Here is a 56,317-nt window from a genome sequence, read left to right on the forward strand (position 1 = left end):
TTCTCGCGGTCGGCCTGCTGGGGGCTGCGGTCATCCAGCTCAATGCGCTCAAGTACACCGACAGCGCCAGAATGATCAGCCAGGCCAGTTTCATTGCCTACGACATGCTCGACCGGGTTCGCGCCAATTCCGGCGCCGATTACTCATGGAGCCAAACCGCGCGGGCGCCGCTGAGTACCTCTGGCGCCAGTGTGCGAGACGTGGACCTGCACGACTTTGAAGCCAATATCGTCGGGTTCGCCGGGGAGGGCGCCAAAGGCTCCGTGGTGGTCAGTGGCAGTGAGGTGACCGTCAGCATCCATTGGGATAACGCCAGGGCGACGAATGCTCCCGGTGCGCGGGAAACATTCACCCTCACCAGCCGCATTGCCAGCGAGCCGAGGGCGGCGCAATGAAGGGGTTCAGTCTGCTGGAGCTATTGCTGGCGCTGGCGGTTGGGTTGGTGGTGATACTCGGGGTCAGTCAGGTAGCAATCAGTGCTCGAACCACCCAGGCCAGCCAACAGTCCGCTATGTTGCTTCAGGATGATGCGCGGTTCGTTTTGGGCAAGATGATTCGGGATATTCGGCAGGCGGGCATGTTCGGTTGCCTGCCTGTGGCCTATGTCGAGAATGCGCCTGCGGCGTTTGATCGGCCGGTCGGCTGGAGTGCATCGGCCAGCGCCAAGTCGCTCACCGTGGTCACCGCCGATGTCGGCGAGGAGGGTGGTACGCCTGACTGGACGGTGCTGTCCGACTGCCGTAGTACCGCCCGCGCCTTCGCGGGCAGTTCGCCGCCGGTGCCCGGCCAGATCCGATTTGCGATACGTCAACTCACTTACACCTACGAGGCGGGCCAGTTGAAGGTCAGCACGCCTGCCGCGCCGGCCAAAGCAGTGCTGGTGGATAACGTACAGGCATTCGACGTCAGTTTCGGCATGGCCGCCAGTGCAGGTTCGATGGGTGTTTTGCGCTATGACGCCAACCCGGCGGACGAATCGCTGATACGCAGCGTGCGCATCCAAATGACGCTGCGCGACCCGACGGGCCGGGTAAAGGATCAGGCCTACAGCGTCGTGGCGGCGCTGCGTAACCGGTTGGGGTAGGGGTGATCATGATGCGCTCTAGCGCCATTTCTCTGCGCCAGACCGGCATGGTTCTGCTGGTCAGTCTGGTATTTCTGCTGATGCTGTCATTGATCGCCCTGGCATCGATGCAAGGGGCTGTGGCCCAGCAAAAGATGTCCGGCAGCGTCTGGCATCGTAATCAATCATTTCAAACTGCCGAAAGTGGCTTGAGGCTGGGGGAGGCGATTGTCCGGAAAACGGCGGGCACGTTGCCGCCGTGCCAATCGATCAGCACGTGCGCGCCGCCGCAGGAAGCGTATTCGGTAGTGCGTGGCGGGGTAAATGCTGTGTCGGCGGTCACTTGGGTGAGCGTGAAGGGGGGCGTATATGGCCTCCAGTCGCTGGGGCGGTTTGATCTGCCAACTGCAGCGCCTGCGGCGTTATACCGCGTGACGGCGGTAGGGCTCAATGGTCAGGCGCGCACGGTGTTGGAAACCGTTTATGCACGGATGGACGAGGGCGATGGTGTGCGATTTCGTCGAATTTTATGGCGGCAACTTCAATAAGGAACGTATCAATGGGCAAGGAATGCCGAGGTTTTACCTTGATCGAGTTATTGATCGCTGTGGCGATCATCGCGTTGTTGGCCGGGATCGCTTACCCCGGCTACACACGGCACGTGAACAAGGCCTACCGCGCAGAGATCGTTGCGCTGCTCACCGAGCAAGCGCAGCACCTGGAACGCTTTTACACACGCAACGCGACTTTTATTGATGCAAGCGGCGTCAGTGAGGGCAATGATCGCTATAGAATCAGCGCTGCATTGGATGCTCAGGCATTCAGCCTGGTGGCCACGCCAATCGGCGGCTCAGTCATGGCGGACGACCCTTGCAGCGAATTCAGCCTGACCAGCCTCGGTGTGCGAAGTAACCCCGGTGCGTCACCTGAAATGTCGCTCAAAGCATGCTGGGGTCGGTGATGAGTGTGCTGAATGAATGGGCGCCGGGCGCGCTTATCCCTTTTTATCGGCTGGAACAAATGATGGCTAAGCAACAGCGAGTGGTGATTGTCGGCGGCGGCGTAATCGGGTTGTTGACTGCGTTCAACCTCGCCACCCAAGGGCAGGCAGTCGTGCTGCTGGAGCGCTCCGGGCTTGGGCAGGAGTCCTCATGGGCGGGCGGCGGGATTGTGTCGCCGCTGTATCCGTGGCGCTACAGCCCGGCGGTCACTGCGCTGGCCCATTGGTCACAGGATTTTTATCCACAGCTGGCTGAGCGTTTGTTCGCCGCCACCGGCATTGATCCCGAAGTGCATACCACGGGCCTCTACTGGCTGGACCTGGATGATGAAGCCGAGGCGCTGGCCTGGGCTGCCCGCGAAGGGCGGCCATTGAGCGCCGTCGATGTGTCGGCCGCCCATGATGCAGTGCCGGTGCTGGGCGGCGGCTATTCCCGGGCGATCTACATGGCGAACGTGGCCAATGTGCGCAACCCGCGCCTGGTCAAATCCCTCAAGGCGGCGCTGTTGGCGCTTCCCGGTGTGACCCTTCACGAACAGTGCGAAGTGCGCAGCTTTGTTCTCGAGGGCCAAACCGTGGTGGGCGTAAACACGGCCAGCGGGCAGGTGCTTGGCGATAGGGTTGTATTGGCAGCAGGCGCCTGGAGTGGGGAGTTGCTCGCTAAGCTGGGCCTGGCGCTGCCGGTCGAACCGGTCAAGGGCCAAATGATTCTGTACAAATGCGCGTCGGATTTCCTGTCGAGCATGGTCCTGGCCAAAGGGCGCTATGCGATCCCACGGCGTGACGGGCACATTCTGATTGGCAGTACGCTGGAGCACGAGGGATTTGACAAGACGCCCACTGAACCCGCGCTGGAGAGCCTCAAAGCGTCGGCGGTGGAGTTGATTCCCGCGTTGGCAAACGCCGAGGTAGTGGGGCATTGGGCCGGGCTGCGCCCCGGTTCGCCTGAAGGTATTCCTTACATCGGCGAAGTCCCGGGCTTCAAGGGGCTATGGCTAAACTGCGGGCATTACCGCAACGGCCTGGTGCTTGCACCGGCGTCCTGCCAGTTGTTTGCCGATTTGTTGCTGGGGCATGCGCCGATTATCGACCCGGCGCCCTATGCGCCCGAAGGTCGGATCAACGCCCAATAGACTTCGGCCCTTGCTCAAGGTGCGCTTGCGTGCAGTACCACTCCTGGCCTGAAATCAGTGCGCGGTCCTGCGGCAGGTGCACGCCGCAGTGGGCGCAGCGCACCATCAGGGCTGCATCGGGCTCGCCGGAACGCCGCTGTTTAGCGGCCGGGCTTTTGAATTTGCGCCAGAACCAAACCGCGGCAGCAATGACGGCAATCCAGAACAGTAGACGAACCATGATGGGAGGTTTCTCGACAAGGAATGCGCCAGTTTAGCCAAGGACATGGCAGGCGCACAGCGCAATAATGCCCGCCCACAAAAAAGGGAGCCCTGAGGGCTCCCTTTTTTCAGTGCTTCGACAGATCAGTCGAAAATGCCGAAGGTCATGTAGCTGAACCACGAGCGGTCCTGGTTGTTGCCGAGGGCCTGTGGGGCTTCTTCTTCGATCACGTCGCCATTGGCATCATGCGGCTTGAGCTCCGAAGGAATGGCTTCCTTGGCATCCTGGTACTGCTTCATCACGTCCTGGTTGGCGCGGGTTTCGCCCGGCGGCAGCGGTGGACGGGTTGAGATCAGGCCCAGAGTGTACTTGCTCAGCCACGAACGGTTGTCCGCATCGCCCGCTTTAGGCACGAACTGGCCGTCTTGCAGGCTTGGATGGTCCGGGTAGTTGAGCTTCAGGGTTTCCAGGCTGGTAGCCGCCAGGTCGTCCAGGTGCAGGCGCTGGTAAGCCTCGGTCATCACTGCCAGACCGTCACCCACGGACGGGGTTTCCTGGAAGTTTTCCACCACGTAGCGGCCACGGTTGGCGGCAGCGACATAGGCCTGACGGGTCAGGTAGTAGTCGGCCACGTGAATCTCGTAGGACGCCAGCAGGTTGCGCAGGTAGATCATGCGCTGCTTGGCGTCCGGCGCGTAGCGGCTGTTCGGGTAGCGGCTGGTCAACTGGGCGAACTCGTTGTAGGAGTCGCGGGCAGCGCCCGGGTCACGCTTGGTCATGTCCAGCGGCAGGAAGCGCGCCAGCAGGCCAACGTCCTGGTCGAACGAGGTCAGGCCCTTCATGTAGTAGGCGTAGTCGACGTTCGGGTGCTGCGGGTGCAGGCGGATAAAACGTTCGGCGGCAGACTTGGCGGCTTCCGGCTCGGCGTTCTTGTAGTTGGCGTAGATCAACTCAAGTTGGGCCTGGTCGGCGTAGCGCCCGAACGGATAACGCGACTCCAGGGCCTTCAGCTTCGCTGTGGCACTGGTGTAGCTATTATTGTCCAAGTCTTTCTGAGCCAGTTGATACAACTCGACTTCGCTCAGGTTTTCGTCGACGACTTCCTTTGTTGACGAGCAAGCAGCAGTCATGGCGAGGATGGCGATCAGCAGCAGGTGTTTCACTTGCATGGCGGCTTGCGTCCCTATGACGGCCGCTGTCTTGGGCGGGGCCGTCCTGTTATGATGAGCGCCCCGTTGAAAGCCTCGGGGCAAAAGACGCCGTATTTAACCACAAGCGCGCAGCCGAAACCAAAGGCTGTGCCACGCCTAGTCTGAGCATGTCCGATAAAATTGAACTTCGCGCAGAGGTGCCGTCCGAATTGGGCGGCCAACGCCTCGATCAAGTCGCCGCACAATTATTCGCTGAGCACTCGCGCTCGCGCCTTTCCGCCTGGATCAAAGACGGCCGCCTGACTGTGGATGGAGCGGTTATCCGCCCGCGAGACATAGTCCATGGCGGTGCGATTCTTGAGCTGACTGCCGAGCAGGAAGCCCAGGGAGAATGGGTCGCCCAGGACATCGAGCTGGATATCGTCTATGAAGACGACGACATCCTGGTCATCAACAAACCCGCAGGCCTGGTGGTTCACCCGGCAGCCGGGCACGCTGATGGCACCTTGCTCAATGCCCTGTTGCACCATGTGCCGGACATCATCAATGTCCCGCGCTGCGGCATCGTGCACCGCCTGGACAAAGACACCACCGGTCTGATGGTGGTGGCCAAGACCATCCAGGCCCAGACGCAGTTGGTCACACAACTGCAGAGCCGCAGCGTCAGCCGCATCTACGAATGCATCGTGATCGGCGTCGTCGTGGCGGGTGGCAAGATCAACGCCCCGATCGGTCGCCACGGCCAGCAGCGCCAGCGTATGGCGGTAATGGAAGGCGGCAAGCAGGCCGTCAGCCACTACCGTGTGTTGGAGCGTTTCCGCTCCCACACCCATGTGCGGGTCAAACTGGAAACCGGCCGTACGCACCAGATTCGCGTGCACATGGCGCACATTAACTTCCCGTTGGTCGGAGATCCGGCCTACGGTGGCCGCTTCCGCATTCCGCCTGCGGCCAGTGTGACTATGGTTGAATCGCTGAAATCCTTCCCGCGCCAGGCACTGCATGCACGTTTCCTGGAGCTGGATCATCCGACGAGCGGTAAGCGGATGAGCTGGGAATCGCCTCTTCCAGACGATTTGGTCTGGTTGTTGTCGCTGCTCAAGCAGGATCGTGAGGCGTTTATCGGATGAGTGACTGGCTGATTCCTGACTGGCCCGCGCCGTCGGGAGTCAAAGCCTGCGTTACCACCCGTTCGGGCGGCGTCAGTCTGGCGCCGTTCGACAGCCTCAATCTGGGCGATCATGTTGAGGATGACCTTGAGTCTGTCCTCGACAATCGCCGTCGTCTCAGCGCTGCCTTTGATATTCAGCCCTCCTGGTTACGCCAGGTTCACGGGGTCACCGTGGTCGAGGCCGATCCGTCGCGCACCGTCGAAGCGGACGGCAGTTGGTCCAGCACCCCTGGAATCGCCTGCACATCGATGACCGCCGATTGCCTGCCCGCGTTGTTCTGCAACCGTGCTGGCACACGTGTGGCGGCTGCGCATGCCGGTTGGCGTGGTCTCGCAGCGGGCGTGCTTGAGGCAACCTTCGACAGTCTGGATGCGGAACCTGCTGAAGTAATGGTCTGGCTGGGCCCGGCAATCGGCCCGCAAGCCTTTGAAGTCGGCCCGGAAGTGCGTGAGGCTTTCATGCAGCAACTGCCAGTGACTGCCGAAGCCTTCGTTCCCAGCCGCAATCCCGGCAAGTACATGGCCGATATCTATCAGCTCGCGCGCCTGCGCCTGGCTGCACAAGGTGTTACGGCTGTTTACGGTGGTGGTTTCTGCACCGTGTCCGACCCGCGCTTCTTTTCTTACCGCCGCAGCCCTCGCACCGGTCGCTTCGCCTCCCTTATCTGGCTAGAACGCTAGACTCTCCTGACCTGCGTCAACCATCGACAGCTTGAATCTTGCAGAATCGACCACATCTATAGGGGTATCTGGCAGGTTTCTTCATTCAGGATGTATTTACAGCTCCGGCCTGCTCAAAAGGAAGGTGACTAATGCGTATTGATCGTTTAACCAGCAAATTACAGTTGGCTTTATCAGACTCCCAATCGTTGGCGGTGGGCCTCGACCACCCGGCCATTGAGCCTGCGCACTTGATGCAGGCGCTCCTGGAACAGCAAGGCGGTTCTATCAAGCCCTTGCTGATGCAGGTGGGTTTTGACATCAACAGCCTGCGCAAGGAGTTGAGCAAAGAGCTCGACCAACTGCCGAAAATCCAAAACCCGACCGGCGACGTGAACATGTCGCAGGACTTGGCGCGCCTGTTGAACCAGGCTGACCGCCTGGCACAGCAGAAAGGTGACCAGTTCATCTCCAGCGAACTGGTGCTGCTCGCCGCGATGGACGAGAACAGCAAGCTCGGCAAGTTGCTGCTGGGCCAGGGCGTGAGCAAGAAAGCCCTGGAAAATGCCATCAACAACCTGCGTGGCGGCGATGCGGTAAACGACCCTAATCACGAGGAGTCGCGCCAGGCCCTGGATAAATACACGGTCGACCTGACCAGGCGCGCCGAAGAAGGCAAGCTTGACCCGGTGATCGGTCGTGACGATGAAATTCGTCGCACCATCCAGGTGTTGCAACGCCGGACGAAGAACAACCCGGTACTGATCGGCGAACCTGGCGTAGGTAAAACCGCGATTGCCGAAGGTCTGGCCCAGCGCATCATTAATGGTGAAGTGCCGGACGGCCTTAAAGGTAAACGCCTGTTGTCTCTGGACATGGGTTCTTTGATCGCCGGTGCCAAATTCCGTGGCGAGTTCGAAGAGCGCCTGAAATCCCTGCTCAATGAACTGTCGAAGCAGGAAGGGCAGATCATTCTGTTTATCGACGAACTGCACACCATGGTCGGCGCCGGTAAAGGCGAAGGCTCGATGGACGCAGGCAACATGCTTAAACCAGCCTTGGCCCGGGGCGAGTTGCATTGTGTGGGTGCGACCACGCTCAACGAATACCGTCAGTACATTGAAAAGGATGCGGCCCTTGAGCGTCGTTTCCAGAAAGTGCTGGTGGAAGAGCCGAGCGAAGAAGACACCATTGCGATTCTGCGTGGCCTGAAAGAACGCTACGAGGTTCACCATAAGGTCGCGATTACCGACGGCGCGATTATTGCGGCGGCCAAGTTGAGCCATCGCTATATCACTGACCGTCAGTTGCCGGACAAGGCCATCGACCTGATCGACGAAGCGGCCAGCCGCATTCGCATGGAAATCGATTCCAAGCCGGAAGTGCTCGACCGTCTGGACCGGCGCCTGATTCAGCTGAAAGTTGAATCCCAGGCCCTGAAGAAAGAAGAGGACGACGCGGCGAAAAAGCGCCTGGAGAAACTTCAGGAAGAAATCGTGCGCCTCGAGCGCGAGTATTCAGACCTGGAAGAAATCTGGACCTCGGAAAAAGCTGAAGTGCAGGGCTCTGCGCAGATCCAGCAAAAAATCGAGCAGTCACGTCAGGAGCTGGAAGCTGCACGCCGCAAAGGCGACCTGAACCGCATGGCCGAGTTGCAGTACGGAGTGATTCCGGACCTGGAGCGCAGCCTGCAAATGGTTGATCAGCACGGTAAAAGCGAGAACCAGTTGCTGCGCAGCAAAGTGACCGAGGAAGAAATTGCCGAAGTCGTCTCCAAGTGGACCGGTATTCCGGTGTCGAAAATGCTCGAAGGCGAGCGCGACAAGCTGCTGAAGATGGAAAGCCTGTTGCACCAGCGCGTCATCGGCCAGGATGAGGCCGTTGTGGCCGTGTCCAACGCGGTACGACGTTCGCGCGCCGGGTTGTCCGACCCGAACCGTCCGAGCGGCTCGTTCATGTTCCTCGGCCCTACCGGCGTGGGTAAAACCGAGCTGTGCAAGGCCTTGGCCGAGTTCCTCTTTGATACCGAAGAGGCCATGGTGCGGATCGATATGTCCGAGTTCATGGAGAAACATTCGGTGGCCCGCTTGATCGGCGCACCACCAGGCTACGTGGGCTATGAAGAAGGCGGTTACCTGACCGAAGCCGTGCGTCGCAAGCCTTACTCGGTGATCCTGCTGGACGAGGTCGAGAAGGCCCACCCGGATGTGTTCAACATCTTGCTGCAAGTGCTGGAAGACGGCCGCTTGACCGACAGCCACGGGCGTACGGTGGATTTCCGTAATACGGTGATCGTGATGACCTCCAACCTGGGCTCGGCGCAGATCCAGGAATTGGTCGGTGATCGTGAAGGCCAGCGCGCTGCGGTGATGGATGCGCTGACGTCGCACTTCCGCCCCGAATTTATCAACCGGGTCGACGAAGTGGTGATCTTCGAGCCTTTGGCGCGGGATCAGATCGCGGGCATCACCGAGATCCAGTTGGGCCGCCTGCGTGGCCGTCTGGCCGAGCGCGAGCTGAACCTGGAGCTGAGCAGCGAGGCGTTGGACAAGCTGATCGCGGTCGGTTACGACCCGGTGTATGGCGCACGGCCGTTGAAGCGGGCGATCCAGCGCTGGATCGAAAACCCGTTGGCGCAGCTGATCCTGTCGGGCAGCTTTATGCCTGGTACCAGCGTCGAGGCAACGGTGGAAAACGACGAAATCGTCTTTCACTGAGCCCGGCCGGTATGGCGATAAGAGGAGGCCCCGCATTGCGGGGCCTTTTTTTTCGATAGGGCGTTGAACTGTAAGGCAAAGGCTTGTAAAGTGCGCCCCGCAGCAACGTCAGCCCACGGGTTTCTTCTCCCCAAGAAGAAATCAGAAAGAAGCGCAAATCATTGTCTTAAAAGCAATTTAAAGGGTTGACAGGGGTTTTTAAGATTGTAGAATAGCGCGCCTCAGAGACATGAACGTAGCGATACGGGCGGGTCGAAGAGAAGGTTACACAGCGGTAAAAGTTGTACTTTGAAATATGTAGTTCCGTGATAGCTCAGTCGGTAGAGCAAATGACTGTTAATCATTGGGTCCCAGGTTCGAGTCCTGGTCACGGAGCCAATTTCAAACCGGGGTATAGCGCAGTCCGGTAGCGCGCCTGCTTTGGGAGCAGGATGTCAGGAGTTCGAATCCCCTTACCCCGACCATATTTGGGTCGTTAGCTCAGTTGGTAGAGCAGTTGGCTTTTAACCAATTGGTCGTAGGTTCGAATCCCACACGACCCACCATTTTTGAGACCAGTTAACGCTGGAATCGAATCTTAAGATCAGAGGCCAAAAGCGCTGATCGAAGAAGGCGGCTGAAAGGTCGCCTTTTTTTTACCGGGGTATAGCGCAGTCCGGTAGCGCGCCTGCTTTGGGAGCAGGATGTCAGGAGTTCGAATCCCCTTACCCCGACCATATTAAAAATCCTCGTATCGAAAGATACGGGGATTTTTTTTGCCTGCGAAAATCTGAAACATGACGCAAAAAAGTGGGAGCGGGCAAGCCCGCTCCCACACTGTTTCGTGGTGTTAGTGCAGCTTGAGGCGTGGCTCAGTGCCGCGGCCGATTTTGCTGCCCAGCATCAGCATTGCCGTGCGGAAGAAACCGTACAGCGCCACTTGGTGCATGCGGTACAGCGACACATAGAACATCCGCGCCAGCCAGCCTTCCAGCATCACGCTGCCGGTCAGGTTGCCCATCAAGTTACCCACTGCCGAGAACCGCGACAGCGAAATCAGCGAGCCGTAGTCGGTGTACTTGTAGGACGGCAGGTCTTTGCCTTCAATGCGCAGCTTCAGCGATTTGGCCAGCAACGAAGCCTGCTGGTGCGCCGCCTGGGCGCGAGGCGGTACATTACGGTCGGAGCCTGGCTGCGGGCAGGCAGCGCAGTCACCAAACGCGAAGATGTTCTCATCGCGCGTGGTTTGCAGGGTCGGCAACACGTGCAGCTGATTGATGCGGTTGGTTTCCAGCCCATCAATGTCCTTGAGGAAACCCGGTGCACGAATGCCTGCCGCCCACACCTTCAGGCTGGCTGGAATGACTTGTCCGGAGCTTGTGATCAGGGCGTCAGCTGTCACTTCGCTGACCGCCGAGTCTGTCAGCACGGTCACGCCGAGTTTCTCCAGGGTTTTATGCACAGGCCCGCCAATGCGCTCCGGCAGCGCAGGCAATACGCGCGGGCCGGCTTCGATCAGGGTGATGTGCATGTTTTCCGGCTTGATGCGGTCCAGGCCGTAAGCTGCGAGTTCATGAGCGGCGTTATGCAGCTCGGCCGCCAACTCCACACCGGTCGCACCCGCGCCGACAATGGCGACGCTGATCTTTTCGATGACGTCTGTTTGCCCGGCGTGGGCGCGCAAGTAGTGGTTGAGCAGTTGCTGATGGAAGCGCTCGGCCTGTTTGCGGGTGTCGAGGAACAGGCAGTGCTGCGCCGCGCCCTCGGTGCCGAAGTCATTGGTGGTACTGCCGACCGCGATCACCAGGCTGTCATAGCCCAGCACGCGCGCAGGGACCAGTTCGCGGCCTTCTTCATCAAGGGTCGCGGCCAGCTGGATTTTCTTCTGTTCACGGTCAAGCCCGCTCATTCGACCCAGCTGGAATTCGAAGTGGTTCCATTTGGCCTGGGCGACATAATTGAGTTCGTCTTCCGAAGAGTTCAGCGACCCGGCAGCCACTTCATGCAGCAGCGGCTTCCAGATATGGGTCAGGTTGGTGTCCACCAGCGTGATGCTGGCGGTGCCGCGCTTGCCCAGAGTCTTACCCAGGCGGGTAGCCAACTCCAGGCCGCCGGCGCCGCCGCCGACGATAATAATACGATGGGTCATGGGGATATCTCGCAAGGCTAAAAGAAATCGGAGCAGTTACCCCCGCGAGCGCCAGGCAGCTCATAGCGTCAGGTAACTCAAGAGGCGGCTCAGCAAACCGAGGCCGATCACCACAACAAGCACCACACCAAGGAGCAGCCACGGCCTGAAAGGCTTGCGCTCGACTCGGTTCTGGGAGAGTTGCAGGTACTCTTCGACATGCTGTTGGTCATCGGGTTTCAGGCGGCTGGTCATAAAAGCCTCGTCAGGTAGACGTTGCAAAAGGGCGCCACGTTACAGTCAGGAGATTGGCGGCATCGCCACAAGCGTAGCCTGTGCCCGCATCACAGGCTGATGCCCACGTCGAACACTATGCTGCGGCCCAAATTGTTGCGCAAGAAGTCCGGCGCGTCGGGGTGCGCGAACAACACGCGGGCAAAGGTCGGGCCCACCAATGACAGTGAGCGCCAGCCCTGACGCAGGTATTCGGTGGGCGGCGGGAAGTGGCTGTTGAGGTCGAGCACTTCGCGCTTGAGACTGGTAAAGGCGATGAGGTCCAACTCGCCCAGGTCTATCCCGCGTTCCTTGTAGTTGTGCGCCTTCTTGCGCAAGGTCGGTGCCAGGCGCAGCAGGAACTCATGCGCCGGAATGCGCCGCGGCTTGGCTTCGCGCCGCACCAATTGACTCAGGGAAAACGCGCTGCGTCGGCGCAGCAGTTCGTCGCGCCATTCGTCGTTCAGACGCCGGCCCTCATCCAGCACGAAAAACACCTCGAAACTGGCGTCGCGAAACAGCACGTCCGGCGGCTCTTGGCCGGCGGCGTGAAACTCTTCGGCACGGTAGGGCACATTCAAGCCTTGCAACAGGCGCTGGCAGACCCAACGCTCACGCTCCCATTTGCGGGCATTGGACAGGAAAGCGTTGGCTTGCTCGGCCGCTACGGTGAGCAGGCGCAGGTAGTCTGAGTCATCCATAAGCGCAGCTTAGCGTTCAAATGATGACCACAGGAAGTCTTGCTTTAAAACGGCGGTGTAGACTGGCCATTCAACCGCTATCCCGAGCGAAAGGAGCGTGCAGTGAAGTATTTTGTGGTGCTGTTACTGAGTCTGTTGCCGCTGTGGGCACAAGCCATTGAAGTGGGTGACCGCGTGGCGCCGTGGACGTTGCTCGACCAGTTCGACCAGCCATACACCCTCAACGACCAGGCGCAGATTCTGCTGGTGGCGCGCAGCATGGATGCCGCCAAGCTGGTAGACGCGGCGCTGCAAGGCCAGCCCAAGGGCTATCTGGATGCGCGCCACGCAGTGTTTCTCGCCGATATCCAGCGCATGCCGCGCCTGATCGCCAAGCTCTTCGCGGTGCCGGCCATGCAGGCTTACAACTATCGAGTGATGCTGGACCGTGACGCGCGCATCGCCCCGCGTTACCCGGCGCCTGCGGATAGCGTGCTGTGGTTGCAGTTGGACAACGGCAAATTGATCGCTCAACACGTCTACAGTTCGGCCGCCGAACTGCGCCAGGCGCTGGAGCAGGTGAAGCTGTGATCAGCGCCGCCGTGCTGGCGCCACAAACCCTCGGCATCGGTTGGCTGCTGTATGCGCCGGTGGTGATGTGGGCGATCCTGCGCTCGCCCTGGGTCGAGTTGTTCGCCGACCGGCGGCGTCAGCATTTGCTGTTCGGCACGGTGTTCGCGCTGTTTATGTTGTGGTTGGTGCGGCGGGATTTCGATACGGGGGTCTCCTACCACTTTATCGGCATGACCGCCGTTACCCTGTTGCTCGACTGGCCCCTGGCAATCGTCGGCGGTCTCGCCGCGCAAGTGGGCTTGGTGTTGCTGGGCCGCCAGGATCTGGCCGCCGTGGGCGTGAACGGCCTGCTGCTGATCGCGCTGCCGGTATTGGTCACCGAGACCTGTGCGCTGCTGGTTGAGAGGGCGCAGCCGCGCAACCCCTTTGTGTATATTTTCTGCTCCGGCTTTTTCGCCGCCGCACTGTCGGCGCTGCTCTGCCTGTCGGTCGGGTTGGGGCTGTTGTGGTTCGATGGCCGTTTCGCGATGCCCGAGTGGCTGGAAGACTTTGTTGGCTACCTGTGGCTGATCATATTCCCCGAAGCTTTTATCAACGGCATGATCATCAGTGCATTGGTGGTGTTTAGCCCGCAATGGCTGGAGACCTTCAACCGCACGCGTTACCTCTCGGCGCCGTGGAAGGATGACGATCCACAGCATTGATCCAGATCAAATCCCGGACCGCCCGGCAGGCCCATGCTCCGCCAAACTTTTAAGCGTGAGAGCAAGAATCATGAGTGTGTATGAGTGGGCACGGCAGGAGTTGCGCAGAAGCCAGGACGCGGCACAGGAAATCGGCTTTGACCCAGGCTTGACCCTGCGCGCGATGCTCAGTGCGGTGGTGCAGCAGAGCAAGGGTGTGCGCAGTTTTGAAGACCTGGCCGACGAGCTGCAATACCTTGCAGAGAACCTCGACGACCAGCAGGAATACGCTTTTATGCGGCCTTAGTGGCGCGGCTGCAAGTCTTCGGAAAACAGTTCGTCTTCGGCATCCGGAGCCACGGGAATTTTGTGTTCCTCGGCTGCCCAGGCGCCCAGGTCGATGAGTTTGCAACGGTCCGAGCAGAACGGCCGGGTGTGGTTGGCGGCTTTCCATTCCACGGGGGCACCGCAGGTTGGGCAGTCGACGGTCAAGGGTTGGCTCATGATCGGCCTCCACGCAAAGTAAGGTAAAAGTGGTGCAGTCGCTCGACCTCGCTGTGCAGCCAGGCGAGGTCCTTGTCATTGACCAGCACGTCATCGGCATGGTTCAGGCGCTCTTCGCGGCTGGACTGAGCCTTGAGAATGGCCTGCACCTGGTGCTCGCTGATGCCGTCGCGCTGCAGGGTACGCTGAATCTGCAACGCTTGCGGCACGTCAATCACCAGAATGCGTTGGGTCATGCTGGACTGGCCGGATTCGATCAACAGCGGCGACACCAGAATCGCGTAAGGCGAGCGGGCGCGTGCCAAGTGGCTGCGAATTTCCTCGCCAATCAACGGGTGCAGCAAGGCTTCCAGCCAGCGGCGCTCTTCAGGCACTTCAAAGATCAGCTTGCGCAACGCTGCGCGATCCAACTGGCCGTCGGACTGCAACACGCCGTCACCGAAATGTTCGGCAATGCGCGCAAGGGCCGGCCGGCCGGGTTCTACCACCCAGCGGGCGGCATGATCGGCGTCGACCAGGTCAACGCCCAAGTCGATAAAGTGCCTGGCGGCCGCGCTTTTACCGCTGCCAATGCCGCCGGTGAGGCCGAGAATCCAGGGTGTTGCAACAGAAGTGGTCATCTGAAACCGACAGACTGCAAATAGAAGTCGGTTATTTGACCACCCCAGAGCAATGCAATCCAGCCGGCAATCGCCAGGCACGGACCAAATGGCATCGGCGCCGACACCCGAGACCTGCGCAGGCGAATCAGAACGAGCCCGGCAACTAAACCCAGCAGCGAGGCCATCAGCAGCGTCATTGGCAGAATCTGCCAACCGCCCCAGGCACCGAGCAGGGCCAATAACTTGAAGTCGCCATGGCCCATGCCGTCCTTGCCGGTGGCCAGCTTGAACAGCCAAAACACCGTCCACAGGCTCATATAGCCAATGGCTGCGCCCCACACCGCATCGGGCAGCGTCGCCAATAGACCCAAGCTGTTGCTGATCAACCCCAGCCATAGCAGCGGCAGCACCAGCACATCGGGCAGCAGTTGATGATCCACGTCAATCAGGCTCATCCCCAGCAAGCCCCAACTCAGTAGCATCACCGCGCCCGCTTCCCAGCCAAAGCCGAAGTGCCAGGCCACCACCGCCGAAATCAGTGCACAGGCCAGTTCGGTGAAGGGGTAGCGGGCGCTGATAGGTTCACGACACTGCGCGCAGCGCCCCCTGAGCATCACGTAGCTGAGCAGCGGAATATTTTCCCAGGGGCGAATCGGCTGGCTGCAGTGCGGGCAACAGGAATTGGGCTGTGCAAGGTTGTAAGTGGGGCCGACGGGATCTGCCGGTAAACCCAGGACTTCCTGAGCCTGGGCGCGCCATTCCCGCTCAAGCATCTTCGGCAGGCGCCACACCAGCACGTTCAGGAAGCTGCCAATGATCAGGCCCAACACGAGCGCGATGCCCAAAAACAACCACGGTTGTTCACTCAGCAGCAGGCTCAAAATGCCGTACCCAGCTGGAAGACCGGCAGGTACATGGCGATCACCAACGCGCCGACCATGGCGCCCAACACCACCATGATCAGTGGCTCCATCAGGCTTGTAAGGGTGTCGACCAGGTGTTCCACGTCGGCCTCGTAGTGGTTAGCTACCTTTTCCAGCATGTGGTCCAGGGTGCCCGATTCTTCACCAATCGCCGTCATCTGAATGGCCATGCCGGGAAACAGCCCGCTGCCCGCCATGGATTGATGCAATTGCATACCTGTGGATACATCGTGACGCATATGTTCGATCGCCTGTTTGAACACGCCATTGCCCGCCGCGCCTGCCACGGAGTCCAGAGCCTGGACCAACGGCACACCCGCAGCGAACGTCGTCGAGAGGGTACGGGCATAGCGTGCAACAGCAGTTTTTTTCAACAGTGTGCCTGCCAGGGGCATTTTCAACAAACCCACGTCCATCAGGAGACGTAAACCCTGGGAGCGTTGACAGGCCTGCCGAAACCCCAGCCATCCGCCGCCCAAACCCAGTACCAGCAGCCACCAAGCGCGCTGCAGGAATTCGGACAAGGCGATGACACTCAGCGTGAAGCCCGGCAACTCGCCGTCGACTCCGGCAAACAGGTGCTGGAATTGCGGCACCACATGGATCAGCAGCACCGAGCTGACCAGGCACGCCACCGCGATGACGGCGAGGGGGTAGGTCATGGCTTTCTTGATGCGTGCCTTGAGCTGCTGGCTTTTTTCCAGATGAACCGCCACCCGTTCCAGCAAGGTTTCCAGTGCCCCGGCTTGCTCGCCTGCAGCAATCAGGTTGCAATACAAGTCATCGAAGTGCCGCGGATGTTTGCGCAGTGCGGCCGACAGGTTATTGCCGCTGGCGATCTGCTGTTTCAAGCCGTTTACCAATTCACGCATCAGGCGGTGGTCCACGCCTTCGCGGATGATATCGAAGGCTTGCAGCAACGGTATGCCCGCGCGCAGCAATGTCGCCAGTTGGCGCGTGAACAGCGCGATATCGCCGGGTTTGATCGGCGGCGCGAAGCTTGGCAGGCGGGGGGATTTCTTGCGCACGCGGCCGGGGCAGATCCCTTGCTGGCGCAACTGAACCTTGATCAGCGTAAGGCTACGCCCAGCGGTTTGGCCGCACACCCTGCGGCCTTTGCGGTTGACGCCTTCCCAGGCGTAGATCGTTGAAGCGTCATTCATGTCACATGCCTGCCCAGCGTTGGTGGAAGATTTACAGCTTAGTCAGCAGACGCATTTGGGCGGGCGGCTGGCGCAGGATAAAATGTCAGATTGTGCGTCTTGGGCGCGATTGGCCCTTCGCGGATGAGTACACTGGCGCCGCTGCAAATTGCGGGGCGCAGGACGCGCCCTGTCACGGTTTTATTTCTGGAGAGTGAATGTGATGCGTCAGAAAGGTTTTACCTTGATCGAGTTATTGATCGTCGTGGCAATCATCGGCATTTTGGCCACCATCGGTCTGCCCATGTACACCAAGCACCAGGCCAAGGCCAAGTTCACGGCAGGGCTGGCTGAAATTTCGGCATTGAAGGCCGGTTACGAGGACACGATCAACAGTGGCACAGTGCCGACTCTTGGCTTGATCGGCGGCATCAGCCCCACGGCTAACTGCAAGATCGACGTGACCGGAGATGTCGCCAGCGGCGTAGGCTCCATCAGCTGTGAAATCCTTGATGCACCGGCGCCCGTGCTCGGCAAGACCATCACGTTGACGCGGGGTGCCACCACCGGCTGGAAGTGCGCCACCACCGCCGAGGCGCAATACGTTGCCAAGGGCTGCGGCACCGACGGCGCCTAAACGCTGCCGGGCGGTAGGCGAGTTAGTTGCCGCGTGCCCAATGCGGTGCTAGCTTTAGCCCACCGCCCGTGTAGCTCAGCCGGTAGAGCAGCGCACTCGTAACGCGAAGGTCGCAGGTTCGATTCCTGTCTCGGGCAAAAGGGCAACACTGGTTAAAAGAAAGGCTACAAAGGCAACGTTTTCAGATGATCCCAGAATGGTTCTGAAGGCCAGACGAGCCGGTATTCATGCCCGCTCTTACGTATCTGCGCAACCTTGATGACCCAGATGCATCCCCATTCCTAGATCTAAGAGAACAAACATGACCACGACTGAAAAGGTCCAGGACGCTCGGCACGAAGAAGCCCTCAACAAATACCTCGAGGAATCGCCGCAGCTTAAAGACGAGATCAAGGGCCTGAGCGCTGAGGAACAGCGCGATCAGGTCCAGTGGGCATTTGAGGATGAGGCCGATAGCCAAGGTTTGGAGCCTTGGGAGTTGACCCTCAAGTACACCTCGACTCCGGAAGAGTTCGAAGCCGCGCGGTTGGTCTTGCACAAAGAGGCGGCTGAAGAACTCGCCCTCGAGAAATACCTCGAGGAGTCACCGCAGCTGAGAGACGAGATCAAAGACCTGAGCGCTGATGATCAACGCGATCAGATCCAGTGGGCATTCGAGGACGAGGCCGAGAGCCAGGGCTTGCAGCCTTGGGAGTTGACCCTCAAGTACACCTCGACTCCGGAAGAGTTCGAAGCTGCGCGGTTGGACTTGCACAAAGAGGCCGCTGAGGTACTGGGTGTTGAGTGGAATGAGTACTGCGAGATGAATAATCTGGTGGTTTGAAACGCCATTGAAGGAGCCGGCAAACCGGCTCCTTCACACCCTTCAGAGACTCAGCCGCATCGACAGGTCCACCGCCTTCACATCCTTGGTCATGGCGCCGATGGAAATGTAGTCCACACCGGTTTGGGCGATGGGCAGCAGCGTGGTTTCGTTAATCCCGCCGCTGGCTTCCAGCTTGGCCTTGCCTGCGTTCAGGCGCACCGCTTCGCGCATGTCATCGGCGCTTAGCTCGTCGAGCATGATGATATCGGCGCCCGCCGCCAGCGCCTCGCGCAATTCCTCCAGACTTTCCACTTCGATTTCAACCGGCTTTCCCGGGGCTATCCTGTGGGCGGCCGCAATCGCCTGGGCGATGCCGCCACACGCTGCGATATGGTTTTCCTTGATCAGGAACGCGTCATACAAACCGATGCGATGGTTGTGGCACCCGCCGCAGGTCACGGCGTACTTCTGGGCAAGGCGCAGGCCCGGCAAAGTTTTGCGGGTGTCCAGCAGTTTGACCTGGGTACCGGCAACCACATCCGCCAAGTACCGGGCGCGGGTCGCTACGCCTGACAGCAATTGCAGAAAATTCAGTGCGCAACGTTCACCACTGAGCAGCGAGCGCGCCGGGCCTTCGAGGTGAAACAGCGCCTGGTTGGGGCTGACGCGCTCACCGTCGGCCACTTGCCAATGCACCGCGACCCGAGGGTCGAGCTGGCGGAACACTGCGTCCACCCAGGCTGAACCGGCGATAACAGCTTCATCGCGGGTGATGATCGTGGCCTTGGCCAGCCGTTCGGCCGGGATCAACTGTGCAGTGATGTCGCCGCTGCCGATGTCTTCCAGCAGTGCGCGGCGCACGTTGGCTTCGATTTCGGCGGTGAGGTCGGCAAGACGGAGATTCGGCATAACAGGCTCCACAAACAAAGTGCATCGATTATAGGGGCAGCGCGCCGCTGAACCCAGACTCGCCACTCATTTACCGCGCGATGGCAGAGTTTGCTGGCGCAACGGCCTGCATTTGCAAGATAATCTTGCGCCTTGCAATTGGCGTCATAGCTTTGACGTCCAGGTGATAACCGGATATTCGCAGTGCCCTCTGGGGCCTGCTGCCGCTGTTCCCCGAACTGACACCGCCGTTTAAGGAGGCCAGGATGCACTTTGACGCAAAGGTGGTGCCAATCGACAAGGCGCAGACCACGCCATCGCCGCTCGCGCGCCTGCCGGTGGTGCTGCTGCAGGTACGCGACAAGGCAGCCCAACAGCTGCAACAGGGTTTGCAGGAGCTGTTCGATAACGCCGATGACACCCTGTTCGAAATGGCCGACAAGGCCCGCAGTAACGTTGATCATCATATTTTCTTTGAAGCCATGCGCGACTTGCGCCTCAAGCGCAAGAATTTCGAGCGCGTGTTCATGGAGCAACTGTTCGCCTCGTTCGCCAACCTGGGCCTGTCCGGGCGGGGTGAGTTGCACCTGTTGCCGGTGGTGTCTTACGACGCCAGGCCCGGTACGTCAGGTGATGACCTGGAAAAAGCGGTGGCTCTGGAGGCCATGCTCGGCCGGGTGCGCCATCGGGATGGCCTGGCGCTGGGGCAACTTACCGCGCGTTTGAGCGCGGTGCTCGGCAAGCCGCTGGATGAGCGCGATAACCCGTTGGGACCGGCGCTGCTGTGCGAGTTCTTTTTGCGAGCAGGACGCAGCCTGGGTGTGGAAATCCGCGTCAAGCTGATCATCCTCAAGCTGTTTGAAAAGTACGTGCTCAGTGACGCGGACCAACTGTTTGGCGAGGCCAACAGGTTGCTGGTGGCCGTCGGAGTTTTGCCTGAACTCAAAGCCGTGCCGTCGCGTCGCCCGGGCGGGCGTGCGGCCCGTGAGCAACAGCGAGAAGGCAGCCTGGCAGACGTCGACCCTCCGCTGGATGAAAATGGCCTTGAAGCCTTCGCCGCCATGCAGAAACTCTTGGCTGGCGTGCGCGGCAGCGTCGCGCCTACCCTTGAGGCCAGCGCTGAACCGCACCCGATTGCCAGCCGCGACCTGCTGCGCCTGCTCTCTCATTTGCAGCAATACGTGCCGGAACCTGAAGCCGAAGACGATGCTGACCTGCGCAACCAGCTTGAACAGCTGTTGACCCGGGTGAGCGTCAAGAGCGGCAAGTCGCGCGTGGTCGAGGACGCCGACGAGGATGTGATTAACCTGGTCGCCCTGCTGTTCGAATTCATCCTCAATGACCGCAGCGTGCCGGACGCCTTCAAGGCGTTGCTTGGCCGCTTGCAGATCCCGTTGCTGAAAGTGGCGGTGCTGGATAAAAGTTTTTTCAGCCGCCCCAGCCATCCGGCGCGGCGATTGCTCAATGAAATAGCCGCCTCTGTGATCGGCTGGAGCCCGCACGATGGCTATCAGCGCGACAGCCTGTACCAGCGTATCGAGCAGGTGGTGCAGCGCTTGCTCAATGAATTCGTCGAAGATCAGGCAATTTTTACCCAGTTACTGACGCAGTTCGCCGCGTTTGCCACGGATGAACAGCGCCGCAGCGTCATGCTTGAGCGGCACACGCATGAGGCCGAAGAGGGCCGCGTGCGCACTGAAGCGGCCCGGCAACGGGTGGACGACGTGCTCAACCGGCGACTACTCGGCAAGGTATTGCCCCGGGCCGTGGTGCAATTTGTGCAGCAGGCCTGGAGCCAGGTGTTGCTGTTGGCCAGCCTCAAGCACGGCGAACAGTCAGTGCAATGGCAGGCAGGGCTGCGCACCCTCGACGAATTGATCTGGAGCGTGGGCCTGCAAAAAGACACCGAGGCCGGGCGGCACTTGCTGGAGCAATTGCCCGGGCTGCTCAAGTCATTGCGCGACGGCCTGACCGGCGCGGCCTTTGATCCCTTCAGTACGCGTGATTTTTTTGTGCGGTTGCAGGCCATGCATGCTCATTCACTGGAAGGCGAGGGCGTCGATGCGTTAATCGAGGTGCGCGAGCCCTTCGTCTTGCAGCGTGGCTCGCCGGAACCCATCGATAGTTTGCCGGGTGATGACCCTGACCTGCTAAAGGCTTACCAGATGCGCATTGGTGGCTGGTTTGAATTCCACTTGCACGAAACAACCACCGTGCGCTGCAAGCTGACGGCGATCATGGCGCCAGCCAATACCTATATTTTTGTCAGCCGTACCGGGCTCAAGGTGATGGATAAAAGTGCCACCCAGTTGGCGATGTTATTCAAGCGTGGCACGCTCCACACTCTGGACGATGGCCTACTGTTTGAGCGTGCGCTGGCGGCTGTACTGGGCGACCTGCGCCAACTCAATCGCGGCAAGTGATCGCAACCGCAGGGCTGAACGCGGCATACTGGTCACACCTCGTCTCATTCAAGGAACCTGTATGCAGTTGGACCCCGCCAGCGGTTGGTGCCAGGGCATCTCTCATTGCCCTTCGCCCAACTTCAACGAGCGCCCCGCAGGCGAAATCTCACTGTTGGTGGTGCACAACATCAGCCTGCCCCCGGCGCAGTTCGCCACGGGCAAGGTGCAGGAATTTTTCCAGAATCGCCTGGATGTCACGGAGCATCCATACTTTGAAGGGATCGCTGCCCTACGGGTGTCTGCGCATTTTCTGATTGAGCGCGACGGTAAGGTCACGCAGTTTGTGTCGTGCCTGGACCGTGCCTGGCATGCCGGCGTTTCCAGCTTTGAGGGGCGTGAAGTCTGCAATGATTTTTCCCTGGGAATCGAGCTGGAAGGCACAGACGAACTGCCCTTTACCGATGCCCAATATGCGTCACTGATCGACCTGACGCGGCAACTGCTGGCGGCCTACCCGGGCATTACCCGCCAGCGCATTTGTGGTCACAGTGACATCGCTCCGGGGCGCAAGACCGACCCGGGCCCGGCTTTTGATTGGACGCGCTTTCGCAGCGCTTTGCAGGATGGAGGACACGCACGATGAGTTTCCTGGTGTTGGTGCTGGCAGTGTGGATCGAGAAATTCTCGGCCTTGCGCCAGCGGTTGCAGCGCGACGGCGGATGGTTGCGCGAACTGGCCAAAATGGAATCAAGCCCGCGCATGGGCCAACAACCCTGGCTGATTCTGGTGGTACTGGTGCTGTTGCCGGTGGCGTTGCTGGCCTTGCTGCTGTTGGTGCTGGAACCGGTGGCTTATGGCCTGTTGGCGCTGCCGGTGCACTTGCTGGTGGTGATTTACAGCCTGGGGCGAGGCGACCTGCTGGCCGGGCTCGGCCCGTTTCGTGATGCGTGGCGGCGCGGTGATTTGCAAGCCGCGGAACATGTGGCTGAGCGCGACCTGAATATTTCGGCCGACAGCGGCGAGCAATTGCTGGAGCGCGTTCAGGGCCACCTGCTATGGCAGGCCTATCAAAGCTTTTTCGCGGTTATTTTCTGGTATTTCCTGCTCGGCCCGGTGGCGGCTTTGGCTTATCGCCTGCTGGCACTGGCCAGTGAACACGGCCAGAACCCGCTGGTGGCTGAGCGCGCCGGGCAACTGCGCCATGCATTCGACTGGTTGCCGGTTCGCCTGCTGGCGGCGAGTTTTGCCTTGGTTGGCAACTTTGTCGCGGTAGGCCGGGTGATGCTGCATGAGCTGCTGAGCTGGGACATCACTGCCGCACAGCTGGTGGAAAAAGTCGGCCTGGTGGCCGCTGAAATTCCACCGCCGGTGGTCGGCGCTGACGGCGTCAACAGCCTGGATCGCCTGTGGGAACTGCTGCTGCGCGCGGCGGTGCTTTGGTATGCCGGTTTTGCTATCTGGACCGTATTGCCCTAACTCACAAAGCGGACGCGGGCGGGTGTGGGAGCGGGCGACGCAAGTGATAGCACCGTTACCACTTGAACACTTCGCAAGCGTTGCGGGTGCTCGTCTCGGCGAGCAGGGAAGGGCTGATGCGCATGTGAGCCGCCAGGGCCATGCAGATGTCCGGCAGGTGTTGCGGGCTGTTGCGCTGGCCGGGGTGCATGGCGGGCGCCATGTCCGGTGAGTCGGTTTCCAGCACCACGGCCTCAAGCGGCAACCTGGCGAGCACTTTGTGCATGCGCAGTGCCTGGGGCCAGGTGGCCGCGCCGCCCAGGCCCAGTTTGAAGCCGAGCCGGATGTACTCGCGGGCCTCCTCGAAGCTGCCCGCGAAGGCGTGGATGATGCCGCCGCGTGGCAAGCGAATACGCTTGAGCGTGGCGATCACCGCCGCGTGGCTGCGCCGCACGTGCAGCAGGGCCGGCAGTTGGAAGTCCACCGCCAGTTTCAGTTGCGCTTCAAACAGGTGTTGCTGGCGTTCGCGGTCCAGGTGTTCGAGGAAGTAATCCAGGCCGATCTCGCCGACCGCGCAGAGTTGCCGCTGACCGTGCAGGCGCGTCAGCCATTCGCCCAACTCGGTCAGGTCGGCAGGGCGATGCTCATCGAGGTAGACCGGGTGCAGGCCGAAGGCGGCGAATAATCCTTCATCCTGCTGCACCAGATCCCACAGCCGTTGCCAATTCTGCTGATACACCCCCAGCACGACCATGCGCGACACCCCGAGTTGGCGGCTGCTGGCGAGAACGTCCCGGCGGTCGTTATCGAAGTCCGGGAAGTCCAGGTGAGTGTGGGTGTCAATCAGCTCCACGTTACGCCTCGTGAATGCGCCGCTTGAAGGTCCGGCCAATCGCGTGCACACCGGGTTGGTAGTGTTCTTCCTCGATGGCCGCCAGCGCCAGGCGCAGGGCCGTGTCGGCGATCAGTTGATGTTGCTGGGCCATGGCGTTGACGGGCAGCGGCAGAAAGTCCAGCAACTGGGTATCGCCGAACGTGCCCAGGCGCAGCGGCCGTGACTTGAGCGGGAAGTCATGCAGTGCGTCAAACACGCCTTGCAGCAGCACGTAGGAGGTGGTCACCAACGCGTCAGGCAAATGCCCAAGTTGCTGAAGAAGTTGTTCCATCAGCTGTCGGCCACAATCACGGCTGAAGGCTTCGCCGTGTTCGACGATCACGTCACCGGCGAACCCTTGCAGCGCTTCGTGGAACCCGGCAGCACGCTCCTGGCTGATGCTCAGCTCGGGCCGCGCACCGATCAGCACGATCTGTTTGGGCTCAGGCGCCAACAGGCTCTCGGTCAGTTGCTGGCAGGCTTGGCGGTCGTCGCTGACCACCGAGCAGAACTGGCCCGGCTCCATCACCCGGTCGATGGCAATCACCGGCAAGCCCTTGTCTTGCAGCTCGCGGTAACTGTCATCGCTGGCCGGCAGGCAACTGGCGACGAACAGCGCATCGCAGCGCCGGGCGCGGAACAGTTTGAGCAATTGGCGCTCGCTGTCGGCCTCGTCATCGGAGCTGGCGATCAGTAACTGATAACCTCGCGCCCGCGCCCCTTGCTCCAGCAGCTTGGCGATGCGTGCGTAACTGGGGTTTTCCAGGTCCGGCAGGATGAAACCCAAGGTGCGCGTATGCCGACTGCGCAGCCCGGCCGCCTGGGGGTTGGGGGTAAAACCATGGGCCTCGACCACAGCACGCACCCGCTCGACGGTCGCGCTACTGATGCGTTGCTGTTCGGCCTTACCATTGATGACATAGCTTGCGGTGGTAACGGACACACCGGCCAGACGTGCAATATCACTGAGTTTCAAACCGGGATTTCCTTGTTTTTTAGAGCTTGCCCCGACACTTTGTCCAATCGTAACCGATTACTGCAGATGACCCATGCTTGAGCTCAAGTGCCGAGTGGCCCTTCTAGCTTGCGCAATTAACGCGTAACCTGCCATAAATTATAGATTAAACGTTTCAGCAGGCGTATTTTTAAGATGTTCGTCTCCGAGTGGCTACTGCCAATTGACCGCTCGGTCAGATACTTTTGAACACCTTTGCGCTGATTTATTCAAAACAATACCTAGTGCGCCCATCGCACTAACTAGGAGAACGGCATGCTTGAGCTCACTGTAGAGCAGATTTCCATGGGCCAGGTGGCTGTGGATAAATCTGCTGCCTTGCACCTGCTCGCTGACACACTGGTGGCCGATGGTTTGGTTGCCGAGGGTTATCTCAGTGGCTTGCAGGCCCGTGAAGCCCAGGGCTCGACCTTTCTTGGCCAAGGCATCGCCATTCCCCATGGCACGCCTGAAACCCGCGATCAGGTATTTTCCACCGGCGTGCGCCTGTTGCAGTTCCCCGAAGGGGTGGACTGGGGTGACGGCCAGATCGTCTACCTGGCGATTGGTATTGCGGCCAAATCCGATGAACACCTGCGTTTACTGCAACTGCTGACCCGCGCCCTCGGTGAAACCGATTTGGGCCAGGCACTGCGCCGTGCAGGGTCCGCCGAAGCCTTGCTGAAATTGCTGCAAGGCGCGCCGCAGGAGCTGGCGCTGGATGCGCAGATGATCGGCCTCGGCGTGTCTGCCGACGATTTTGAAGAGCTGGTATGGCGAGGTGCGCGCCTGCTGCGTCAGGCTGATTGTGTGAGCAATGGTTTCGCCGCGGTGTTGCAGCAAGTCGACGCGCTGCCTCTGGGTGATGGCCTGTGGTGGTTGCACAGTGAACAGACGGTCAAGCGCCCTGGCCTTGCGTTCGTAACGCCGGACAAACCGATGCGTTACCTCGGCCAGCCGCTTAACGGCCTGTTCTGCCTGGCCAGCCTGGGGGAAGCCCATCAGACATTACTGGAACGCCTGTGTGCCTTGCTGATTGAAGGGCGCGGCCAGGAATTGGGGCGTGCCACCAGCAGCCGCGCTGTATTGGAAGTGCTTGGCGGCGAACTGCCCGCCGACTGGCCAAGCGCGCGCATTACCCTGGCCAACGCCCATGGCCTGCATGCGCGCCCGGCAAAGATCCTCGCGCAATTGGCAAAAAGTTTTGACGGCGACATTCGCCTGCGCATCGTCGACGGCCCGGTGGGTGCCGTGTCGGTGAAAAGCCTGAGCAAGTTGCTGAGCCTGGGCGCACGTCGCGGCCAGGTGCTGGAATTTGTAGCCGAGCCGACGATTGCGAGCGATGCGCTGCCTGCGTTGCTCGCGGCCGTCGAAGCAGGCCTGGGTGAAGACGTCGAGCCGCTGCCGACCGTCAGCGCCCAACCCGCAGCGCTGGATATCGAGCCCGTGGTCAGCGCCCCGGCGGCTGGCAGCCAGATTCAGGCGATTGCCGCCGCGCCCGGCATCGCCATCGGCCCTGCGCATATCCAGGTTCAACAGGTGTTCGACTACCCCGTGCGCGGCGAGTCCGCGGCCGCCGAGCGTCAACGCCTGCAGACGGCGTTGGCCGATGTGCGCCGTGACATTCAGGGCCTGATCGAGCGCAGCACGTCCAAAGCCATTCGCGAGATTTTCATCACGCACCAGGAAATGCTCGACGACCCGGAACTCACCGACGAAGTCGACACTCGCCTCAAGCAAGGCGAAAGCGCCGAAGCCGCGTGGATGAGCGTGATTGAGGCGGCCGCAAAACAACAAGAGTCGTTGCAGGACGCCTTGCTTGCCGAGCGCGCCGCCGACCTGCGTGACATTGGCCGCCGTGTGCTGGCGCAGCTCTGCGGCGTCGAAACCGCCCAAGAGCCGAGCGAACCCTACATTTTGGTGATGGACGAAGTTGGCCCCTCGGACGTCGCGCGACTCGACCCGGCGCGCGTCGCCGGCATCCTCACCGCCCGAGGCGGCGCCACGGCCCACAGCGCCATCGTCGCCCGAGCCCTCGGTATTCCGGCGCTGGTCGGCGCGGGCGCAGCGGTTTTGCTGCTGGCATCCGGCACGTCGTTGCTACTCGACGGCCAGCGCGGCCGCCTGCATGTGTCGCCCGACGCGGCCACCCTGCAACGCGCCACCGTTGAGCGCGACACCCGCGAACAACGCCTGCAAGCCGCCTCGGCCCAGCGCCATGAACCCGCGCTGACCCGTGACGGCCACGCCGTGGAAGTGTTTGCCAACATTGGCGAAAGCGCAGGCGTGGCAAGTGCGGTGGAGCAGGGCGCCGAAGGTATCGGCCTGCTGCGTACCGAACTGATTTTCATGGCCCACCCGCAAGCGCCGGATGAAGCCACCCAGGAAGCCGAATACCGCCGCGTGCTCGACGGCCTCGACGGTCGCCCGCTGGTGGTGCGTACGCTGGATGTGGGCGGCGATAAGCCGTTGCCGTACTGGCCGATTGCGCAGGAAGAAAACCCCTTCCTCGGCGTACGCGGTATTCGCCTCACCTTGCAGCGCCCACAGATCATGGAAGCGCAATTGCGCGCGCTGCTTCGCTCGGCGGATAACCGGCCGCTGCGCATCATGTTCCCCATGGTCGGCAGCGTCGATGAGTGGCGTGCGGCCCGCGATATGACCGAGCGCCTGCGCCTGGAAATCCCGGTGGCGGACTTGCAGTTGGGGATCATGATCGAAGTGCCGTCCGCCGCATTGCTCGCGCCGGTACTCGCCAAGGAAGTCGACTTTTTCAGCGTCGGCACCAACGACCTGACCCAGTACACCCTGGCCATCGACCGTGGCCACCCGACGCTGTCGGCCCAGGCCGATGGCCTGCACCCGGCGGTGTTGCAACTGATCGACATCACCGTGCGCGCCGCCCATGCCCATGGCAAATGGGTGGGCGTGTGCGGCGAACTGGCGGCAGACCCGCTGGCGGTGCCGGTGCTGATTGGCCTGGGTGTGGATGAGTTGAGCGTGTCGGCCCGCAGCATTCCTGAAGTGAAGGCGCGGGTGCGTGAATTCAGTCTGAGCGAGGCCCAGGGCCTGGCGCAAAAAGCACTCGCGGTGGGTTCGCCCGCCGAAGTGCGTGCCTTAGTGGAGGCCGTGTAAATGGCGCACATTTTATGCCTGACGCTGAACCCGGCGTTGGACCTGACAGTACGCCTGGAGCGTCTGGAACCGGGTGAAGTCAACCGCAGCCAAACCGTGCTGACCCATGCCGCAGGCAAAGGTGTGAATGTGGCGCAGGTGCTGGCTGACCTGGGTCATGACGTGAGCGTGGGCGGTTTTCTCGGTGCGGCCAACCCCCAGGCGTTCGATGCGCTGATCGCCAGCCGTGGGTTCGGCGATTCGTTCATACGTGTGCCGGGCGAAACCCGCAGCAATATCAAGATTGCCGAACAGGACGGCCGGGTCACCGATATCAATGCGCCGGGGCCGCTGGTGAGCGAACAGGCGCAGCAAAAGCTGATCAAACTGCTCGCGGTGGTCGGCCCTGAATTTGACGCAGTAGTGGTTGCCGGCAGCTTGCCGCGCGGCGTCAGCCCGCAGTGGTTTCAAGGGTTGCTGGAGCAGTTGAAAAGTCTCGGTTTGAAAATCGCCCTCGACACCAGTGGCGAAGCGCTGCGCGCCGGTTTGCAGGCTGGCCCGTGGATGGTCAAACCGAATACGGAAGAGCTGGCCGACGCCTTGGGTAACGCGCCTGATGCGGTCAGCCAGTTGCACCGGCAAGGTGTGGAACATGTGGTGGTCTCCGATGGCGCCGCGGGGGTGAGCTGGTACAGCCCGGGCACGGCGCTGCATGCCACGCCGCCCAAGGTTGTGGTTGCCAGCACCGTAGGCGCGGGCGACTCACTGCTGGCCGGCATGCTCCACGGCTTGCTCAGTGGCGATACGCCCGAGCACACCTTGCGCCGTGCCACGGCAATCGCCGCGATGGCGGTCACCCAGATCGGTTTCGGTATCAGCGATGACGCGCAGTTGGCGCATCTCGAAAGCGGCGTCCATGTGCGCGCGCTGACAGAACAATAAGAGGGTTTGTGATGAAGTTAGCCATTGTTACCGCCTGCCCGAACGGCATGGTCACCAGTGTGCTGTGCGCCCGCTTGCTGGACGCCGCCGCGCAACGCCAGGGCTGGAGCACCAGCGTTGAAGTGGTCGACGTGCAGCGCCCTGAACGCCAGTTGTCCCAGGCCACACTCGACGACGCCGAATGGGTGTTGCTGGTCAGCAGCACGCCGGTTGAAATGCAGCGCTTTGTCGGCAAACGCGTGTTCCAGAGCACACCGGCCCAAGCGCTGGCGGATGTTGAGGCGGTGCTGCGTCGCGGTGCCCAAGAGGCTCAGGTGTATGTCGCCAGCGAAGCCCCGGCGGTTGCGAAGAATGCGCCGCGTATCGTCGCCATTACTGCGTGCCCAACAGGTGTGGCGCACACCTTCATGGCCGCCGAAGCCTTGCAGCAAACCGCCAAACGCCTGGGCTACGACTTGCAAGTCGAGACCCAGGGTTCGGTGGGCGCACGCACGCCGTTGAGTCCCCAGGCCATTGCCGATGCTGACGTGGTGTTGTTGGCCGCCGATATCGAAGTCGCCACCGAGCGCTTCGCCGGCAAAAAGATCTACCGCTGCGGCACCGGCATTGCGCTGAAGCAATCTGAAGCAACGCTTAACAAGGCCCTGGCCGAAGGCGCGGTGGAAAGCGCCGGCAGCGGTGCGGTGGCGAAAAAGGAAAAAACCGGCGTCTACAAACACCTGCTCACCGGCGTGTCGTTCATGTTGCCGATGGTGGTGGCGGGCGGTTTGTTGATCGCCTTGTCGTTTGTGTTCGGCATTCATGCCTTTGAAGAAAAGGGCACCCTGGCGGCAGCACTCAAGACGGTCGGCGATCAGGCGTTCATGCTGATGGTGCCTCTGCTTGCGGGCTACATCGCGTATTCGATTGCCGACCGGCCTGGCATCGCGCCCGGCATGATCGGCGGCTTGCTCGCGGGTACGTTGGGCGCGGGTTTCATCGGCGGCATTTTCGCCGGTTTCCTCGCCGGTTACTGCGTCAAGCTGATCACCCGCGCGGTGAAGTTGCCGCAAAGCCTGGAGGCGCTCAAGCCGATTCTGATCATCCCGCTGCTGGCGAGTTTGTTCACTGGCCTGGCGATGATCTACCTGGTTGGCCCGCCAGTGGCGCGGCTGCTCACCGGTCTGACGGATTTTCTCAGCACCATGGGCACCACCAATGCGGTGCTGCTGGGGATCTTGTTGGGCGGCATGATGTGCGTGGATTTGGGCGGGCCGATCAACAAGGCGGCGTACGCGTTTTCCGTCGGTTTGCTGGCGGCGTCCAGCGGTGCGCCGATGGCGGCGACCATGGCTGCCGGGATGGTGCCGCCAATCGGCATGGGCATCGCCACGTTCCTGGCCCGACGCAAGTTTGCCCAGACCGAACGCGAAGCCGGCAAGGCCGCAATGATTCTCGGCCTGTGCTTTATCTCTGAAGGCGCTATCCCGTTTGCCGCCAAAGACCCGCTGCGGGTGATCCCGGCCAGCATCGCCGGTGGCGCGTTGACCGGTGCACTGTCGATGTACTTTGGCTGCAAACTCGCGGCGCCCCACGGTGGGTTGTTTGTGCTGATCATCCCGAATGCGATGAACCATGCGCTGCTGTATTTGCTGGCGATTGTGGCTGGTAGCCTGTTAACCGGCTTGGTGTATGCGCTGATCAAGCGTCCCGAAGCACTCGAATTGGCAGTCACGCCCGCCCAGGCCTGACATTCAAAATGTGGGAGCTGGCTTGCCTGCGATGCAGTCACCTCGGTGTATCAGTTACACCTTGTTGATGCCATCGCAGGCAAGCCAGCTCCCACATGAGGTCCATGTCACATGGGCTTCATCCGCCCGTGTTTAAGTTTCTCTTTTGACGCTCAAGAGGGAACCTGCATGAGCCACTTCGATCTCGGCCGTCGCCGTGTGATCCAGGCCGTCGGCGCCGGTCTGTTGCTGCCCGGCCTGGCGCCGGCGGTGATTGCTTCGGTGAAGGACCGCCCGCAACTCACCGACGGCGTGCAGTCCGGCGACCTGCTCGGCGACCGCGCGATGATCTGGAGCCGCAGCGACCGCCCCGCGCGCATGGTGGTGGAGTGGGACACCCGTAGTGTGTTCAGCAACCCGCGCAAATTCATCTCACCGCTCGCCGACAACCGCACCGACTTTACCGCCCGCGTCGAACTCACCGGGCTGCCCGCCGACCAGGCGATTTTCTACCGCGTGCACTTCGAAGACGCCCAGACCGGCGTCGCCAGCGAGCCGTGGTTCGGCCACCTGCGCAGCGTGCCGCAGCAACGCCGAGACATTCGTTTTGTGTGGAGCGGCGACACCGTGGGCCAGGGCTTCGGCATCAACCCGGACATCGGCGGCATGCGCATCTACGAAGCGATGCGCCTGCGCTTGCCGGACTTCTTTATCCACAGCGGCGACACCATTTATGCCGACGGGCCGGTGCCCGCGCAGCTTACCGTCGAGGGTGGGCGCATCTGGCGCAACATCACCACCCAGGCCAAAAGCAAAGTGGCCGAAACGCTCGATGAATATCGCGGTAATTATCGCTACAACTTGCTCGATGAAAACGTGCGCCGCTTTAACGCTGAAGTGCCGCAGATTTGGCAGTGGGACGACCACGAAGTGGTCAACAATTGGTCGCCGAGCAAGCAGCTTGATGAGCGTTACCAGACCAAAGACATCAACACATTGGTCGGCCGCGCGCGGCAGGCCTGGCTGGAATATTCACCGATGCGCCGGCAGGCCGCCGACAGTGGCGGGCGGATTTATCGCAAGCTCAGTTATGGCCCGTTGCTGGATGTGTTCGTGTTGGACATGCGCAGCTATCGCGGGCCTAACGATGACAATCTGGGCGGCGAAAAACCCTTCATGGGCCGTGAGCAACTGGACTGGCTCAAGCGCGAACTCAAGGCCTCACAGGCCCAGTGGAAGGTGGTCGCTGCCGACATGCCAATCGGCCTTGGCGTGCCTGACGGCGAGGTGAGCCCGGGCGTGCCGCGCTGGGAGGCGATCGCCAATGGTGACCCTGGCCCGGCGCAGGGGCGCGAGCTTGAAATCGCCGAACTGCTGGGCTTTTTGCGCGCCCAGAACGTGCGCAACCACGTGTGGCTGACGGCGGATGTGCATTATTGCGCGGCGCATCACTATCACCCGGACCGTGCGGCGTTTCAGGATTTTGAGCCGTTTTGGGAGTTTGTGGCGGGGCCGTTGAATGCGGGGAGTTTTGGGCCGAATCCTTTGGATAAGACGTTTGGGCCGCAGGTGGTTTTTCAAAAGGCGCCCGAGGTGCAGAACAGTTCGCCGTTTGCCGGGTTTCAGTTTTTTGGCGAAGTGCAGATTGATGGGCAGACAGCGGAGCTGACGGTGGTATTGCGCGATCTGGATGGGGTGTCAGTGTTCGAGCAAAAACTGCAGCCCGTCTGACTTGGAATGCAATTAAAACTGTGGGAGCGGGCTTGCTCGCGAATGCGGTGGTTCAGTCATGTATTCGGTGACTGATACTCCGCATTCGCGAGCAAGCCCGCTCCCACATGGGGCCTTCAGTGACTACAAAATCTCAGTACACATCCCGGCGATAGCGGCCTTGCTCGATCAAGCGCTCCACCGCTTCGCTGCCGAGAATGTCGTGCAGCGCCTTGTCCACGCCCGTCGCCATCCCTTGCAAACTCCCGCAGACATAAATCGCCGCGCCGTCCGCCAGCCATTTACGCAGCACATCGGCGGACTCTCGCAGGCGGTCCTGCACGTAGATTTTCTCTGCCTGATCCCGGGAAAACGCCAGGTCCAGCAGGGCCAGGTCGCCACTGGTCAGCCAACCTTGCAGCTCGTCCTGGCACAGGTAGTCGTGGGCGATAGTGCGCTCGCCGAACAACAGCCAATTGCGCTGCTGGCCCTCAGCAATGCGCGCTTTGAGCAAGCTGCGCAGGCCGGCGAGGCCGGTGCCGTTGCCGAGCAGAATCAGCGGCACCGGCGCTTGCGGCAGGTGAAAGCCGCTGTTGCGGCGCAGGCGCAGGCTGATGCCGGAGCCGAGGGCCGCGTGTTCCGTCAGCCAGCCGGAGCCAAGGCCCAGGCTGCCGTCGGGGTGACGTTCCTGGCGCACGATCAGTTCCAGCACGCCGTCGCTGGCAATCGAGGCGATGGAGTATTCGCGCATGCCCACCGGTACCAGTGCATTCACCAGCGCCTGGGCGTGCAAACCGACCAGGTGCGTGCGGTTGTCCGGCAATTGGCGGGTAGCCAGGGCCTGGTTCAGGGTGTGCGGCAGGTCGTCGACAGACACGCCCTCACTGCCGTCCAGGCCCAGGCCGGCAAGGAAATGCTCGATTGCAGCGGTGCAGTTACGCGGCAGCACTTCCACCAGATCGCCCGCCAGCCAGCTGTGCGGCGAGGGCGGTGTTAGGCCGAGCAGATAGACGCTTGCACCGACGCTGCCTCGGTTGAGCAGGGTGCGCTGGCTCAGGGTCCAGTTTTCGTATTGGGCGGTTTGCCAGGCGGCAGCCGGTGCCTGACCGGTGAGTTGGCCGAGGTGCTGTTGCCAGGTGTGCAAGGCTTCGGCGTCGCCGCTGTCGACTTCCACCGGAGCGAACAGCGCGTTGGCGCCTTGATCGGTCAGCCAGAAATGCAGGCGCCGGGCAAAGCCGCAGAAGTGTTCGTACTGGCGATCACCCAGGGCCAATACCGAGTAGTTCAGGCCCTTGAGTGAAAGGTCTTTGCCCAGCACGCTGCGTTCAAAACCACGGGCGCTGTCGGGGGCTTCGCCGTCGCCGAACGTACTGACCACGAACAGCGCGTTTTCCGACTGGCTCAGGTCACTCTGGCTGACGCTGCCCAGTGGCTGCACCTTCACTGGCAGCCCGGCGGCCTGCAGTTGCCCGGCAGTCTGCCACGCCAGTTGCTCGGCGAAACCGCTCTGGCTGGCGAAGCCGATCAGCCACGCGGGCGCATGGCTGCTGTTGGCGCCGAGGCCTTGGCGCGCATCGCGCACCTGGCGTTTTTTGCGGCGACGGTCCAGGTACAACAGCCAGCCGGTGATAAAGAACAGCGGCATCATCAACGAGCTGACGGTGAGGATGATCCGGCCCGGCAGGCCGAAATAACTGCCGGTGTGCAGGGCGTAAATGCTGGTGAGCAGCTGGGACTTGAAGGTCTTGCTCGCATACCGATCCTGAAAGTTGACCTCGCCGGTGACCGGGTCGAGGTTGATCTGGTTCAGCGCTCGATCGTGGGGCGAGGACTTGAGCAGGTAATACACCATGGCCGGCTGCCCGGCGACGGCCGGCATACGGATGTTGTAAGCACTCAGTTCGGGACCGGCGTTGCTGTAGATGCTGCTCCAGATAGCATCGTAGTTGGCCACCGGCGCAGGGCCTTCGGGGGCGGGGCCACGTTTACGCGCGCGCTCGTTTTGCGGGGCGTCGGACATCAGTTTGTTCAGGCCCTGGCTGTACCAGTCGTAGGACCAGTACAGGCCGGTCAGTGCCGAGAACAGGTAAAACAACAGGCACCAGGTGCCGAATACCGAGTGCAGGTCCCAGTTGAAGCTGCGGCCTTTTTTGCGCCAGTCCAGCGTCAGCCAGGCGCGCCAGCTCGCCGCCTGGCGCGGCCAGCGCAGGTACAGGCCGCTCAGGCAGAAAAACACCAGAATCAGTGTGCAGGCGCCGGTGATGTTGCGCCCCACATCGCCCATCACCAGAAAGCGGTGAAACTGCAGGATAAAACCGAAGACGTCCTGGCCGACAGCGTCCCCCATGTAGTCGCCGGTGTAGGGATCGAAGTAGCGCATCTGGCCACGACGTTCGCCGGGCGGGGCGGTGAAGAATACGCGCGCAGCGTTGCCGCTCTCGCTTTCCACCCAGAGCATGGACACGGTCTCGCCTTCGGTGGCCTCCAGCTTGCGCACCAGTTCGGCAGGCGGCAGCGCGCCGGCTTCGCGCTTGTGCACGCTCAGTACGGTGGGGTTGAGCGCCCGCAGGATTTCATCCTGAAACGAGACCGTAGCCCCGGTGATCCCCATCAACGCCAGCACCAGCCCGGCAGTAATGCCGAGGAACCAGTGCAACTGGAACAGGGTTTTCTTCAACACGTCGGACCGCCTCGCTCAGCTGGATAAATACGTCACGGCGCGCATTATGCCGTGGGTTAACGAGAAATATTCTTTTCTACACGCAAAAGCCCCGCGCAACCGATGCGTGGGGCTTTTGGATGAACGTTGACCGCCTTTGGAAGTGCAAACTGGTGGTCAACAGCGCCGTGGAACCGGCGGCCTGATTGGCGAAGTGGGTCGAGAAGGCTTTTTGGCGACTGCCGCATTGCGTGAGCTATCGGGGCGTTAGCCAGCGCGCAGATGCAAAGTGGACGCCCATAAAAAAACCCATGACATGTCATGGGTTTTTTGTGCGCGGCGTTCTTACACGTAGTAAGACTTCAACGGCGGAAAGCCATTGAATTCAACCGCGCTGTAGCTGGTGGTGTACGCACCGGTCGACAACCAGTACATGCGGTCGCCAATCGCCAGGTTCAGCGGCAGGCCGTATTTGTAGTTCTCGTACATGATGTCGGCGCTGTCGCAGGTTGGGCCGGCGATGACCACTTCTTCCATTTCGCCTTTCTTCTCGGTCCAGATCGGGAACTTGATGGCTTCGTCCATGGTTTCGATCAGGCCGGAGAATTTGCCCACATCCGTGTACACCCAACGCTCGACGGCGGTGCGGGATTTGCGCGCGACCAATACCACTTCACTGACCAGGATGCCGGCGTTGGCGATCAACGAACGGCCCGGCTCCAGGATGATTTCCGGCAGGTCGTCGCCGAAATCTTCCTTGAGGAAGCGGATGATTTCTTCGGCGTAGGTTTCCAGGCTGTTGGTGCGGGTGATGTAGTTGGCCGGGAAGCCGCCGCCCATGTTGATCAGCTTCAGTTCAATGCCGTCTTCTGCCTTGAGGCGCTCGAAGATCACTTTGACCTTGGCGATCGCTGCGTCCCACACGCTGATGTCGCGCTGTTGCGAACCCACGTGGAAGGAGATGCCGTACGGCACCAGGCCCAGGTCGCGGGCAAGGATCAGCAGGTCCATGGCCATGTCGGTCTGGCAACCGAATTTGCGCGACAACGGCCAGTCAGCGGTGGTCGAGCCTTCGGTGAGGATACGCACATAGACCTTCGAGCCCGGAGCGGCCTTGGCGATGTTGCGCAGGTCGGCTTCGGAATCGGTGGAGAACAGGCGCACGCCTTTCTCAAAGAAGTAGCGGATGTCCTTGGATTTCTTGATGGTGTTGCCGTAGCTGATACGGTCGGCGCTGACGCCGCGGTCCATGACTTTGTCCAGCTCGTAGATCGAGGCGATGTCGAAGCTCGAACCCTTGTCTTTCAACAGGTCGATGATCTCGACGGCAGGGTTGGCCTTGACCGCGTAATAGACTTTGGCGAATTCGAAACCTGCGCGCAGGTCATCGTAGGCCTGGCTGATCATCGCGGTGTCGATCACCACGAACGGGGTTTCTTGCTTGTCGGCGAACGCCTTCATTTTGTCAAAGGTGGCGCGCGCGAAATAATCTTCGACGTTGATCGACATGCTGGGAACTCCTAAGGGCAAACTAGATTGATCAATGGGTGCAAATGAACGTCCTCCGTATCCCCACTTTGGTTCGCCTACTTCCCAAGGCATGTCGCCGAAAGCAAAAAGGCCATGGGAACAACCGCTTCCCTTGGCCTTGCTGTCTCGTCGTCAGTACTTGAGCCGGATGGATCGTTTCCAGCATGGACGTTCGGCGCGAACTGTAGGGCTTGATGGGCGTGGGATCAACTAAAAATGTCGCGTTTTTGCACGCGTTCGTCGCTGGAAGCCGTGCAGCTACTTATGTAACCGACCGGTGTGACGGATTGATGTTCCCCGAATGGGTTAAATCCACGGTATTTCCCTGACACACCAGAGAGCAAAATGTGGGAGGGGGCTTGCTCCCGATGACAGTGGGTCAGTTACAGATTTATCAACTGACACACCCTCATCGGGAGCAAGCCCCCTCCCACAGTGTGAATTGCGTTGTGTCAGATCAGACCAACGCAGTCTCGGCAGGCGACACAATGCTGGTCTTGCCCCCACGCGACTTGCCCGAGCTCAGGTACTCGGCAATCGACTCCTGCGTCACCTCACCCAAAAACACCCGCTCGGCATCCATCACCGGCAACCATGAGCGGTTGAACTCGTACATGCGCGACAGCAGGATGCGCAAATGCTCGTCGTACGCCGCCGTGGCGTTGAACTCGCGCAAGTATTGGCCGCAAGTACCGGTCTGACGGTGCAGGTCGCGACGTCGTACATAACCCAGGCCTTTATTCTCGGCGCAGGTGACCACCACATAACGGCGGTCAAGTTCGTCCATCAGCTCCAGTGCTTCGGCAACCGGGGTTTCCGGGCTCACCGACGGCGCGTTATCCGCCGCGTCTTCGGCTTTGACCAGCAGCAAGCGCTTAAGGGTGCTGTCCTGGCCCACGAAGCTGCTGACGAACTCGTCGGCCGGGTGCGCCAGCAAGGTGTCCGGGTGGTCGATCTGCAGCAGCTTGCCGGCGCGGAAGATCGCGATTTTGTCGCCCAGCTTGATGGCTTCGTCGATGTCGTGGCTGACCATGATCACGGTCTTGTTCAGCGCGCGTTGCATCTCGAAGAACTCGTTCTGGATCATCTCGCGGTTGATCGGGTCAACCGCGCCGAACGGCTCATCCATCAGCAACAGCGGCGCATCGGCTGCCAGTGCGCGGATCACGCCGATTCGCTGTTGCTGGCCGCCCGACAGTTCACGCGGGTAGCGATGCAGGTACTGCTTGGGTTCCAGCTTGATCATGCTCATCAACTCGCGGGCGCGGTCGTGGCATTTCTGTTTGTCCCAGCCGAGCAGCTTGGGCACGACCACGATGTTTTCCTCGATGGTCATGTTCGGGAACAGGCCGATCTGCTGGATCACGTAGCCGATGTTGCGACGCAGGGTCACTTCGTCGAGGTCGGTGGTGTCTTCGCCGTTGATCAGAATCTTGCCCGAGGTGGGCTTGATCAGACGGTTGATCATCTTCAGCGTGGTGCTCTTGCCGCAGCCCGACGGGCCGAGGAATACGCAAATTTCGCCTTCGTTGACGGTCAGGCTCACGTCGTTCACGGCGGAGACAGTTTTGCCGTTGCTTTGAAAAGTCTTGGTCAGGTTTTGAAGTTCGATCATTTGAGCAGTCCTTTTGGAGTCAGCGAGCGTTGCAGCCATTGCAAAAGCAGGTCGGCGAAGATGGCCAGGAGGCTGACCAGCACGGCGCCGACGATCAGCATCGACATGTCGCTACGGCTGATGGCAGCCAGAATAAGTACACCCAAACCGCCGGCGCCGATGGTGGCGGCGATGGTCATCACACCAATGTTCATCACCACGGCGGTGCGCACACCGGCGAGGATCACTGGCACCGCGATAGGCAGTTCGACCATGCGCAGGCGCTGGCCGAAGGTCATGCCGATGCCCTTGGCGGCTTCGCGAATGCCCGCGTCCACGCCAGTGAGGGCAAGGTAGGTGTTACGCATGATGGGCAGCAGGGAATAAAGAAACACGGCGGTGATCGCCGGCATCGGCCCCAGGCCCTGGCCGAACTTGGAGTAGAACGGCAGCAGCAGGCCGAACAGCGCAATCGACGGCACGGTCAGCAACACCGTGGCGCTGGCTTGCAACGGGCCGGCGAGGGTCGGGAAGCGGGTCATCAGCACACCCAGGGGCACGCCTACGACGATTGCCAGAATAACGGCAATGCCGACCAGGGTGATGTGCTGCCAGGTCAGGTGCAGGACCTGAGCCCAATCAAGATGGGAAAAGGCGTTTAAAAATTCCATGTCTTCTCCTCTGATCAGTTGATCGGATGCTGGCGCAGGAAATCTGCGGCAACAGCGGATGGGCTTTCATGGTCGACGTCGACCCGCGCATTCAGCTGGCGCATGGTGGTGTCGTCGAACAGGTCGGCCAGCGGCTTGAGGTCGGCGGCCAGTTGCGGGTGGGCGTTGAGGTACGCCTGACGCACTACCGGTGCTGCGGTGTAGTCCGGGAAGTAGTGCTTGTCGTCTTCCAGCAGCTTCAGTTTGAAGGCATTCAGGCGACCGTCGGTGGTGTAGACCAAGCCGGCAAACACCTGGCCGTTACGCAGCGCGGTATAGACCAGGCCGGCGTCCATCTGGCGAGTGTTTTTGCGGGTCAGGTTCATGTCGTAGAGCTTGACCATGCCGCCCATGCCGTCGGAACGATTGGCGAACTCGGTATCCAGGGCCACCAGGCGGTTTTGTTTGCTGTCCTCGGCGAGGGCCTTGGTCAGGTCGCTGATGCTGTTGATCTGCGGGAATTCCTTGGCCACGTTGTCGGGAAGCGCCAACGCGTAGGTGTTGCTGAATTTCGACGGCGACAGCCAGACCAGGCCTTTTTTCGCGTCGAGTTCTTTCACGCGGGCGTAGGTTTGTGCGCTGTCGAGTTTCTCGTCGACATGGTTGTAGGCCACCAGCGACACGCCGGTATATTCCCAGAGCATGTCCAGTTGCCCGCTTTCCTGGGCACTGCGCGCCAGGTTGCTACCCAAACCGCCAGTCACTTGGGTGTCGTAGCCCTTGGTGCGCAGATACTGGGAGGTGATTTCGGCGAGCAGAGTCTGTTCGGTGAACACCCGGGCGCCGATGCGGATCACCGGTTTTTCAGCGGCTTGCGTAAAACCTGCGAACAGCAGGACGCAGCTCAATATCAATGTCAGCTTTTTCATGTGATTTCCTTTGCCAAGCCTTAAGACGGACGCAACCCGCGTTCCAGCCAGAGGCGGCTGGCCATGGTCACCAGGCCGTCAAGCAGCAAGGCCAGCAGCGCGGTGCACGCGGCGCCGAGCAGCAATTGCGGCTGATTGTTCAGGGCGATGCCGGGGAAAATCAGGCTGCCCAGGCTGTTGGCGCCAATCAGGAAGGCCAACGGTGCGGTCCCCACGTTGATCGCCAGGGCCACACGCACACCGCCGATGATGATCGGCACGGCGTTGGGCAACTCGACGCGAAACAGCACCTGGCGCGGCGTCATGCCGATGCCGGTGGCGGCTTCTTTCAGGGAACCCTGAACGTTTTTCAGGCCTTCGTAGGTGTTACGCACGATGGGCAGGAGCGAGGCCAGGAACAAGGCGAAGATCGCCGGGCCGCTGCCGATGCCGAGGACGCCGAGGGCGATGGCCAGTACGGCCAGGGGCGGGACGGTGTTGCCGATGTTGAAGATCTGCATGAAGCGTTCTGCGCGCCCGACCATGTTCGGTCGGCTCAGCAGGATACCGGCGGGGATGCCCACAATCAGGGCGGCCAGCATGGAAACCAGGACCAGAATCAGGTGAGCTTGCAGGTAAAACAACAAATCGTCGCGGTACAGTTCGATCGTGTTGATGCCGATCCAGTGGATCAGCAGGGCCAGGAGAGCGACGACAACCGCTCCTCCTATAAGCCCTTTGCCATAGCGAATAGCCACAGGCGGACTCCTTTTTTCTTTTGTCGGCGAACACATTTCCGAGCGGCATTGCCATTGCTGGCTGCCTCTAAATGTGGTCGCGAAATGCAGCTCGTCTACACCGGCAATGCGGTGTGAGTTCGAGCCATGAGCGCAGCCTCGTCAGGCTAACTTGCTGATTTATCAGCCCCTGTTCCGAGTGCGATAGCAGGGGAGTGGACGTCTCGACCTTTTAAAAGGTTCCACACTTGGCAGCATTTAGCCACCCCCAATGGGGTGAACGGTGGTCCGGCGCCTGGGGTTTGCGCTATACTCGCCGCCCTTTTTTGACTCACCTGCCAGGCGATTTCCCATGACCCACCAGGCCGCCGAAGTCGCGAAACGCCGCACTTTCGCCATTATTTCCCACCCCGATGCCGGTAAAACCACCATCACCGAGAAGCTCTTGCTGATGGGCAAGGCAATCGCAGTGGCCGGCACGGTGAAATCCCGCAAATCCGACCGCCATGCCACCTCCGACTGGATGGAAATGGAAAAACAACGGGGTATTTCCATTACCACGTCGGTCATGCAGTTCCCGTATCGCGACCACATGGTCAACCTGCTCGACACCCCGGGCCACGAAGACTTCTCCGAAGACACCTACCGCACCCTGACGGCAGTTGACTCGGCACTGATGGTTCTCGACGGTGGTAAAGGCGTTGAGCCACGCACCATCGCGTTGATGGACGTGTGCCGTCTGCGTGACACGCCAATCGTCAGCTTCATCAACAAACTCGACCGCGATATTCGCGACCCGATCGAGTTGCTCGATGAAATCGAAGCCGTCCTGAAGATCAAGGCCGCGCCGATCACCTGGCCAATCGGTTGCTACCGCGATTTCAAAGGCGTGTACCACCTGGCCGAGGACTACATCATTGTTTACACCGCCGGCCACGGTCACGAGCGCACTGACGTCAAGATCATCGAAAAACTCGACTCGGACGAAGCCCGTGCCCACTTGGGTGACGAGTACGACCGCTTCGTGGATCAGCTGGAGCTGGTGCAGGGCGCCTGCCATGAATTCAACCAGCAGGAATTCCTCGACGGCCAACTGACCCCGGTGTTTTTCGGTACGGCCCTGGGCAACTTTGGTGTCGATCACGTGCTCGATGCCGTGGTGGATTGGGCGCCGAAGCCTCTGGCCCGTGTAGCCAACGAGCGCACCGTGGAGCCTGTGGAAGAAAAATTCACCGGCTTCGTGTTCAAGATTCAGGCAAACATGGACCCCAAACACCGTGACCGTATCGCCTTCATGCGCATCTGCTCCGGCAAATACGAAAAAGGCATGAAGATGCGCCACGTGCGCACCGGCAAGGACGTGCGCATCGGCGACGCCCTGACGTTCTTCTCCTCCGAGCGTGAACAGCTCGAGGAAGCGTTTGCCGGTGACATCATCGGTTTGCACAACCACGGCACCATCCAGATCGGTGACACCTTCACCGAAGGCGAAGCGCTGGGCTTCACCGGTATCCCGCACTTCGCCCCGGAACTGTTCCGCCGCGTACGCCTGCGCGACCCACTGAAATCCAAGCAGTTGCGCCAGGGTTTGCAGCAACTGGCGGAAGAGGGCGCCACCCAGGTGTTCTTCCCCGAGCGCAGCAACGACATCATCCTCGGCGCCGTCGGTGTGCTGCAGTTCGATGTGGTCGCCAGCCGCTTGAAAGAGGAATACAAGGTGGAGTGCTCGTACGAGCCGATCACCGTGTACTCCGCGCGCTGGATTGATTGCGGCGATAAGAAGAAGTTGGAAGAGTTCAAGATCAAGGCGGTGGAAAACCTTGCGATTGATGGCGGCGGGCACCTGACTTACCTGGCGCCTACGCGGGTGAATTTGGCGTTGATGGAAGAGCGCTGGCCGGATGTGAAATTCCGTGCGACTCGCGAACACCACTAAAAAGCAAAACGGGCCATACCGCCGGTATGGCCCGTTTTTGTAACGCTCCCTATCCTCAATGAATACTGAGCCTGCTCCGCGTTTGGTTCGCGTGCCTATTTCTTTGCAGGGTAGTAACTATTAGTAATGGCTTCTTTTACATAGCGGTCGTATTCGGCCCGCGAGATAAATCCATTTTTATCTTTGTCAGCCGTTTTGAAGGCAATGCCATCAAATTCTGATTTGTCGATGTATCCAAGCTCCTGGGCTGTTTTATTATTGCGATCCTGCATATATACGCTCCACTCCTGCCTTGAAAGCTGCCCGTCCTTATTAAGGTCGGAGTAGTTCCAGTTGTCGTTGTAGATCGTGTCATAGAGACCTGCGCAGGCCGTGAGGTTGATAAGTGCGAGTGCAGCAATTAAGGGTTTCATCTTTTGAGGCTCGGTGGGGAAAGGCCGGACTGTAGTGTTGGATGTTGTGAAGGAGCAACGATCCAGGTTGAGGATTCAAGGTTTTCGGAAAAGTCTGACGCGCGACTACCACCACGATTTGAGCTGTTTATAAAGGGCGGAGCTGTGATGGCTTCGCCCTTTTTATGTGTTTGGCACACCTCAACCCTGTGGGCGCAGGCTTGCGATGCAGGCACATCGGTAAATCAGGCAAGCCAGCTTTCACATTTCAGTCCGCCGCATTGGCGCTAACTGTGCTTCGGGTCTAGCGTTTCAACTATTACATCCATTTAACGACGGATCAGGAGGCGATCTTGCGTATAACTCAACGCGCCATACATCTGGTGCTGCTGGGGTGCCTTGGGCTGGCGTGTACTTCAGCGTTGGCAGCTGCCGGGACCCCCCAATGGAAAGACACCGGCCCAGTCACCAAGAAAAAGCAGAACGAGGTCAACTCCGGCAGTTGGCAGCCACGGGCCCAACCCGCCCCCAAGGAGGATGCGGAAAACCCCTACAACGAAGGTGAAAACAGCGAAACCTACGACGACGGCGACACCTGAGGTCTGGCTTAAACCCGGCATTAGGACTAGCGTCTACCCTGGCGACGGTAAACCGCTGTCGTGCGGGATTCACCTACTGACTGGACGGAAATCGACCATGAGTATTTTTCAACGAGTAGTGCTGTTGATTAAGGTGTTGGTGCTGTTGTCGTTGGGGATGTCGACGGCCTGGGCGCATAGCCCGGCGCGGGGCAGCCAGGCGGGCTTTTCGGCGGTGCAGACGACGCAGGGCAAGGGCTTGCAACTGGCCCAGTCGGAGTCTGAGGCGGGCGATAAGGGCCAGGGCGGCAGTGAGGATGATGACGACCAGCAAGCGCCGGACGACGATGACACCTCTGAAGGTGACAGCGATACCTGAGTCGCCATAAAAAAGCCCCGCCGGCCGGACTGATGCGCAATCCGGCGGGCAGGGCGGTAGAACACTGTAAATGCCCTGGGCTTAACCACCCAGGGCATTTTTTGTTGCAAGTCAGGCGACGAATTGCTCCGCGTAGTGGCACGCCACTTGGCGGTTATCCAGCGCCCGCAGTAGCGGCTCTTCGGTGCTGCAGCGCGCCGTGGCGTACGGGCAACGCTTGTGGAACGCGCAGCCAGGCGGCGGGTTCAGCGGGTTGGGCAGCTCGCCGACGATTTTGATCTTCGGCTTGTTCGGGTCCGGGTGAATGGTCGGCGTGGCCGACAGCAGCGCCTGGGTGTACGGGTGCAGCGGGCGTGCGTAAATGTCGTCCTTGGGGCCGACTTCCACCGGGCGGCCGAGGTACATCACCATCACGTCATCGGCGACGTGTTGCACCACCGCGAGGTTGTGGGAGATGAACACGTAGGCCGTGTTGAATTCCTGCTGCAAATCCATAAACAGGTTGAGCACCTGGGCCTGGATCGACACGTCGAGTGCCGAGGTCGGTTCATCCGCCACCAGCACTTTGGGTTGCAGCATCATCGCGCGGGCCAGGGCAATACGCTGGCGCTGACCGCCGGAGAACATGTGCGGGTAGCGCTGATAATGCTCAGGGCGCAGGCCCACTTGCTTCATCATTGCCTGCACTTTTTCGCGGCGTTCGGCGGCGGACAGGTTGGTGTTGATCAACAGCGGCTCGCCGAGTTGATCACCGACTTTCTGGCGCGGGTTGAGCGAGGCGTACGGGCTCTGGAACACCATCTGCACGTCTTTGCGCAATTGCTTGCGCTGGGCCTTGTCGGCGCCGGCGACTTCCTGGCCAGCGATTTTCAAGGAGCCCGAAGACGGCTCTTCAATCAGTGTCAACGCACGGGCCAGTGTGGATTTGCCGCAACCTGATTCGCCCACTACGGCGAGGGTTTTGCCGGCTTCCAGCTCAAACGACACACCGTTAAGCGCGCGTACCAGGGCGTGGCCCTTGAACAGGCCACGGGACACTTCGTAGTGACGGGTGAGGTCGCGGGCGGTAAGAACGACGGCCATTACGCCACCTCCTGGTTCAAGGGGTAGAAGCAGCGCGCGAGGCTGTTGCTTTTCGGGTCAAGGCCAGGCCGCTGGGCACGGCAGGATTCCTGCACGTACGGGCAGCGTGGCGACAGCAGGCAACCCTGCGGGCGGTCATAACGGCCGGGCACGATACCCGGCAGCGTGGCCAGGCGCGTGGCGCCCAGGCTGTGCTCGGGGATCGCTTTGAGCAGTGCTTCGCTGTACGGGTGCGCCGGGATGTCGAACAACTGCGGCACCTGGCCGACTTCCACGGCTTGGCCGGCGTACATCACGCACACGCGCTGGGCGGTTTCAGCCACCACCGCGAGGTCGTGAGTGATCAGCACCAGGCCCATGTTTTGCTCTTTTTGCAGGGCCAGCAGCAGTTCCATGATCTGCGCCTGGATGGTCACGTCCAGCGCTGTGGTCGGCTCATCCGCGATCAGCAGTTTCGGCTCGCCGGCAATCGCCATGGCGATGGCCACACGCTGGCTCATACCGCCGGACAGTTGGTGCGGGTAGGCGTCCATACGGCTGGCAGCGCCCGGGATTTCCACTTTTTCCAACAGCTCGATGGCACGTTTACGCGCTTGCTTACCGGACATTTTCAGGTGCAGGCGCAGCACTTCTTCAATCTGGAAACCCACGGTGTAGCTGGGGTTCAGCGCGGTCATCGGGTCCTGGAACACCATCGCCAGATCTTTGCCGACGATTTGGCGGCGCTGACGGTTGCTCAGCTTGAGCATGTCTTTGCCATCGAAGTTCAGGGCATCGGCGGTGACGATGCCGGGGTGCTCGATCAGGCCCATCAGGGCCATCATGGTCACGGATTTACCCGAGCCCGATTCGCCAACGATTGCCAGGACTTCGCCTTTGTCGACCGAAATGTCGAGGCCATCGACCACCGGCACGGCGGTCTTGTCGCCGAAGCGGACGTTGAGATTCTTGATTTCTAACAGTGACATGGGAATCTCCTCAGGCGGCGTTCTTGAGTTTCGGGTCCAGCGCATCGCGCAAGCCGTCGCCCATCAAGTTGATTGCCAGCACGCTGAGCAAAATGGTCAAACCCGGCAAGCTCACGACCCACCAGGCGCGTTCGATGTAGTCACGGGCCGACGCCAGCATGGTGCCCCACTCAGGGGTTGGCGGTTGTACGCCAAGGCCCAGGAAGCCCAAAGCCGCAGCATCGAGAATCGCCGAGGAGAAACTCAAGGTGGCTTGTACGATCAGCGGCGCCATGCAGTTTGGCAGCACGGTGATGAACATCAGGCGCGGCAAGCCGGCACCGGCGAGGCGGGCGGCGGTTACGTAGTCGCGGTTCAGTTCGCCCATCACCGCAGCGCGGGTCAAGCGCACATACGACGGCAACGAGACGATAGCGATGGCGATCACGGTGTTGATCAGGCCAGGGCCGAGGATTGCGACAATGGCGACAGCCAGCAGCAGCGACGGCAGGGCCAGCATGATGTCCATCAAGCGCATGATGGTTGGGCCAAGCATGCGCGGGAAGAAACCGGCGAACAGACCCAGCAGGATGCCCGGAATCAGCGACATCACCACCGACGACAACCCGATCAGCAACGAAAGGCGCGAACCCTGGATCAGGCGCGAGAGCAGGTCACGGCCCAGCTCGTCGGTACCCAGCAGGAACTGGATCTGCCCGCCTTCCAGCCAGGCTGGCGGAGTCAGCAGGAAGTCGCGGTATTGCTCGCTCGGGTTATGCGGCGCAACCCACGGCGCGAAGAGCGCGCAGAACACGATCAGCAACATGAACAACAGGCCGGCAACCGCGCCTTTGTTCTTGGAGAAGGCTTGCCAGAATTCTTTGTACGGGGACGGGTACAGCAGGCTTTGATCGACTGCTGACACTTGAGTAGGTGTGGTCATGGTCATGATCTCAGCGCTGGTGACGGATGCGTGGGTTGGCGAAGCCGTAGAGGACGTCCACCACGAAGTTCACCAGGATCACCAGACAGGCGATCAACAGGATGCCGTTTTGCACCACCGGGTAGTCCCGCGCGCCAATGGCTTCGATCAGCCATTTGCCGATGCCGGGCCACGAGAAGATGGTTTCGGTCAAAACCGCACCGGCCAGCAGTGTGCCGACTTGCAGGCCGACCACGGTGAGTACCGGAATCAGCGCGTTACGCAGGCCGTGCACGAACACCACGCGCGCCGGCGACAGGCCTTTGGCCTTGGCGGTGCGGATGTAGTCTTCACGCAGCACTTCGAGCATTGATGAACGGGTCATCCGCGCGATCACGGCCAGCGGGATGGTGCCGAGCACGATGGCCGGCAGGATCAAGTGGTGCAGTGCGTCCCAGAACGCGTCCGGCTCGTCAGCCAGCAAGGTGTCGATCAGCATGAAGCCGGTGCGCGGCTCGATGTCATAGAGCAGGTCGATGCGCCCGGAAACCGGGGTCCAGCCCAGGCTCACCGAGAAGAACATGATCAGGATCAGGCCCCACCAGAAGATCGGCATCGAATATCCCGCGAGGGAGATGCCCATCACCCCATGGTCGAACAGGGATCCTCGTTTCAAGGCCGCGATCACCCCGGCCAACAGGCCCAGGATACCGGCGAACAACAGGGCGGCCATGGACAGTTCCAGGGTCGCAGGGAAGAGGGCGGTGAATTCGGTCCACACGCTGGTGCGTGTGCGCAGCGATTCGCCGAGGTCGCCATGGGCGAGTTTGCCCACGTAGTCCAGGTATTGCGCATACAAAGGCTTGTTAAGGCCAAGGCGTTCCATTGCCTGTGCGTGCATCTCGGGGTCGACTCGTCGTTCGCCCATCATGACTTCTACGGGGTCGCCGGGGATCATGCGAATCAACGCAAAGGTGAGCAACGTGATGCCGAAAAACGTGGGGATCAATAACCCCAATCGGCGGGCAATAAAACTAAACATCTTGTTGTGTACCTCAATCAGCCGGTTAGGCAGGTTCGGCACCGTCAATGTCGACGGTGCCGAGCGTCTTCTCTTATTTACTTCACCTGGGTGGTGGCGAAGTTATTTGTAGTCAGAGGGCTTTGGGTAAAACCCTCGACGTTTTTGCGCATGGCGGTGAACATTTTCGGGTAAGCCATAGGAATCCAAGGTTGTTCCTTGTCGAAAACCTCCATGGCTTGTTCATAGAGTGCAGCGCGCTTGGCAGGTTCAGCGTCAGCGCGGGCCTTGTCGATCAAGTCCTGAAACTCTTTGTTACACCAGCGGGCGTAGTTTTCGCCGTTTTTCGCTGCATCGCAACTCAGGTTTGGTGTGAGGAAGTTATCCGGGTCACCGTTATCCCCCGCCCAACCGGCAGAAACCATGTCGTGCTCGCCGGCTTTGGCGCGTTTGAGCATTTCGCCCCATTCCATGACCTTGATGTTGACCTTCAAGCCAATCTGGGCCAAATCCGCCTGCATGCGCTGGGCGCCGAGCATCGGGTTAGGGTTGGTCGGGCCGCCACCGTTACGGGTGAACAGGGTGAATTCGGTGCCTTCCGGTACGCCGGCTTCTTTGAGCAGGGCGCGGGCTTTATCCAGGTCACGCGGCGGGTTCTTCAACTTGTCGTTGAAACCCAGCAGTGTTGGCGGAAACGGGCCGGTGGCATCAACGGCATTGCCTTTGCCGTACAGGGACTCGTTGTAGCCTTTTTTGTCGAACGCGATGTTGATCGCATGGCGAACGCGGGCATCGCTCATGTACTTGTGCGTGGTGTTCAGCGCGGTGTAGGCGGTGGTCATCGCCGCCAGTTCGGCAACCTTCAGGTTCGGGTCGGCCTTCATGCTCGGCACGTCATCCGGCTTGGGGTACAGCGCGATCTGGCATTCGTTGGCCTTGAGCTTTTGCAGGCGCACGTTGTTGTCAGTGGTGATCGCCAGGATCAGCGGGTCAGCCGGCGGCTTGCCACGGAAGTAGTCCGGGTTGGCCTTGAAGCGCACTTGGGCGTCTTTTTGATAGCGGGTGAAGATGAACGGGCCGGTGCCGATGGGCTTGGCGTTCAAGTCATCGGTCTTGCCGGACTTGAGCAACTGGTCGGCGTATTCGGCGGAGTGAATCGAAGAGAACGCCATGGCCAGGTCGGACAGGAACGGTGCTTCAGGACGGGTCAGCGTGAAGACGACGGTGTGGTCATCGGTCTTGGTCACGCTCTTGAGCAGTTCCTTGAAGCCCATGCTTTCAAAGTACGGGTAGCCCACGTTGGACTTGTTGTGCCACGGGTGATTCGGGTCCAGCTGGCGCTGGAAGCTCCAAAGTACGTCGTCGGCATTCATGTTGCGCGTGGGTTTGAAATAGTCGGTGGTGTGGAACTTGATGTCGTCACGCAGGTGGAACGTGTAGGTCAAACCATCGGCGCTGATTTCCGGCAGGTCTTTGGCCAGTGCTGGAATCACTTCGGTGGTACCTGGCTTGAAATCGACCAGGCGGTTGAACATGGTTTCAGCCGCAGCGTCAGCGGTCACGGCCGTGGTGTACAGAACCGGGTCAAAACCTTCCGGGCTGGCTTCGGTGCAGACCACCAGTGGTTTGGCCGAAACGCCGATCGCCACGCTCAACAGCGCAGCGGCAATGGCGGCTTGTAGCGGGAGCATTTTCATTCAGAGCCCTCTGCAATCGAGTGAACCAGACAAGCGTAAACGGCGGGCTCTTGATGAGCCCGCCGTTTACCTGGTGCTAATTAAAGAATGTTGAACGGGATGGTGGTAACCAGACGGAACTCACGCAGGTTGCCGTCAGCCTGGTTTTCGGTCGCACGGTGCGTCACGTAAGTGGCGCGAATGGTGGAGGCTTTCAGAGGACCGCTCTGTACTGCGTAGGAAGAACCTACGCCGTATTCCTGGTGCTTCTCGCCGTCCTGAGCCTGGATACCGTTGTAGGCAAAGCCTGCACGGCCGCCGTCGCCGGTGTAGTGAGTGCCGTCGATGCCCCAGCCGCGAGCCGAGTAGATGTTGAACTTCAGGCCCGGTACGCCGTATTCGGCCATGTTGATGCCGTAGGCGATCTGGAAGGACTTCTCGTTCGGACCGTTGAAGTCGGACGTCAGGGAGTTGGCCAGGTAGATACCGTTGGTTTCGTGCAGGTAGTCGAAGTACTCGTTACCGTTCACTTCCTGGTACGAGAAGGTCAGGCTGTGAGCCTGGTGGGTCAGGCCGAGCGACAGCGAGTAGGTGTCGTTGTCGATCTTGCCCATCAACTTTTTGCCTTCGTCGACGGTTTTGTAGTAGTTCAGGCCGGTGGTCAGGCTCAGTACCTGAGCGTCACCCAATTCGTGGGTAGCGCCGAAGTAGTACTGGTTCCAGAAGTCTTTGACTTGAGCGCCGAAGAAGCTGGTTTTCAGGCTCTTGAACGGCTGGTAGTTCACACCGGCGGTGTAGACGTGATCCGCTTCCTGGCCATTGCCGTATTCGCTGCGGAATTTCGACAGGCTCTGTTCGGTACGTGGCGACACGCGGTCGAAGTAAGCGCCCTGGAACGACAGGTTGCTGAACTCTTCGCTGTTGAGGGCGAAACCTTCAAAGCTCGACGGCAGGGCACGGTTGCCGATGGTGTCGATGATGCCGCTGCTGAAGTTCTGACGACCGGCGGTCAAGGTGGTGTTCGACACACGGAACTTGACGTTGGCCAGGCCCAGTTTGCTCCACTGGCCTACTGCATCGCCGTCGGAGTCGGCCAGGGTACGGTTGGAACCGCCCTTGATGTCACGCTTGCTCTGGTCGAGCGCGATCACGTTGTAACCCGCTACTTCGGTCGCTACCCCAACAGTGCCTTGGGTGAAGCCCGAGGAATAGTTAAGGATGGTGCCTTGCAGCCAGTTGGTACGGTAGGCGTCGGTACGCGCTTCGCCGTGCTTCTGGTAAGTGAACTTGCCGCCACGGAACCGCTGTTCGTTGGAGAACCAGTTACGGGTAGTACCGCCCAGGCTTTGACCGTCGATAAAACCTTTGGCCTCACTTTGGGCGCTGGTGCCGGCCAGTGTGGTAGGAACGAAGTCCTGGCTTTGGGTTTCAGCGAAGGCGGTTGCCGTGATGCTGCTGATGGCCAGGGCCAGAAGCGCTTTGCTGCTTAGTTTCATGGGTGGAGCTCCTTTGGTTCTCTTTTTAATGCCGGTCTTTTTAGGTGAACCGGCTATTGGGTGTGTAACTCGTTCAAGCCATTGCAAACGTTTGCCGTAGGAAATTTCCTAACAAAAGGCTGCACGTTTGCCGGAGAGCAGACATCGCCCTCCACCATCCGGTTATTTTCTTATGGGTTGAGACTGACGCCCGAGAACACGTTGCGGCCGAAGGGGCTGACTTTGAACCCTTCAACTTTGGCGCTTAACGGCTGGTTAACCGTCGAGTGGGCGACTGGCGTGATCGGCACCTGCGCTTTAAGCAGTTGCTGCGCCTGTTTGTACAGAACAGTCCTTTGTTCGCGGTCGGTCACGACCTTGGCTTGCTTGACCAGCTTGTCGTACGCCGGGTCACACCACATGGAGTAGTTGTTCCCGCCGATGGCGTCGCAGCTGTAAAGGGTGCCCATCCAGTTGTCCGGGTCACCATTGTCACCGGTCCAGCCGATGAGGCTGATGTCGTGCTCACCGTTCTTGGTGCGCTTGATGTACTCGCCCCACTCGTAGCTGACGATTTTGACCTTGAGGCCGATCTTGGCCCAATCGCTTTGCAGCATTTCGGCCATCAGCTTGGCGTTGGGGTTGTACGGGCGTTGTACCGGCATGGCCCACAGGGTGATCTCGGTGCCTTCCTTCACGCCGGCTGCCTTGAGCAATTCCCTGGCTTTTTCCGGGTTGTAGGGCGCGTCCTTGATGGTGTCGTCGTAAGACCACTGCGTCGGCGGCATGGCGTTGACCGCCAACTGCCCGGCGCCCTGGTACACGGCGTTCAGGATGCTCTGCTTGTTCACAGCCATGTCCAGCGCCTGGCGCACTTCAAGCTGGTCAAACGGCTTGTGGCGCACGTTGTAGGCAATGTAGCCCAGGTTGAAACCGGGCTTGGTCAGCAGCTGCAGGTTCGGGTCGGCCTTGAGCGCGTCGACGTCAGCCGGGCGCGGGTGCAGGGTGATCTGGCATTCGCCGGCCTTGAGCTTCTGCACGCGCACCGACGCATCGGTGTTGATCGCGAAAATCAGTTGGTCGAGCTTCACGCGGCTCGGGTCCCAGTACTGTTTATTGCCCACGTAACGGATCTGCGAGTCTTTCTGGTAGCGCTGGAACACAAACGGGCCAGTGCCGATCGGCTTCTGGTTGATATCGCTCGGCTTGCCTTCTTTAAGCAATTGCTCGGCGTACTCGGCCGACAGGATCGCGGCGAAGCTCATGGCGATGTTCTGGATAAACGCGGCGTCAACCGTGTTCAGGGTCATCACCACGGTGTGCGGGTCGGTTTTCTCGACCTTTGCGATGTTCTTGTTCAGGCTCATCCCGTTGAAGTATGGAAACTCGGTCGGGTAGGCCTTGCGAAACGGGTGGTCGGGGTCAAGCATGCGGTTGAAGGTGAACAGCACGTCGTCGGCATTGAAGTCGCGCGTCGGCTTGAATTCCTTGTTGCTGTGGAATTTCACCCCTTGTCGCAGGTGGAACGTGTAGGTCAGGCCGTCTGGCGAAATATCCCAATCTGTTGCCAGCCCAGGCACCACGTTGGTTGCACCTTTTTCGAACTCAACCAGGCGGTTGTACAGCGGCTCGGCCGCATCGTTGTCGGTGGCGGTGGTGTACTGCGCGGTGTCAAAACCTGCCGGGCTGCCTTCAGAGCAGAACACCAGGCTCTTCTTCTCGGCGGCTTGGCCCATTGAGGCCACAGCCAGCAGGCTGGTGCCAAAAATTGCGGATAGAACAGTGGTATGGCGCATGACGATCCCGATCCTTGTTTGTAGTTGTCGTCAGCGAGCAATCACCCAGGCAAGAAACCTGGGAGACAACGCTGATCCCACACACAGCAAGTGCTTTTCTCAGAGTGATGCCTCTGCTGTCCTACGACGTTATGGGTCGCGGAGCGGGCAGTAAATGCATCAAAACTGACAGACCTTGTAGGCAACGGAGCCGCAAGTCGCAGTTCATTGCTGTAGGACAGAAATGACTGCGGGTGTGGTCTGTTTCCTACGGCCTGGGCGGATGCAATAACGGCGACGTTATGAAACGTCGCCGCCATTGATCCTTACTTGCCGCTTACGCTCACGCCATAGAAAGAGTTCAAGCCAAACGGGCTGATCTTGAAGTCCTGTACGGTGTTGCGCATGGGTTGATACACCGTCGAGTGCGCGATAGGTGTCATCGGGACTGCATCTTTGAGGATATGTTGCGCCTGCTTATACAGCTCGGTGCGTTTGGCTACATCCGAAGTGGCCTTGGCTTCTTTTACGATGCCGTCGAATTTCTTGTCACACCACTTGGAAAAGTTGTTACCGGCCAGCGAGTCGCAGCCGAACAGCACGTTCAACCAGTTGTCCGGGTCACCATTGTCGCCGCTCCAGCCAATGATCATGGCTTGGTTCTCGCCGCCTTTGGAACGCTTGATGTACTCGCCCCACTCGTAGCTGACGATGTTCACTTTCAGGCCGATCTGTTTCCAGTCGTTCTGCAGCATTTCAGCCATCAGCTTGGCGTTCGGGTTGTACGGACGTTGAACCGGCATCGCCCACAGGGTGATTTCGGTGCCTTCCTTGACGCCCGCTTCCTTGAGCAAAGCCTTGGCTTTGGTCACGTCGTACGGGGCATCCTTGATGGTGGTGTCGTAAGACCACTGGGTCGGCGGCATGGCGTTGACGGCCAGTTGGCCTGCGCCCTGGTACACGGAGTCGATGATCTGCTGCTTGTTCACCGACATGTCCAGCGCTTCACGTACACGCAGGTCGGACAGCGGGTTGGCGGCGGTCTGGCCCTTGAGCACTGGCATGACGTTGTAAGCGATGTAGCCCAGGTTGAAACCGGCCTGGTGCGGCAGTTTCAGGTCCTTGTCTTCACCCAGCGCTTTCAGGTCGGCAGGGCGCGGGAACAGGGTGATCTGGCATTCGTTTTTCTTGAGCTTCTGGATACGTACCGACGGGTCGGTGGTGATGGCGAAGATCAGGTTATCGATCTTCACGTCATCCGGTTTCCAGTAGTCCTTGTTGCCGGTGTAGCGAATGTTCGAGTCTTTCTGGTAGCTCTTGAACACGAACGGGCCAGTGCCGATCGGCTTCTGGTTGATGTCCTGTGGCGTGCCGTTTTTCAACAGCTGGGCTGCGTATTCAGCGGACTGGATCGACGCGAAGCTCATCGCCAGGTTCTGGATGAAGGCGGCGTCCACGGTGCCAAGGGTGAACTTGACGGTGTGGTCATCGACTTTCTCGATGTTCTTGATGTTTGTGTCCATACCCATGTCCGTGAAGTACGGGAACTCGGTTGGGTAGGCTTTGCGGAACGGGTCGTCCTTGTTGATCATGCGGTTGAACGTGAACAGCACGTCATCGGCATTGAAGGTACGGGTCGGTTTGAAGTACGAAGTGGTGTGGAACTTCACGCCGTCGCGCAGGTGGAACGTGTACGTCAGGCCGTCCGGGGAAACGTCCCAGGTAGTGGCCAGCCCAGGAACCACAGCGGTGCCGCCGCGTTCGAACTGGGTCAGACGGTTGAACATGGTTTCGGCCGAGGCATCGAAGTCTGTTCCGGTGGTGTACTGGCCTGGATCAAAACCGGCCGGGCTCCCTTCGGAGCAGAACACCAGGTTGCTCGCCGCTTGGGCGAAAGGAGCTGCGGCCATAAGGCCAGCGCTCACTAGAAGCGGAAGGACTGCGTGTTTAAGCATGTTGGCCTCATGATTTGTTGTCATTTTTGGTGGTGAGGGCGACCTCGTGAGTCGGCCTGCGGATACTTATGCAGGCGCCATACCCATTGCAAGATGTTGAACCGTCGTGAAGGTCAAAGTGTGGTACGAACGTACAGGAATGTCGCATTTATGAAAGTTTGTACACAAATGCGTCTATATATAGGCTTTTTTCGGTGCATGGCGCGCACCAAAAAAGCCCAACCGAGCGGCCTGGCGCACTCGGTTGGGGCGCACCTGTTACTTATCTAGACTGACACCGTAAAACGGCGTGAGACCAAAGGGGCTGATCTTGAAGTCCTGCACTTCCTTGCGAAGGGGCTGGAAAACCGTCGAGTTCGCAATAGGCGTTATAGGTACCTGTTCCTTAAGGATTTTTTGCGCCTGTTGATACCACTTGATGCGTTGCTCTCGGTCGCTGCTGACCTTGGCCTGCTGCACAAGTTTGTCGTAGGCCGGGTTACACCATTTGGCGTAATTGCTGCCCTTGACCGCAGCACAACTGTAGAGCACGCCCAGCCAGTTATCCGGGTCGCCGTTGTCGCCCGTCCAGCCGTAAATCATCGCGTCGTGCTCGCCATTTTTGGCGCGTTTGATGTACTCGCCCCACTCATAGCTGACGATGTTGGCTTTGATCCCGACTTTTTCCCAATCCTGCTGGATCATCTGCGCCGACATCCGCGCGTTCGGATTGGAGGCGCGTTGAACCGTCATCGCCCACAAATTGATGGTGGTACCTGGTGCAACCCCTGCTTCTTTTAGTAGCGCCCGCGCCATGGCTGGATCGTACGGGGCGTCTTTGATGGTGGGGTCATAAGACCACTGCGCCGGAGGCAGAGCGTTCTGCGCCAATTGCCCGGCGCCCTGGTACACGGCCTTGATGATTGCTGGCTTGTCGATGGCCATGTCCAGTGCCTGGCGCACTTTGAGCTGGTCCAGCGGCGGGTGCGTCACGTTGTAGGCCAGGAAACCCAGGTTGAACCCGGCTTGTTGCAGCACGCGCAGGTTCGGGTCCTGCTTCATGATTTCGATGTCGGCTGGGCGCGGGTAGCCGCTGACCTGGCATTCGCCGGCCTTGAGTTTCTGCAGGCGCGCGGCGGCGTCCGGGGTGATGGCGAACACCAGGTTGTCGAGTTTTACGTCCTCGGGTTTCCAATACTGTTTATTGGCGGCGTAGCGAATCTGCGAGTCTTTCTGGTAACGCTTGAACACAAACGGGCCGGTGCCGATCGGTTTCTGGTTGATCTCCTCGGCCTTGCCTTCCTTCAAGAGTTGGGCGGCGTATTCGGCCGATTGCACCGAGGCAAAACTCATGGCCAGGTTCTGCACGAACGAGGCATCGACGTTATTCAGGTTAAAACGCACGGTGTGCTCATCGACCTTGTCGAGGCTTTTAATCGTGGTGTTTAAACCCATGTCGGTGAAGTACGGCGACTCGGAGGGGTAAGCCTTGCGGAACGGGCTGTCGGCATCCAGCAGGCGATTGAAGGTGAACACCACGTCATCGGCATTAAAGTCGCGGGTCGGCGTGAAATAGTCGGTGGTGTGGAATTTAACCCCATCACGCAGGTGAAAGGTGTAGGTCAGGCCGTCTTGGGAGACATCCCAACTAGTCGCCAGGCCGGGTTCTACCTCGGTGCCGCCACGCTTGAACTGGGTCAGGCGGTTGAACACGGTTTCGGCGGACGCATCAAAGTCGGTGCCGCTGGTGTATTGGCTGGGGTCGAAGCCGGCGGGGCTGGCTTCGGAGCAGTAGACCAGGGTGCTGGCGGCCTGGGCCATCGGCATGAATGCCACAAGGCTTGCAGCCAGGAGCAGCGGTTTGAAGGCGGTTCTTTCCATGGAGACTCCTGAAGTGGCAGGCATATGTTGCTGCCCAAACGAAAACGGCGGTCACCGAGGTTACCGCCGTTCAGGCTTGTCAGGTAGAGACGGCTGGCGTTAGTTGCGGTGCCAGCCCTCACG

51 protein-coding genes and 5 tRNA genes (1 of these 56 only partly in view) are annotated in these 56,317 nt (G+C 60.2%); 28 read left to right on the forward strand and 28 right to left on the reverse strand.

Features of this window, described 5'->3' with window-relative positions; all coding sequences use genetic code 11:
• The 5 genes from pilV to thiO form a co-directional block, all read left to right on the forward strand.
• Positions 1-395, forward strand: partial view of a type IV pilus modification protein PilV gene (gene pilV / locus Q7C20_RS05640; protein ID WP_375066142.1) — the 3' portion only. It extends 91 nt beyond the left edge of the window; 395 of the gene's 486 nt are visible here — the last part of the coding sequence; its start codon lies off the left edge, out of view; it ends in the stop codon at positions 393-395.
• On the forward strand, positions 392-1,084 hold the full coding sequence (locus tag Q7C20_RS05645) for a PilW family protein (protein WP_375066145.1): 693 nt from the start codon (positions 392-394) through the stop codon (positions 1,082-1,084). Before pilV ends, Q7C20_RS05645 begins: the two co-directional genes overlap by 4 nt.
• Positions 1,085-1,092: 8 nt before the next feature.
• The gene (locus tag Q7C20_RS05650) at positions 1,093-1,611 is read left to right on the forward strand and encodes a PilX N-terminal domain-containing pilus assembly protein (RefSeq protein WP_375066147.1); all 519 of its coding nucleotides are present in this window, start codon (positions 1,093-1,095) and stop codon (positions 1,609-1,611) included.
• 11 nt (positions 1,612-1,622) lie between these two features.
• Positions 1,623-2,024 (forward strand): type IV pilin protein, encoded by a 402-nt coding sequence (locus tag Q7C20_RS05655; protein WP_375066149.1) that lies wholly within the window; start codon positions 1,623-1,625, stop codon positions 2,022-2,024.
• 62 nt (positions 2,025-2,086) lie between these two features.
• Positions 2,087-3,196 (forward strand): glycine oxidase ThiO, encoded by a 1,110-nt coding sequence (gene thiO, locus Q7C20_RS05660; RefSeq protein ID WP_375066151.1) that lies wholly within the window; start codon positions 2,087-2,089, stop codon positions 3,194-3,196.
• Here thiO and Q7C20_RS05665 read toward each other — a convergent pair.
• Together Q7C20_RS05665 and Q7C20_RS05670 are read right to left on the reverse strand one after the other, a co-directional pair.
• Positions 3,183-3,416, reverse strand: coding sequence for a PP0621 family protein (locus Q7C20_RS05665; protein WP_375066153.1), 234 nt, complete (start codon positions 3,414-3,416; stop codon positions 3,183-3,185). The two genes, thiO and Q7C20_RS05665, sit on opposite strands and share 14 nt — an antisense overlap.
• A 125-nt stretch (positions 3,417-3,541) precedes the next feature.
• Positions 3,542-4,567, reverse strand: a complete 1,026-nt coding sequence (locus tag Q7C20_RS05670) for an outer membrane protein assembly factor BamD (protein WP_375066155.1) — start codon at positions 4,565-4,567, stop codon at positions 3,542-3,544.
• Positions 4,568-4,716: 149 nt separating this feature from the next.
• Here Q7C20_RS05670 and rluD point away from each other — a divergent pair, with 149 nt between their 5' ends.
• The 7 genes from rluD (at position 4,717) to Q7C20_RS05705 (ending at position 9,813) form a co-directional block, all read left to right on the forward strand.
• Positions 4,717-5,679 (forward strand): 23S rRNA pseudouridine(1911/1915/1917) synthase RluD, encoded by a 963-nt coding sequence (gene rluD, locus Q7C20_RS05675; protein ID WP_053254302.1) that lies wholly within the window; start codon positions 4,717-4,719, stop codon positions 5,677-5,679.
• Positions 5,676-6,401: a peptidoglycan editing factor PgeF gene (gene pgeF / locus Q7C20_RS05680; protein WP_375066158.1), complete on the forward strand. Its 726-nt coding sequence runs from the start codon at positions 5,676-5,678 to the stop codon at positions 6,399-6,401. Before rluD ends, pgeF begins: the two co-directional genes overlap by 4 nt.
• Before the next feature lie 131 nt (positions 6,402-6,532).
• Positions 6,533-9,097, forward strand: a complete 2,565-nt coding sequence (gene clpB, locus Q7C20_RS05685; protein ID WP_375066160.1) for an ATP-dependent chaperone ClpB — start codon at positions 6,533-6,535, stop codon at positions 9,095-9,097.
• A 302-nt stretch (positions 9,098-9,399) separates the two neighbouring features.
• Positions 9,400-9,475 (forward strand) — tRNA-Asn (locus Q7C20_RS05690).
• 9 nt (positions 9,476-9,484) lie between these two features.
• Positions 9,485-9,561, forward strand: a tRNA-Pro gene (locus Q7C20_RS05695).
• Positions 9,562-9,566: 5 nt separating this feature from the next.
• Positions 9,567-9,642 (forward strand) — tRNA-Lys (locus Q7C20_RS05700).
• Positions 9,643-9,736: 94 nt separating this feature from the next.
• Positions 9,737-9,813: transfer RNA gene (locus Q7C20_RS05705), tRNA-Pro, on the forward strand.
• 113 nt (positions 9,814-9,926) lie between these two features.
• Here the strand turns inward: Q7C20_RS05705 and Q7C20_RS05710 are convergent.
• From Q7C20_RS05710 to Q7C20_RS05720, 3 genes are all read right to left on the reverse strand, one after another.
• Positions 9,927-11,225 (reverse strand): NAD(P)/FAD-dependent oxidoreductase, encoded by a 1,299-nt coding sequence (locus tag Q7C20_RS05710; protein WP_348055490.1) that lies wholly within the window; start codon positions 11,223-11,225, stop codon positions 9,927-9,929.
• Between the two features lie 60 nt (positions 11,226-11,285).
• Positions 11,286-11,459 carry a DUF3094 family protein gene (locus Q7C20_RS05715; protein ID WP_375066163.1) on the reverse strand — a complete coding sequence of 58 codons (174 nt, stop codon included), beginning with the start codon at positions 11,457-11,459 and terminating at the stop codon, positions 11,286-11,288.
• Positions 11,460-11,548: 89 nt separating this feature from the next.
• Positions 11,549-12,178, reverse strand: coding sequence for a DUF1780 domain-containing protein (locus tag Q7C20_RS05720; RefSeq protein ID WP_306491567.1), 630 nt, complete (start codon positions 12,176-12,178; stop codon positions 11,549-11,551).
• A gap of 102 nt (positions 12,179-12,280) precedes the next feature.
• Between Q7C20_RS05720 and Q7C20_RS05725 the strand changes: the two genes are divergently transcribed.
• The 3 genes from Q7C20_RS05725 to Q7C20_RS05735 all read left to right on the forward strand — a co-directional run bounded on the left by Q7C20_RS05725 (position 12,281) and on the right by Q7C20_RS05735 (position 13,720).
• Positions 12,281-12,748: an FAD/FMN-containing dehydrogenase gene (locus Q7C20_RS05725; RefSeq protein ID WP_375066169.1), complete on the forward strand. Its 468-nt coding sequence runs from the start codon at positions 12,281-12,283 to the stop codon at positions 12,746-12,748.
• Positions 12,745-13,434, forward strand: coding sequence for an energy-coupling factor ABC transporter permease (locus Q7C20_RS05730; RefSeq protein ID WP_375066171.1), 690 nt, complete (start codon positions 12,745-12,747; stop codon positions 13,432-13,434). Before Q7C20_RS05725 ends, Q7C20_RS05730 begins: the two co-directional genes overlap by 4 nt.
• A gap of 70 nt (positions 13,435-13,504) precedes the next feature.
• Entirely contained in the window at positions 13,505-13,720 is a 216-nt protein-coding gene (locus Q7C20_RS05735; RefSeq protein WP_003171680.1) for a hypothetical protein, read from the forward strand.
• On the opposite strand, the gene yacG is transcribed toward Q7C20_RS05735, so the two are convergent.
• From yacG to Q7C20_RS05755, 4 genes are read right to left on the reverse strand one after another with little or no spacing between them, the layout of a single operon-like run.
• The gene (gene yacG / locus Q7C20_RS05740; protein WP_348055500.1) at positions 13,717-13,917 is read right to left on the reverse strand and encodes a DNA gyrase inhibitor YacG; all 201 of its coding nucleotides are present in this window, start codon (positions 13,915-13,917) and stop codon (positions 13,717-13,719) included. The genes Q7C20_RS05735 and yacG overlap by 4 nt on opposite strands.
• A complete protein-coding gene (gene coaE / locus Q7C20_RS05745; protein WP_375066178.1) occupies positions 13,914-14,537 on the reverse strand; it encodes a dephospho-CoA kinase in 624 nt (207 codons plus the stop codon). The genes yacG and coaE overlap by 4 nt, the downstream gene beginning before the upstream one ends.
• Entirely contained in the window at positions 14,534-15,400 is an 867-nt protein-coding gene (locus Q7C20_RS05750; RefSeq protein WP_375066180.1) for a prepilin peptidase, read from the reverse strand. The genes coaE and Q7C20_RS05750 overlap by 4 nt, the downstream gene beginning before the upstream one ends.
• Complete coding sequence (locus Q7C20_RS05755) at positions 15,397-16,605, reverse strand: type II secretion system F family protein (RefSeq protein ID WP_375066182.1); 1,209 nt, start codon at positions 16,603-16,605, stop codon at positions 15,397-15,399. Before Q7C20_RS05755 ends, Q7C20_RS05750 begins: the two co-directional genes overlap by 4 nt.
• 202 nt (positions 16,606-16,807) lie before the next feature.
• Between Q7C20_RS05755 and Q7C20_RS05760 the strand changes: the two genes are divergently transcribed.
• The 3 genes from Q7C20_RS05760 (at position 16,808) to Q7C20_RS05770 (ending at position 18,044) form a co-directional block, all read left to right on the forward strand.
• A complete protein-coding gene (locus Q7C20_RS05760) occupies positions 16,808-17,221 on the forward strand; it encodes a pilin (RefSeq protein WP_375066184.1) in 414 nt (137 codons plus the stop codon).
• Positions 17,222-17,285: 64 nt separating this feature from the next.
• A tRNA-Thr gene (locus Q7C20_RS05765) sits at positions 17,286-17,358 on the forward strand.
• 164 nt (positions 17,359-17,522) lie between these two features.
• Positions 17,523-18,044: a DUF6388 family protein gene (locus Q7C20_RS05770; RefSeq protein WP_348055506.1), complete on the forward strand. Its 522-nt coding sequence runs from the start codon at positions 17,523-17,525 to the stop codon at positions 18,042-18,044.
• Between the two features lie 42 nt (positions 18,045-18,086).
• On the opposite strand, the gene nadC is transcribed toward Q7C20_RS05770, so the two are convergent.
• Positions 18,087-18,935, reverse strand: a complete 849-nt coding sequence (nadC, locus tag Q7C20_RS05775) for a carboxylating nicotinate-nucleotide diphosphorylase (RefSeq protein ID WP_375066187.1) — start codon at positions 18,933-18,935, stop codon at positions 18,087-18,089.
• 245 nt (positions 18,936-19,180) lie between these two features.
• On the opposite strand from nadC, the gene Q7C20_RS05780 reads away from it, so the two are divergent.
• The 3 genes from Q7C20_RS05780 to ampE all read left to right on the forward strand — a co-directional run bounded on the left by Q7C20_RS05780 (position 19,181) and on the right by ampE (position 22,795).
• Positions 19,181-21,337, forward strand: coding sequence for a DUF1631 domain-containing protein (locus Q7C20_RS05780; RefSeq protein WP_375066189.1), 2,157 nt, complete (start codon positions 19,181-19,183; stop codon positions 21,335-21,337).
• A 61-nt stretch (positions 21,338-21,398) separates the two neighbouring features.
• Positions 21,399-21,962 (forward strand): 1,6-anhydro-N-acetylmuramyl-L-alanine amidase AmpD, encoded by a 564-nt coding sequence (gene ampD / locus Q7C20_RS05785; RefSeq protein WP_375066191.1) that lies wholly within the window; start codon positions 21,399-21,401, stop codon positions 21,960-21,962.
• Positions 21,959-22,795 carry a regulatory signaling modulator protein AmpE gene (gene ampE, locus Q7C20_RS05790; RefSeq protein WP_375066193.1) on the forward strand — a complete coding sequence of 279 codons (837 nt, stop codon included), beginning with the start codon at positions 21,959-21,961 and terminating at the stop codon, positions 22,793-22,795. The genes ampD and ampE overlap by 4 nt, the downstream gene beginning before the upstream one ends.
• Positions 22,796-22,850: 55 nt before the next feature.
• On the opposite strand, the gene Q7C20_RS05795 is transcribed toward ampE, so the two are convergent.
• Positions 22,851-23,627 (reverse strand): TatD family hydrolase, encoded by a 777-nt coding sequence (locus tag Q7C20_RS05795; protein WP_348055516.1) that lies wholly within the window; start codon positions 23,625-23,627, stop codon positions 22,851-22,853.
• Between the two features lies 1 nt (position 23,628).
• Positions 23,629-24,624 (reverse strand): catabolite repressor/activator, encoded by a 996-nt coding sequence (cra, locus tag Q7C20_RS05800; RefSeq protein ID WP_375066195.1) that lies wholly within the window; start codon positions 24,622-24,624, stop codon positions 23,629-23,631.
• A 294-nt stretch (positions 24,625-24,918) separates the two neighbouring features.
• Between cra and ptsP the strand changes: the two genes are divergently transcribed.
• The 4 genes from ptsP (at position 24,919) to Q7C20_RS05820 (ending at position 32,138) form a co-directional block, all read left to right on the forward strand.
• On the forward strand, positions 24,919-27,777 hold the full coding sequence (gene ptsP, locus Q7C20_RS05805) for a phosphoenolpyruvate--protein phosphotransferase (RefSeq protein WP_375066197.1): 2,859 nt from the start codon (positions 24,919-24,921) through the stop codon (positions 27,775-27,777).
• Positions 27,778-28,698, forward strand: coding sequence for a 1-phosphofructokinase (pfkB, locus tag Q7C20_RS05810; RefSeq protein WP_375066199.1), 921 nt, complete (start codon positions 27,778-27,780; stop codon positions 28,696-28,698).
• Positions 28,699-28,709: 11 nt separating this feature from the next.
• Positions 28,710-30,428: a PTS fructose-like transporter subunit IIB gene (locus Q7C20_RS05815; protein WP_375066201.1), complete on the forward strand. Its 1,719-nt coding sequence runs from the start codon at positions 28,710-28,712 to the stop codon at positions 30,426-30,428.
• Between the two features lie 168 nt (positions 30,429-30,596).
• The gene (locus tag Q7C20_RS05820; RefSeq protein WP_375066203.1) at positions 30,597-32,138 is read left to right on the forward strand and encodes an alkaline phosphatase D family protein; all 1,542 of its coding nucleotides are present in this window, start codon (positions 30,597-30,599) and stop codon (positions 32,136-32,138) included.
• A gap of 133 nt (positions 32,139-32,271) precedes the next feature.
• Here the strand turns inward: Q7C20_RS05820 and Q7C20_RS05825 are convergent, their stop codons facing one another.
• The 6 genes from Q7C20_RS05825 to Q7C20_RS05850 form a co-directional block, all read right to left on the reverse strand.
• Positions 32,272-34,797 (reverse strand): PepSY domain-containing protein, encoded by a 2,526-nt coding sequence (locus Q7C20_RS05825; RefSeq protein ID WP_375066205.1) that lies wholly within the window; start codon positions 34,795-34,797, stop codon positions 32,272-32,274.
• A gap of 324 nt (positions 34,798-35,121) precedes the next feature.
• Positions 35,122-36,285 carry a type III PLP-dependent enzyme gene (locus tag Q7C20_RS05830; protein WP_375066207.1) on the reverse strand — a complete coding sequence of 388 codons (1,164 nt, stop codon included), beginning with the start codon at positions 36,283-36,285 and terminating at the stop codon, positions 35,122-35,124.
• A gap of 478 nt (positions 36,286-36,763) precedes the next feature.
• Positions 36,764-37,921: a betaine/proline/choline family ABC transporter ATP-binding protein gene (locus Q7C20_RS05835; protein ID WP_375066209.1), complete on the reverse strand. Its 1,158-nt coding sequence runs from the start codon at positions 37,919-37,921 to the stop codon at positions 36,764-36,766.
• Positions 37,918-38,571 carry an ABC transporter permease gene (locus tag Q7C20_RS05840; protein ID WP_348055531.1) on the reverse strand — a complete coding sequence of 218 codons (654 nt, stop codon included), beginning with the start codon at positions 38,569-38,571 and terminating at the stop codon, positions 37,918-37,920. The genes Q7C20_RS05835 and Q7C20_RS05840 overlap by 4 nt, the downstream gene beginning before the upstream one ends.
• Before the next feature lie 14 nt (positions 38,572-38,585).
• Positions 38,586-39,479: a glycine betaine ABC transporter substrate-binding protein gene (locus Q7C20_RS05845; protein WP_375066211.1), complete on the reverse strand. Its 894-nt coding sequence runs from the start codon at positions 39,477-39,479 to the stop codon at positions 38,586-38,588.
• 20 nt (positions 39,480-39,499) lie between these two features.
• Positions 39,500-40,216 carry an ABC transporter permease gene (locus tag Q7C20_RS05850; RefSeq protein WP_304628537.1) on the reverse strand — a complete coding sequence of 239 codons (717 nt, stop codon included), beginning with the start codon at positions 40,214-40,216 and terminating at the stop codon, positions 39,500-39,502.
• Between the two features lie 331 nt (positions 40,217-40,547).
• On the opposite strand from Q7C20_RS05850, the gene Q7C20_RS05855 reads away from it, so the two are divergent.
• Positions 40,548-42,131, forward strand: coding sequence for a peptide chain release factor 3 (locus Q7C20_RS05855; protein ID WP_375066214.1), 1,584 nt, complete (start codon positions 40,548-40,550; stop codon positions 42,129-42,131).
• Between the two features lie 95 nt (positions 42,132-42,226).
• Here the strand turns inward: Q7C20_RS05855 and Q7C20_RS05860 are convergent, their stop codons facing one another.
• Positions 42,227-42,544 carry a hypothetical protein gene (locus Q7C20_RS05860; RefSeq protein ID WP_375066216.1) on the reverse strand — a complete coding sequence of 106 codons (318 nt, stop codon included), beginning with the start codon at positions 42,542-42,544 and terminating at the stop codon, positions 42,227-42,229.
• 332 nt (positions 42,545-42,876) lie between these two features.
• Here Q7C20_RS05860 and Q7C20_RS05865 point away from each other — a divergent pair, with 332 nt between their 5' ends.
• Both Q7C20_RS05865 and Q7C20_RS05870 read left to right on the forward strand, forming a co-directional pair.
• Positions 42,877-43,122 carry a hypothetical protein gene (locus Q7C20_RS05865; protein WP_375066218.1) on the forward strand — a complete coding sequence of 82 codons (246 nt, stop codon included), beginning with the start codon at positions 42,877-42,879 and terminating at the stop codon, positions 43,120-43,122.
• Positions 43,123-43,219: 97 nt separating this feature from the next.
• Complete coding sequence (locus Q7C20_RS05870; RefSeq protein WP_375066219.1) at positions 43,220-43,480, forward strand: hypothetical protein; 261 nt, start codon at positions 43,220-43,222, stop codon at positions 43,478-43,480.
• Positions 43,481-43,591: 111 nt separating this feature from the next.
• Here Q7C20_RS05870 and Q7C20_RS05875 read toward each other — a convergent pair whose 3' ends face one another.
• The 9 genes from Q7C20_RS05875 to Q7C20_RS05915 form a co-directional block, all read right to left on the reverse strand.
• Complete coding sequence (locus Q7C20_RS05875; RefSeq protein ID WP_348055543.1) at positions 43,592-44,563, reverse strand: peptide ABC transporter ATP-binding protein; 972 nt, start codon at positions 44,561-44,563, stop codon at positions 43,592-43,594.
• A complete protein-coding gene (locus tag Q7C20_RS05880) occupies positions 44,563-45,531 on the reverse strand; it encodes an ABC transporter ATP-binding protein (protein WP_017138287.1) in 969 nt (322 codons plus the stop codon). Before Q7C20_RS05880 ends, Q7C20_RS05875 begins: the two co-directional genes overlap by 1 nt.
• 10 nt (positions 45,532-45,541) lie before the next feature.
• Entirely contained in the window at positions 45,542-46,453 is a 912-nt protein-coding gene (locus Q7C20_RS05885; protein WP_375066222.1) for an ABC transporter permease subunit, read from the reverse strand.
• Positions 46,454-46,463: 10 nt separating this feature from the next.
• Entirely contained in the window at positions 46,464-47,474 is a 1,011-nt protein-coding gene (locus Q7C20_RS05890) for an ABC transporter permease subunit (RefSeq protein WP_375066224.1), read from the reverse strand.
• Between the two features lie 77 nt (positions 47,475-47,551).
• Entirely contained in the window at positions 47,552-49,150 is a 1,599-nt protein-coding gene (locus tag Q7C20_RS05895) for an ABC transporter substrate-binding protein (RefSeq protein WP_375066226.1), read from the reverse strand.
• A gap of 80 nt (positions 49,151-49,230) precedes the next feature.
• Positions 49,231-50,625 carry an OprD family porin gene (locus tag Q7C20_RS05900; RefSeq protein ID WP_375066228.1) on the reverse strand — a complete coding sequence of 465 codons (1,395 nt, stop codon included), beginning with the start codon at positions 50,623-50,625 and terminating at the stop codon, positions 49,231-49,233.
• Between the two features lie 170 nt (positions 50,626-50,795).
• Complete coding sequence (locus Q7C20_RS05905; protein WP_375066445.1) at positions 50,796-52,340, reverse strand: ABC transporter substrate-binding protein; 1,545 nt, start codon at positions 52,338-52,340, stop codon at positions 50,796-50,798.
• A gap of 365 nt (positions 52,341-52,705) precedes the next feature.
• Positions 52,706-54,334, reverse strand: coding sequence for an ABC transporter substrate-binding protein (locus Q7C20_RS05910; RefSeq protein WP_375066230.1), 1,629 nt, complete (start codon positions 54,332-54,334; stop codon positions 52,706-52,708).
• Between the two features lie 258 nt (positions 54,335-54,592).
• Complete coding sequence (locus Q7C20_RS05915; RefSeq protein WP_375066233.1) at positions 54,593-56,194, reverse strand: ABC transporter substrate-binding protein; 1,602 nt, start codon at positions 56,192-56,194, stop codon at positions 54,593-54,595.
• Positions 56,195-56,317: the final 123 nt, after the last annotated feature.

Source organism: Pseudomonas sp. AMR01, assembly GCF_041946035.1.
GTDB classification, from domain to species: Bacteria; Pseudomonadota; Gammaproteobacteria; order Pseudomonadales; family Pseudomonadaceae; genus Aquipseudomonas; species Aquipseudomonas antarctica_B.

What these genes read in the sequence shown, in the direction of transcription:
- Q7C20_RS05645 (WP_375066145.1), top strand. Translation starts at nt 392, where the DNA reads ATGAAGGGGTTCAGTCTGCTGGAGCTATTGCTGGCGCTGGCGGTTGGG.
- Q7C20_RS05650 (WP_375066147.1), top strand. Translation starts at nt 1,093, where the DNA reads ATGATGCGCTCTAGCGCCATTTCTCTGCGCCAGACCGGCATGGTTCTG.
- Q7C20_RS05655 (WP_375066149.1), top strand. Translation starts at nt 1,623, where the DNA reads ATGGGCAAGGAATGCCGAGGTTTTACCTTGATCGAGTTATTGATCGCT.
- thiO (WP_375066151.1), top strand. Translation starts at nt 2,087, where the DNA reads ATGGCTAAGCAACAGCGAGTGGTGATTGTCGGCGGCGGCGTAATCGGG.
- Q7C20_RS05665 (WP_375066153.1), bottom strand. Translation starts at nt 3,416, where the DNA reads ATGGTTCGTCTACTGTTCTGGATTGCCGTCATTGCTGCCGCGGTTTGG.
- Q7C20_RS05670 (WP_375066155.1), bottom strand. Translation starts at nt 4,567, where the DNA reads ATGCAAGTGAAACACCTGCTGCTGATCGCCATCCTCGCCATGACTGCT.
- rluD (WP_053254302.1), top strand. Translation starts at nt 4,717, where the DNA reads ATGTCCGATAAAATTGAACTTCGCGCAGAGGTGCCGTCCGAATTGGGC.
- pgeF (WP_375066158.1), top strand. Translation starts at nt 5,676, where the DNA reads ATGAGTGACTGGCTGATTCCTGACTGGCCCGCGCCGTCGGGAGTCAAA.
- clpB (WP_375066160.1), top strand. Translation starts at nt 6,533, where the DNA reads ATGCGTATTGATCGTTTAACCAGCAAATTACAGTTGGCTTTATCAGAC.
- Q7C20_RS05710 (WP_348055490.1), bottom strand. Translation starts at nt 11,225, where the DNA reads ATGACCCATCGTATTATTATCGTCGGCGGCGGCGCCGGCGGCCTGGAG.
- Q7C20_RS05715 (WP_375066163.1), bottom strand. Translation starts at nt 11,459, where the DNA reads ATGACCAGCCGCCTGAAACCCGATGACCAACAGCATGTCGAAGAGTAC.
- Q7C20_RS05720 (WP_306491567.1), bottom strand. Translation starts at nt 12,178, where the DNA reads ATGGATGACTCAGACTACCTGCGCCTGCTCACCGTAGCGGCCGAGCAA.
- Q7C20_RS05735 (WP_003171680.1), top strand. Translation starts at nt 13,505, where the DNA reads ATGAGTGTGTATGAGTGGGCACGGCAGGAGTTGCGCAGAAGCCAGGAC.
- yacG (WP_348055500.1), bottom strand. Translation starts at nt 13,917, where the DNA reads ATGAGCCAACCCTTGACCGTCGACTGCCCAACCTGCGGTGCCCCCGTG.
- coaE (WP_375066178.1), bottom strand. Translation starts at nt 14,537, where the DNA reads ATGACCACTTCTGTTGCAACACCCTGGATTCTCGGCCTCACCGGCGGC.
- Q7C20_RS05755 (WP_375066182.1), bottom strand. Translation starts at nt 16,605, where the DNA reads ATGAATGACGCTTCAACGATCTACGCCTGGGAAGGCGTCAACCGCAAA.
- Q7C20_RS05760 (WP_375066184.1), top strand. Translation starts at nt 16,808, where the DNA reads ATGCGTCAGAAAGGTTTTACCTTGATCGAGTTATTGATCGTCGTGGCA.
- Q7C20_RS05770 (WP_348055506.1), top strand. Translation starts at nt 17,523, where the DNA reads ATGACCACGACTGAAAAGGTCCAGGACGCTCGGCACGAAGAAGCCCTC.
- nadC (WP_375066187.1), bottom strand. Translation starts at nt 18,935, where the DNA reads ATGCCGAATCTCCGTCTTGCCGACCTCACCGCCGAAATCGAAGCCAAC.
- Q7C20_RS05780 (WP_375066189.1), top strand. Translation starts at nt 19,181, where the DNA reads ATGCACTTTGACGCAAAGGTGGTGCCAATCGACAAGGCGCAGACCACG.
- ampD (WP_375066191.1), top strand. Translation starts at nt 21,399, where the DNA reads ATGCAGTTGGACCCCGCCAGCGGTTGGTGCCAGGGCATCTCTCATTGC.
- ampE (WP_375066193.1), top strand. Translation starts at nt 21,959, where the DNA reads ATGAGTTTCCTGGTGTTGGTGCTGGCAGTGTGGATCGAGAAATTCTCG.
- ptsP (WP_375066197.1), top strand. Translation starts at nt 24,919, where the DNA reads ATGCTTGAGCTCACTGTAGAGCAGATTTCCATGGGCCAGGTGGCTGTG.
- pfkB (WP_375066199.1), top strand. Translation starts at nt 27,778, where the DNA reads ATGGCGCACATTTTATGCCTGACGCTGAACCCGGCGTTGGACCTGACA.
- Q7C20_RS05815 (WP_375066201.1), top strand. Translation starts at nt 28,710, where the DNA reads ATGAAGTTAGCCATTGTTACCGCCTGCCCGAACGGCATGGTCACCAGT.
- Q7C20_RS05820 (WP_375066203.1), top strand. Translation starts at nt 30,597, where the DNA reads ATGAGCCACTTCGATCTCGGCCGTCGCCGTGTGATCCAGGCCGTCGGC.
- Q7C20_RS05830 (WP_375066207.1), bottom strand. Translation starts at nt 36,285, where the DNA reads ATGTCGATCAACGTCGAAGATTATTTCGCGCGCGCCACCTTTGACAAA.
- Q7C20_RS05835 (WP_375066209.1), bottom strand. Translation starts at nt 37,921, where the DNA reads ATGATCGAACTTCAAAACCTGACCAAGACTTTTCAAAGCAACGGCAAA.
- Q7C20_RS05840 (WP_348055531.1), bottom strand. Translation starts at nt 38,571, where the DNA reads ATGGAATTTTTAAACGCCTTTTCCCATCTTGATTGGGCTCAGGTCCTG.
- Q7C20_RS05845 (WP_375066211.1), bottom strand. Translation starts at nt 39,479, where the DNA reads ATGAAAAAGCTGACATTGATATTGAGCTGCGTCCTGCTGTTCGCAGGT.
- Q7C20_RS05855 (WP_375066214.1), top strand. Translation starts at nt 40,548, where the DNA reads ATGACCCACCAGGCCGCCGAAGTCGCGAAACGCCGCACTTTCGCCATT.
- Q7C20_RS05860 (WP_375066216.1), bottom strand. Translation starts at nt 42,544, where the DNA reads ATGAAACCCTTAATTGCTGCACTCGCACTTATCAACCTCACGGCCTGC.
- Q7C20_RS05870 (WP_375066219.1), top strand. Translation starts at nt 43,220, where the DNA reads ATGAGTATTTTTCAACGAGTAGTGCTGTTGATTAAGGTGTTGGTGCTG.
- Q7C20_RS05875 (WP_348055543.1), bottom strand. Translation starts at nt 44,563, where the DNA reads ATGGCCGTCGTTCTTACCGCCCGCGACCTCACCCGTCACTACGAAGTG.
- Q7C20_RS05880 (WP_017138287.1), bottom strand. Translation starts at nt 45,531, where the DNA reads ATGTCACTGTTAGAAATCAAGAATCTCAACGTCCGCTTCGGCGACAAG.
- Q7C20_RS05885 (WP_375066222.1), bottom strand. Translation starts at nt 46,453, where the DNA reads ATGACCACACCTACTCAAGTGTCAGCAGTCGATCAAAGCCTGCTGTAC.
- Q7C20_RS05890 (WP_375066224.1), bottom strand. Translation starts at nt 47,474, where the DNA reads ATGTTTAGTTTTATTGCCCGCCGATTGGGGTTATTGATCCCCACGTTT.
- Q7C20_RS05895 (WP_375066226.1), bottom strand. Translation starts at nt 49,150, where the DNA reads ATGAAAATGCTCCCGCTACAAGCCGCCATTGCCGCTGCGCTGTTGAGC.
- Q7C20_RS05900 (WP_375066228.1), bottom strand. Translation starts at nt 50,625, where the DNA reads ATGAAACTAAGCAGCAAAGCGCTTCTGGCCCTGGCCATCAGCAGCATC.
- Q7C20_RS05905 (WP_375066445.1), bottom strand. Translation starts at nt 52,340, where the DNA reads ATGGGCCAAGCCGCCGAGAAGAAGAGCCTGGTGTTCTGCTCTGAAGGC.
- Q7C20_RS05910 (WP_375066230.1), bottom strand. Translation starts at nt 54,334, where the DNA reads ATGCTTAAACACGCAGTCCTTCCGCTTCTAGTGAGCGCTGGCCTTATG.
- Q7C20_RS05915 (WP_375066233.1), bottom strand. Translation starts at nt 56,194, where the DNA reads ATGGAAAGAACCGCCTTCAAACCGCTGCTCCTGGCTGCAAGCCTTGTG.